This is a genomic window from Chromobacterium sp. W521 (assembly GCF_052805975.1).
The window spans coordinates 57,672-100,282 of record NZ_JBRBAF010000015.1 but is presented as its reverse complement, the minus strand read 5'-3'; the positions used below and the strand labels follow the sequence as shown (position 1 = coordinate 100,282).

29 protein-coding genes and 5 pseudogenes (1 of these 34 only partly in view) are annotated in these 42,611 nt (G+C 56.3%); 23 read left to right on the top strand and 11 right to left on the bottom strand.

All coding sequences use genetic code 11. The features are described 5' to 3' along the window. Positions 1 to 380: 380 nt before the first annotated feature. The 4 genes from ACUXV1_RS20495 to ACUXV1_RS20480 are packed head-to-tail and all read left to right on the top strand — an operon-like array spanning position 381 to position 3,028. Positions 381 to 740: a COG4315 family predicted lipoprotein gene (locus ACUXV1_RS20495; protein ID WP_446016361.1), complete on the top strand. Its 360-nt coding sequence runs from the start codon at positions 381 to 383 to the stop codon at positions 738 to 740. Beyond that, entirely contained in the window at positions 727 to 1,713 is a 987-nt protein-coding gene (locus ACUXV1_RS20490; protein WP_446016360.1) for a YncE family protein, read from the top strand. Before ACUXV1_RS20495 ends, ACUXV1_RS20490 begins: the two co-directional genes overlap by 14 nt. Further along, positions 1,710 to 2,228 carry an RNA polymerase sigma factor gene (locus ACUXV1_RS20485; protein WP_446016359.1) on the top strand — a complete coding sequence of 173 codons (519 nt, stop codon included), beginning with the start codon at positions 1,710 to 1,712 and terminating at the stop codon, positions 2,226 to 2,228. Before ACUXV1_RS20490 ends, ACUXV1_RS20485 begins: the two co-directional genes overlap by 4 nt. After that, positions 2,225 to 3,028 carry an anti-sigma factor family protein gene (locus tag ACUXV1_RS20480; protein WP_446016358.1) on the top strand — a complete coding sequence of 268 codons (804 nt, stop codon included), beginning with the start codon at positions 2,225 to 2,227 and terminating at the stop codon, positions 3,026 to 3,028. The genes ACUXV1_RS20485 and ACUXV1_RS20480 overlap by 4 nt, the downstream gene beginning before the upstream one ends. Positions 3,029 to 3,095: 67 nt before the next feature. Here the strand turns inward: ACUXV1_RS20480 and ACUXV1_RS20475 are convergent, their stop codons facing one another. Then, complete coding sequence (locus tag ACUXV1_RS20475; protein ID WP_019102854.1) at positions 3,096 to 4,496, bottom strand: L-serine ammonia-lyase; 1,401 nt, start codon at positions 4,494 to 4,496, stop codon at positions 3,096 to 3,098. Between the two features lie 73 nt (positions 4,497 to 4,569). Beyond that, positions 4,570 to 5,859, bottom strand: a complete 1,290-nt coding sequence (locus ACUXV1_RS20470) for an HAAAP family serine/threonine permease (protein ID WP_043639058.1) — start codon at positions 5,857 to 5,859, stop codon at positions 4,570 to 4,572. A gap of 1,229 nt (positions 5,860 to 7,088) precedes the next feature. Here ACUXV1_RS20470 and ACUXV1_RS20465 point away from each other — a divergent pair. From ACUXV1_RS20465 to ACUXV1_RS20455, 3 genes are all read left to right on the top strand, one after another. After that, positions 7,089 to 7,925: a formate/nitrite transporter family protein gene (locus tag ACUXV1_RS20465; protein ID WP_446020092.1), complete on the top strand. Its 837-nt coding sequence runs from the start codon at positions 7,089 to 7,091 to the stop codon at positions 7,923 to 7,925. A gap of 227 nt (positions 7,926 to 8,152) precedes the next feature. Continuing rightward, positions 8,153 to 10,411, top strand: a complete 2,259-nt coding sequence (gene pflB, locus ACUXV1_RS20460) for a formate C-acetyltransferase (RefSeq protein ID WP_194426057.1) — start codon at positions 8,153 to 8,155, stop codon at positions 10,409 to 10,411. Positions 10,412 to 11,140: 729 nt separating this feature from the next. After that, positions 11,141 to 12,025, top strand: coding sequence for an ETX/MTX2 family pore-forming toxin (locus ACUXV1_RS20455; protein ID WP_081862688.1), 885 nt, complete (start codon positions 11,141 to 11,143; stop codon positions 12,023 to 12,025). Between the two features lie 599 nt (positions 12,026 to 12,624). On the opposite strand, the gene ACUXV1_RS20450 is transcribed toward ACUXV1_RS20455, so the two are convergent. After that, entirely contained in the window at positions 12,625 to 12,747 is a 123-nt protein-coding gene (locus tag ACUXV1_RS20450; RefSeq protein ID WP_446016355.1) for a hypothetical protein, read from the bottom strand. Positions 12,748 to 13,052: 305 nt separating this feature from the next. Here ACUXV1_RS20450 and ACUXV1_RS20445 point away from each other — a divergent pair, with 305 nt between their 5' ends. The 4 genes from ACUXV1_RS20445 (at position 13,053) to pta (ending at position 18,633) form a co-directional block, all read left to right on the top strand. Beyond that, complete coding sequence (locus ACUXV1_RS20445; RefSeq protein WP_446016354.1) at positions 13,053 to 13,727, top strand: M24 family metallopeptidase; 675 nt, start codon at positions 13,053 to 13,055, stop codon at positions 13,725 to 13,727. A 628-nt stretch (positions 13,728 to 14,355) separates the two neighbouring features. Next, positions 14,356 to 15,147 (top strand): pyruvate formate-lyase-activating protein, encoded by a 792-nt coding sequence (gene pflA / locus ACUXV1_RS20440; protein ID WP_446016353.1) that lies wholly within the window; start codon positions 14,356 to 14,358, stop codon positions 15,145 to 15,147. Between the two features lie 92 nt (positions 15,148 to 15,239). Further along, positions 15,240 to 16,433 carry an acetate/propionate family kinase gene (locus ACUXV1_RS20435; protein WP_043638994.1) on the top strand — a complete coding sequence of 398 codons (1,194 nt, stop codon included), beginning with the start codon at positions 15,240 to 15,242 and terminating at the stop codon, positions 16,431 to 16,433. A 115-nt stretch (positions 16,434 to 16,548) separates the two neighbouring features. Continuing rightward, positions 16,549 to 18,633 carry a phosphate acetyltransferase gene (gene pta, locus ACUXV1_RS20430; protein ID WP_043638991.1) on the top strand — a complete coding sequence of 695 codons (2,085 nt, stop codon included), beginning with the start codon at positions 16,549 to 16,551 and terminating at the stop codon, positions 18,631 to 18,633. Positions 18,634 to 18,653: 20 nt separating this feature from the next. Here pta and ACUXV1_RS20425 read toward each other — a convergent pair whose 3' ends face one another. Further along, positions 18,654 to 18,929, bottom strand: coding sequence for a hypothetical protein (locus tag ACUXV1_RS20425; protein ID WP_219909669.1), 276 nt, complete (start codon positions 18,927 to 18,929; stop codon positions 18,654 to 18,656). A 30-nt stretch (positions 18,930 to 18,959) separates the two neighbouring features. On the opposite strand from ACUXV1_RS20425, the gene ACUXV1_RS20420 reads away from it, so the two are divergent. Further along, positions 18,960 to 19,283: a DUF3995 domain-containing protein gene (locus ACUXV1_RS20420; RefSeq protein ID WP_258186870.1), complete on the top strand. Its 324-nt coding sequence runs from the start codon at positions 18,960 to 18,962 to the stop codon at positions 19,281 to 19,283. 47 nt (positions 19,284 to 19,330) lie between these two features. Here the strand turns inward: ACUXV1_RS20420 and sph are convergent, their stop codons facing one another. Continuing rightward, positions 19,331 to 20,848, bottom strand: a complete 1,518-nt coding sequence (sph, locus tag ACUXV1_RS20415) for a sphingomyelin phosphodiesterase (RefSeq protein ID WP_446016352.1) — start codon at positions 20,846 to 20,848, stop codon at positions 19,331 to 19,333. A 336-nt stretch (positions 20,849 to 21,184) separates the two neighbouring features. On the opposite strand from sph, the gene ACUXV1_RS20410 reads away from it, so the two are divergent. After that, a complete protein-coding gene (locus ACUXV1_RS20410; protein ID WP_107732409.1) occupies positions 21,185 to 22,003 on the top strand; it encodes a class I SAM-dependent methyltransferase in 819 nt (272 codons plus the stop codon). A gap of 17 nt (positions 22,004 to 22,020) precedes the next feature. Here ACUXV1_RS20410 and ACUXV1_RS20405 read toward each other — a convergent pair whose 3' ends face one another. Together ACUXV1_RS20405 and ACUXV1_RS20400 are read right to left on the bottom strand one after the other, a co-directional pair. Further along, positions 22,021 to 22,752 (bottom strand): transglutaminase domain-containing protein, encoded by a 732-nt coding sequence (locus ACUXV1_RS20405; RefSeq protein ID WP_446016351.1) that lies wholly within the window; start codon positions 22,750 to 22,752, stop codon positions 22,021 to 22,023. A gap of 300 nt (positions 22,753 to 23,052) precedes the next feature. Beyond that, entirely contained in the window at positions 23,053 to 24,393 is a 1,341-nt protein-coding gene (locus tag ACUXV1_RS20400; RefSeq protein WP_019103796.1) for a glutamine synthetase family protein, read from the bottom strand. A 402-nt stretch (positions 24,394 to 24,795) separates the two neighbouring features. On the opposite strand from ACUXV1_RS20400, the gene ACUXV1_RS20395 reads away from it, so the two are divergent. Beyond that, positions 24,796 to 28,116: a DUF748 domain-containing protein gene (locus ACUXV1_RS20395; protein WP_446016350.1), complete on the top strand. Its 3,321-nt coding sequence runs from the start codon at positions 24,796 to 24,798 to the stop codon at positions 28,114 to 28,116. A 241-nt stretch (positions 28,117 to 28,357) separates the two neighbouring features. Continuing rightward, positions 28,358 to 31,216 (top strand): adenosylcobalamin-dependent ribonucleoside-diphosphate reductase, encoded by a 2,859-nt coding sequence (locus tag ACUXV1_RS20390; protein WP_043638973.1) that lies wholly within the window; start codon positions 28,358 to 28,360, stop codon positions 31,214 to 31,216. Between the two features lie 1,690 nt (positions 31,217 to 32,906). On the opposite strand, the pseudogene ACUXV1_RS20385 reads toward ACUXV1_RS20390, so the two are convergent. Continuing rightward, positions 32,907 to 33,860, bottom strand: a pseudogene (locus tag ACUXV1_RS20385) (IS5 family transposase). Positions 33,861 to 34,205: 345 nt separating this feature from the next. Here ACUXV1_RS20385 and ACUXV1_RS20380 point away from each other — a divergent pair. Then, positions 34,206 to 34,649 carry a hypothetical protein gene (locus tag ACUXV1_RS20380; protein ID WP_446016349.1) on the top strand — a complete coding sequence of 148 codons (444 nt, stop codon included), beginning with the start codon at positions 34,206 to 34,208 and terminating at the stop codon, positions 34,647 to 34,649. Between the two features lie 40 nt (positions 34,650 to 34,689). On the opposite strand, the gene ACUXV1_RS20375 is transcribed toward ACUXV1_RS20380, so the two are convergent. Then, the gene (locus ACUXV1_RS20375) at positions 34,690 to 34,935 is read right to left on the bottom strand and encodes a hypothetical protein (RefSeq protein WP_446016840.1); all 246 of its coding nucleotides are present in this window, start codon (positions 34,933 to 34,935) and stop codon (positions 34,690 to 34,692) included. A gap of 117 nt (positions 34,936 to 35,052) precedes the next feature. Here ACUXV1_RS20375 and ACUXV1_RS20370 point away from each other — a divergent pair, with 117 nt between their 5' ends. The 4 genes and pseudogenes from ACUXV1_RS20370 to ACUXV1_RS20355 all read left to right on the top strand — a co-directional run. Then, the gene (locus ACUXV1_RS20370) at positions 35,053 to 38,307 is read left to right on the top strand and encodes an ATP-binding protein (RefSeq protein WP_446016347.1); all 3,255 of its coding nucleotides are present in this window, start codon (positions 35,053 to 35,055) and stop codon (positions 38,305 to 38,307) included. A 43-nt stretch (positions 38,308 to 38,350) separates the two neighbouring features. Beyond that, positions 38,351 to 38,995, top strand: coding sequence for a response regulator (locus ACUXV1_RS20365; protein WP_446016345.1), 645 nt, complete (start codon positions 38,351 to 38,353; stop codon positions 38,993 to 38,995). A gap of 62 nt (positions 38,996 to 39,057) precedes the next feature. Beyond that, positions 39,058 to 39,246 (top strand): hypothetical protein, encoded by a 189-nt coding sequence (locus ACUXV1_RS20360; RefSeq protein ID WP_446016344.1) that lies wholly within the window; start codon positions 39,058 to 39,060, stop codon positions 39,244 to 39,246. A gap of 342 nt (positions 39,247 to 39,588) precedes the next feature. Further along, a pseudogene (locus ACUXV1_RS20355) lies at positions 39,589 to 40,279 on the top strand (IS5 family transposase); the annotation flags it as partial. Positions 40,280 to 40,401: 122 nt separating this feature from the next. Here the strand turns inward: ACUXV1_RS20355 and ACUXV1_RS20350 are convergent. Then, positions 40,402 to 40,775: pseudogene (locus ACUXV1_RS20350) on the bottom strand (transposase); the annotation flags it as partial. Positions 40,776 to 41,001: 226 nt separating this feature from the next. Between ACUXV1_RS20350 and ACUXV1_RS20345 the strand changes: the two are divergent. Together ACUXV1_RS20345 and ACUXV1_RS20340 are read left to right on the top strand one after the other, a co-directional pair. After that, complete coding sequence (locus ACUXV1_RS20345) at positions 41,002 to 41,634, top strand: porin family protein (RefSeq protein WP_446016343.1); 633 nt, start codon at positions 41,002 to 41,004, stop codon at positions 41,632 to 41,634. A gap of 293 nt (positions 41,635 to 41,927) precedes the next feature. Then, positions 41,928 to 42,326: a hypothetical protein gene (locus ACUXV1_RS20340; RefSeq protein ID WP_446016342.1), complete on the top strand. Its 399-nt coding sequence runs from the start codon at positions 41,928 to 41,930 to the stop codon at positions 42,324 to 42,326. 30 nt (positions 42,327 to 42,356) lie between these two features. Here the strand turns inward: ACUXV1_RS20340 and ACUXV1_RS20335 are convergent. After that, positions 42,357 to 42,484 (bottom strand): annotated as a pseudogene (locus tag ACUXV1_RS20335) (IS3 family transposase); the annotation flags it as partial. An 86-nt stretch (positions 42,485 to 42,570) separates the two neighbouring features. On the opposite strand from ACUXV1_RS20335, the pseudogene ACUXV1_RS20330 reads away from it, so the two are divergent. Further along, a pseudogene (locus ACUXV1_RS20330) lies at positions 42,571 to 42,611 on the top strand (IS3 family transposase) (its annotated part continues 1,068 nt past the right edge of the window); the annotation flags it as partial.

Here is a 42,611-nt window from a genome sequence, read left to right as displayed (position 1 = left end):
CCCTGTTGACGATCTGCTGCGCGTCGGTAGAGACATTGTGCGATGAGTGCCGGCTTCAGAATGCTCATGTACTCTATGTACACTCCGCTTCTTCAGCCGTTTTCGCCTTGTCTCGCCTTAGCTCGCGAGATCGTAAACACGTTCTAAGCGCTGACGGCCATTCGCACAAAACCGCCGGGAAACCGGCGGTTTTTTCATGGCTTGGCGGCAGGAACTGAAAAAAAAACGCAGCGCGGCGGGAATAAACCGCGCACGCCATCCGTATACCCCGTACTGGACGCCGAATGGTCGGCGGTTTCGCCAAGATGGAACGCCGCGGCGCGGAGCCTTGAGATTTGGGCCGGCAGCCGCCGTGTGTTCTACAACGGGAGGGATTTGCGATGAAAACATGGATGGCGGTGGCGTTGATGGCGCTGAGCGCGGGCGTGTTGGCCGGAGAGGCGGCGTCGATGCGCGACGGCGCGCTGGTGGACGCGCAGGGCATGACGCTGTATGTCTTTGACAAGGACGCGGCCGGCAGCGGCCGCAGCGTGTGCAATCAGGCGTGCGCGGCGCTGTGGCCGCCTTTGCTGGCGGCAGCCGACGACAGCGCGCCGGCGGACTTCAGCCGGATACGCCGCGACGACGGTCAGGCGCAGTGGGCGTATCAGGGCAAACCCTTGTACCGCTTCGCCAAGGACAGTAAGCCGGGCGAGCGCGCGGGCGATGGTTTCAAGGAGGTGTGGCATGTGGCGCGTTAACATGCGGGCCGCGCTGCTGTTGGCGGCGCTGTCGGCGCCCTTGGCCTGGGCGCAGGACCCGGCGGCTTTCGATCCGCAAATCCGCAACAACACCCTGGCGGTCAACCCGGCGGAAACCTTGGCGCTGGCCGGCAACAGCTCCCGCGGCACGCTGCTGGCCTATGACTTGCGCGCCGGCAAGCTGCTGCGCGAGCTGCCGGGCTTCGTTACGCCGCGCAATATCGTGTTTTCCCTGGATGGGGAGCGCTTCTACGTCTCGGACAGCAGCAAGGGCGTGGTGGAGCGCTGGCACGCGGGCAGTTGGACGCGGGAAGCCAGCCTGGCGATCGGGCCGGGGGCCTTCGGCACCGCGCTGAATCGCGACGGCAGCCGGCTGTATGTCAATAATCAGGCCGCCGGCAGCCTGACCGTGGTGAACTTGCCGCAATGGAGGGTGGAAAAAGTGCTGACGGGCTTTGCCCAGCCGCGCCAGGGCATCAAGGTGTCGCCGGACGACGGCACCGTGTTCGTCACCAACTTCCTGGGCGACAAAATCACCCTGGTGGACGCGGCCAAGCTGGAGGCTCGCGCCGAGGTGGGCGGCTTCGACAAGCTGCGCGCCATCTCCGTCAGCGGCGACGGCCGCAGTCTGTTCGCCGCCAATAGCGGCGCGGACACGCTGTCCTGGGTGGATGTGGCCAGCCGGGCCGTGATCAAGACGGTGAAAGTGGGGCAGGAGCCTTACGGCGCCGCCTTGCGGCCGGACGGGCGCTTCTTGTATTCCGGCAATCTCAAGAGCAACTCGCTCACCGTGGTGGCCTTGCCTGCGTTCAAGGCGGTGGGGGAAATCACGGGCTTCAGCGGGCCGCGCCAGGCCATCAGCTTCAGCCGCGACAGCGGCAAGGCCTGGGTGTTGAACGAAGACCTGGGTATCGCGGAGGTGGATTTGACGCGCAAGGCCATTGTCCGGGTGCTGGCCCCCGCCGCTGGATGAGCGAGGCCGCCCAGCAGCGCTTCCACCATTTATTGGTGGACTGCATTCCGCGTTTGCGGGGTTATGCCCGCGCCCTGGTGTTTGATCACGGCGCGGCGGACGATCTGGTGCAGGACACGCTGGAGCAAGCCTGGCGCAAATGGCGGCAATGGCGGGATGACCGCGATTTGCGCCCCTGGCTGTTCGGCATCATGCACCGGCTGCACATCGACGATTTCCGCCGTTACGGCGCCAGGCGGCAGCCGCTGGCGGAGGATATGGCCGAGCTGACGGTGGACGCGCCGCAGGAGCGTGGCCTGGCGCTGCGAGAGCTGGCGGCCAATTTGGCTCGGCTGCCCGAGGAGCAACGCGCCGTTCTGTTGTTGTTGGCGCTGGAGGACATGAGCTACCAGCAAATCGCCACGGCGCTGGATATTCCGCTGGGCACGGTGATGTCGCGGCTGAGCCGAGGGCGCGAACGCTTGCGCGGTTTGATGGGGACGGGCGCCGCGCCGGCCGCAGGAGGAGGGGCATGATGGAAACGGTCACGGAACAGGAATTGCAGGCTTATCTGGACGACGCCTTGCCGCTTGAGCGGCGCGCCGCGGTGGAGGCCTATTTGGAACACAACCCGGAGGCGCGGGAGCGGCTGCGGGCTTACCGTCGCTTGCAAGACGACATCGGCGCCTTGTTCGAACCGGCCTTGCGAGAGCCCGTCCCGCCGCGCCTGCTGGCCGCCGCGCTGCCGCCGCCGGCCCCGCTGCGGCGAGGGTGGAGCATGCCATGGTGGCAGGGCGCGGCCGCGTCGCTATTGATGTTGGCGCTGGGCGGCGGCGGCGGCTGGCTGCTGCGTGGTCAGCAGCAAGCACCGGCTGCGCAGTTGGTCGCCGCGGCGGACAGTCAGGAGCGCCTGCCCAGCTTGGCGGCGATGGCGCATGTGGTGTACAGCCCGGATGTGAAACGTCCGGTGGAAATCGATGCCGAGCATCAGGACCAGTTAGTGGCCTGGCTGTCCAAGCGCCTGCAAAACCGGGTGAAGCCGCCGCTGTTGAGCGCGCAAGGGTATGAGTTGATCGGCGGCCGGCTATTGCCGGGAGAGCAGGGGCCGGTGGCCCAGTTCATGTACCACAACGCCGCGGGGCAGCGCATGACCTTGTACGTAGCCACCACCGCCGAGCCGCGCCGCGACGTCGGCTTCCGCTTCGCCAGCCAGGGGCCTGTGAATGTGTTTTATTGGTGGGACGGCCGCTTCGCCTATGCCTTGTCGGCCGGCTTGGCGCGGGATGAACTGGGGCGGTTGGCGGAGGCGGCTCATCGTCAGTTGCGGCCCACCTAAGGGGCTGAGCGCAAAAAAACGCCGCCGGCTAGCCCGGCGGCGTTGTCGTTTGACGTCAGGCCTAAGCTCAGGCCGCGTCGTCCACCCAGCGGATGGCCTGGGTTGGCACAACCTTGTTTTCGGTCACGATCTGCAGGGCCAGGCCGCCGCAGGAGGTTTCACGGTACTTGGCGTCCATGTCCTTGCCGGTTTCGTACATGGCGGCAATTACCTTGTCCAGCGACACCTTGGGGCTGCTGACGCGGTGCATGGCCATGCGCGCGGCGTTGATGGCCTTGACCGCGGCGATGGCGTTGCGCTCGATGCAGGGGATCTGCACCTGGCCGCCCACTGGGTCGCAAGTCAGGCCCAGGTTGTGCTCCATGGCGATTTCCGCCGCCATGCACACCTGAGACGGGCTGCCGCCCATCAGCTCGGTCAGGCCGGCCGCGGCCATGGAACAAGCCACGCCCACCTCGCCCTGACAGCCCACCTCGGCGCCGGAGATCGATGCGTTGAGCTTGAACAGGCAGCCAATGGCGCCGGAAGACAGGAAGAAGCGCAGGCAGCTGTCTTCGTCCAGCGGTTGGATGAAGTGGTTGTAGTAGGCCAGCACCGCCGGCACGATGCCGCAGGCGCCATTGGTGGGCGCGGTGACCACGCGGCCGCCGGCCGCGTTTTCTTCCGACATTGCCATCGCGTACATATTGACCCAGTCCATGACGCTCATCGGGTCATTGGCCACTTGCAAGGAGCTGGTCAGCATGCGGTGCAGCGCCGGCGCGCGGCGCGGAATCCGCATCGGGCCGGGCAGATTGCCCTCGGTGCGCATGCCGCGGTCTATGCTGGTCTTCATCACATCCCACACCTTGGCGAAGTGCTGCTCGACATCCTTGGCTTCGTGGAAGGCTTTTTCGTTCTCCATCACCAGCGCGGAAATGGACAAGCCGGTTTCCTCGCACATATCCATCATCTGCTGCGCGCTGAGGAAGTGATACGGCACCGGGGTGTCGCTGCAAGAGCTTTGGTTGAAATGCTCCTCGTCCACGATGAAGCCGCCGCCGATCGAATAATACGTCTTGGTCAGCACGCATTCGTCGCCAACAAAGGCGTGGATCTGCATGCCGTTTTCGTGCATCGGCAGGTTGGCGGTGTGGAAGTCCATATCAAAGCCCACGCGCTGATGGGTGCGGCCCAGCGTCAGTTGGTGGGTCTTTTCCACATCGGCGATCAAGGCCGGGGTTTGTTCCGGGTCCACGGTGTCCGGCAGGTTGCCGGCCAGGCCCAGGATGATGGCGTGGTCGGTGCAGTGGCCCTTGCCGGTCAGGGCCAGCGAGCCGTAGCAATCAACGTGGACATGGGTGACTTGGTTGAAGCGGCCGGTTTCCTTGAGCGAGCCCAGGAACTGGTGGCCGGCTTTCATCGGGCCGACGGTGTGGGAACTGGAGGGGCCGACGCCGATTTTGTAGATATCAGTCATGCTGAACATGATTGGTTACCTCTTGGCTTGATGCTGAGGAACCCGGCCGGCCGTGACCGGCCGGGCTGTCAGAGGAGTGCGATCAGGCGAACAGATCGTAGAAGATGGCGGAGATGGCGATCAGACCGATCAGAACCACGAAGATGTTGCTGGCAGCGCCGGAGTATTTCTTCATGGACGGCACTTTGGCGATGGCGTACATCGGCATCAGGAACAGCAGCATCGCGATGACCGGGCCGCCCAGGGTTTCGATCATGCCCAGGATGCTGGGGTTGAACGTGGCCACGGCCCAGGTGGTGATGATCATGAACACGGCGGTGAAGCGGTCCAGCTTGGCGGTCTCGATGGACTTGCCGCTCTGGCGCAGCTGCTTGATCACCAGGCCGTTGAAGCCTTCTTTGGCGCCCAGGTAGTGACCCAGGAAGGACTTGCTGATAGCGACGATGGCGATCAGCGGAGCCACCCATTCAATCACCGGGTTGCGGAAGTGGTTGGCCAGGTAGGACAGGATGGAAATGTTCTGCGCTTTGGCGGCGGCCAGATCGGCCGGGGACAGACTGAATACACAGCTGAACACGAAGAACATCACGGACAGCACCATCATGACGTGAGCGCGGATCAGCACGCGGCCGGCGGCCGGTTCTGCGGCGTCGCCATGCAGCTTCTGCTGGTCAACGGAGAAGGAAGAAATGATGGGCGAGTGGTTGAAGGAGAACACCATTACCGGGATGGCCAGCCACAGCGTTTTGTAGAAGGCGCCATGGGACAGGGCGTCGCCCAGGCTGCCGGCTTGCTGGATGGCCGCGCCGTTCCATTCCGGAACCAGGTACAGGGCCAGCAGCATCAGGCAGGCGACAAACGGGTAAACCAGCACGCTCATGGCCTTGACGATCATCTTCTCGCCCAGGCGCACGATGGCCATCAGACCCAGAATCAGGATCAGCGACAGAATGGCGCGCGGCGGAGCGGATACGCCCAACTGGTTGACCATGAAGGACTGCACGGTGTTGGTGATGGCCACGCTGTACACCAACAAGATGGGGTAGATGGCGAAGAAGTACAGCAGGGTAATCAGCTTGCCGGCGCCCACGCCGAAGTGCTCTTCCACTACTTCAGTGATGTCCGCGCCCGGCTTGGAGCTGGACAGCACGAAACGGGTGAGGCCGCGGTGAGCGAAAAAGGTCAGCGGCAGGGCCAGCAGTGCCATGACGATCAACGGCCACAGGCCGCCGATGCCGGCGTTGATGGGCAGGAACAGGGTGCCGGCGCCAATGGCGGTGCCGTACAGGCCCAACATCCAGACGGTATCTTGCTTGGTCCAGGAGGACGAAGCGCCTGATTTGGGCAGGGGGGTGGAAACGGCTTGAGACATGATATTGGCCTTCATAAAAGACAAATGGGGTAATCGTTTTGGCGCGTCGCTCGGCGGCGCGTCGTTTTCATCTCTTGCTAGACTTTTGGTCAGTAGCTGGAACCGCTGATTAGTGATTGCCGGCTTTCATTGATGTGCATGGTATAGGCAGTTGTACTGCGGTGGTTACACATTTCAGAACATCAGTTGATTCTAATCAACTTTATTTTGAAGCAAAACGAACATCCGAACAAATACTATTTAGAACCCATGACTTACAAATAACATGATGATTTCGTTTTATTAGCATTAAATTGCGAAAAATTGTGTTTGATGCATGATTATTTCAAGAAAAATGGCTCGATTCAAAAGTGTGCCAATTTTCGATTTGTCTTGCTTTCGTGTTGCTTTGCTTTTCATGTCTGAATGGATTCGAGCGTAGAGGTGTCGAAAAATCGATGCCATAGCGGGTTGTTCGGGCTAGTTTCATCATTTTCGAACACTTCAATGGCATATTCGCTCTTGTGTACAGGTGGCCTTGCCGTTGTCTGTTCAGGCGGGTTTTTGGCTTGTGAGTTTGTATTTAAGCTGTTGACTATAAATGGATATTTTGTGATTTTTCTTGGGGAGGGAAGCTTGGGGAAGGGGGCTTGCAAGCAGCGGAACGGCCTGCGCTTCGTTAGGGAAACCACTATATCAGCATAGCGGGCGGCGCTCCGGGAAGTATGAAAATATGAAATTTAAGGCATAAAATATGTTCGAAAACGAACAAAAATATTTTAAAACGAACAATATTTGGTTGTTTTCTAACATGTTCATGGCTTTCAAACGTTTGTTTTTTGTGCAAAGTTATGATTTTTAAGGGTTTTGTATGTGTTGCTTATCGCGCAAACTTGGCGGGAGATGGCGTCTTACTGGAAACAAAGGTGGCGCAGCTGGATCTTGAGTAGTCAAAAAGCATGTAGTGGATGAGCAGTGAGAAAGTTGTGAATCCGAGCGCGCGACGGAAAGACCTAGGTTTGATGGTTATCAAACAAGAATGAAGCATTCCGAACATAAAATTTTCGTGAACCAACAATCCGTGCACCCGTTCGCGTGGGAACCAACCACCCAGGCAGCCAACAAACGCATTGCAGCAACTGGGCTTGAGCCGGCCTCTCCGCCGGGCATCCTTAGAGACGGCATAGTCAGTTGATAGGCTTCCTAATAAGGTTGACCCGCACGCAGGCGGCTCTGCCCAAGCTCGCGAAATGAAAAATATGAACCACGCCTCCACACTCGCCTATGTCGCGGCCGAAGCCGCCTCCAAACAGACCGTGCTGCGACAGCACCCTGGGCGCTACCTGTTAAGCGCCGGCATGGCCGGCGCGCTGATCGCCGTAGTGCTCAGCGTCAGCCTCAAGCTGGGCCAGGTCTTCTTCGCCGTCGGCTCCCCCGGCTACTACATCGCCGTGGCCGGCTTCTTTGGTGTGGCTCTGGTTAGCATCATCGTCTGCAAACTGGAGCTGTTCACCAGCAACGTCATGTACTTCAGCGTGGGCGTGCTCAGCGGCGATTGCCACGTGTGCAACCTGCTGCGCAGCTGGGCCATGGTCTACCTGGGCAATCTGCTGGGCGTGTTGCTGTTCACCGCGGTGTTCGCCGGAGCGGGCGGCATGGGCAACCTGCCGGCCGACCACCTGCTGTTCAACGTGGCCGCGCACAAAGTGCACGCCGGCGGTTGGGAAATTTTCTGGAAGGGCGCGCTGTGCAACTGGGTGATCTGTCTGGCGGTGTGGGTGCCGCTGCGCATGGCCGGGGACGCCGCCAAGATGCTGATGATCCTGCTGCTGGTCTTCGTGTTCTTCTTCTCCGGCTTTGAGCACAGCATCGCCAATATGGCCTTCTTCTCGCTGGCTCTGCTGCACGGCATGCAAGGCCTGGACGCCGCCGCCATCCTGCACAATATGATTCCGGCCACCTTGGGCAATATCGCTGGCGGCGCGCTGGGCGTGGGCCTGGTGGTTTACCTGTTGGAGCGCCACACCCTGCCGGTGCGGCGCGAAGCCGCAAAACCGGCCGCGACGGTGCTCGGAAGTCGTGTTTGATGTTCGTTTTCGAATGTAACGCGCCGATTACAATGGCGACGTGTTTTCTGTGGTTTTCATGGTATTGAAAATAAAGAATTTTTTCTGGTTTTTTACGGGTGCTGCGTTTGTGGGGCCGACTGCGTTTTAGTCTGCGGCAGTTGATCTTTATCAAACGATTTTTTTCGAAACCGAATGTACAATATGTTCAGTACTCAACATTTACTGATAGTTACTAGGAGGCACACATGGATGCTCTGAATCGTGACGCGACTCAAGCCAACCCCTGGCGCGATTTCACCGGTGGTGAATGGCAAAGCAAGGTGGATGTCCGCAACTTCATCCAGCTGAACTACAAGCCGTATGAAGGCGACGCCAGCTTCCTGGCGCCCGCTACCGCGCGTACCCAAAAGCTGTGGGACACCCTGAGCGAGTTGCTGAAAGAAGAACGCGCCCGTGGCGTGCTGGATGTATCCGCGGACCGCGGCAGCTCCATCACCGCGCATGACGCCGGCTACATCGACCAAGCCAGCGAAGTCATCGTCGGCCTGCAAACCGATGCTCCGCTCAAGCGCGCCATCATGCCCAATGGCGGCCTGCGCATGGTTGAGAACGGCCTGGAAGCCTTTGGCTTCAAGCTGGACCCGGTCATCAAGGATGTGTGGACCCACTATCGCAAGAGCCACAATCAGGGCGTGTTCGACACCTACACCCCGGACATCATGGCCGCGCGTAAATCCGGCGTGATCACCGGCCTGCCCGACGCCTACGGCCGCGGCCGCATCATTGGCGACTACCGCCGCGTGGCCCTGTACGGCACCGACTTCCTGCGCGCCGAACGCCAAAAAGTATTCCATGATCTGGACGACGCCGTTTTCAACGAAGACGTGCTGCGCCTGCGCGAAGAACTGTCCGAACAATTCCGCGCGCTGGACGAACTGAAGCAGATGGCCGCCAAGTACGGCTTCGACATCAGCCGCCCGGCCGTCAACGCCCGCGAAGCGGTGCAGTGGACTTACTTCGCTTACCTGGCCGCCGTGAAAGAACAAAACGGCGCCGCCATGTCCTTCGGCCGCGTTGCCACTTTCCTGGACGTCTACATCGAGCGCGATCTGGCCTCCGGCGCGCTGACTGAAGAACAAGCCCAGGAAATGATCGACGACCTGGTGATCAAGCTGCGCATCGTGCGCTTCCTGCGCACCCCGGAATACGATCAACTGTTCTCCGGCGACCCGACCTGGGTAACCGAATCCATCGGCGGCATGGGCGAAGACGGCCGCACCCTGGTGAGCAAGAACAGCTTCCGCTTCCTCAACACCCTGTACAACCTGGGCCCGGCGCCGGAACCCAACCTGACCGTGTTGTGGTCCACCCAGCTGCCGCGCGGCTTCAAGGACTTCTGCGCCAAAGTGTCCATCGACACCAGCTCCATCCAGTACGAAAACGACGACCTGATGCGTCCGCACTGGGGCGACGACTACGGCATCGCCTGCTGCGTGTCCGCGATGCGCATCGGCAAGCAAATGCAGTTCTTCGGCGCCCGCGCCAACCTGGCCAAAGCCATGCTCTACGCCATCAACGGCGGCGTGGATGAAAAATCCGGCGTGCAAGTGGCCAAGGGCTTCGAGCCGATCAAGAGCGACGTGCTGACCTACGAAGAACTGATGCCCAAGTTCGACCTGCTGATGGACTGGCTGGCCGCCACTTACGTCAAGGCGCTGAACTGCATCCACTACATGCACGACAAATACGCCTACGAACGCATCGAAATGGCGCTGCACGACCGCGACATCCTGCGCACCATGGCTTGCGGCATCGCCGGCCTGTCCGTGGCCGCCGACTCCCTGTCCGCCATCAAGTACGCCAAAGTGCACATCATCCGCAACGAAGCGGGCCTGGCGGTGGACTACAAGATTGAAGGCGACTACCCGGCTTACGGCAACAACGACGACCGCGCCGACAGCATCGCGGTATGGCTGACCGAAACCTTCATGGAGAAGATCAAGGCCCAGCCGCACTTCTACCGCAACGCCATGCCGACTCAATCCGTGCTCACCATCACCTCCAACGTGGTGTACGGCAAGAAAACCGGCAACACCCCGTGCGGCCGCCGCGCCGGCGAACCGTTCGCCCCGGGCGCCAACCCGATGAACGGCCGCGACGTGAAAGGCTTTGTCGCCGCGGGCGCATCGGTAGCCAAGCTGCCGTATGAAGCCGCGCTGGACGGCATCAGCTGGACCGCCTCCGCCACCCCGGACGCGCTGGGCCATAGCGAAGAAGAACGCGTAGCCAACCTGGCCAACTGCCTGGACGGCTTCTCCGACGCCGGCGGTTTCCACGTCAACGTCAACGTGTTCAAGCGCGAAACCCTGATGGACGCGATGGAACACCCGGAGCTGTACCCGCAACTGACCATCCGCGTGTCCGGCTATGCGGTGAACTTCGTCAAGCTGACGCGCGAGCAACAGCTGGACGTGATCAACCGCACCTTCCACGGCAGCATGTAAGCGCAACGCCGCTGGCCACCGCGACGGCCAGCCGGCACAACGCCAAGCCTCCCTTTGGGGAGGCTTTTTTTATGCGCGGCTGTTTTGCAGCAATGTCGCTATCAAATTGTGTAGTGTTACAAAATGTAATGATTTGTTTGTCATTTATTGGTGGGCCCCAGCAAAGTACGAGCTGACTGGAGGAGGGAGGCCTATGAGCAAGAGAACTATCTTCCTGTGGCACGAAGACAACGCCGAAGAACCCCCGCATTTCTACGTCGCCATCTTCCCCTACCTGGGTCTCAATGGCAGCTCGCCTTTAGGTATAGCGAAGCTTTCTGCTTTCTAGTGACCACCGAGGGTCAGGCCGAAACCGACTATCTGTGGTATCTCAGTCCGTGGCGTGGGTTGTTCAGGTCTTCCCTCCGTGCTTACTCCAGAACAAGTTCCCTCATCTATTGACAAGCCACTTGTTTGTTGAGCTTATATTTATATTTTAAATAAAAAATGAGAATGATTTAATTTTATTAATTGAACTGTCGCATATTTTGACCCGTCTTTGTAATCATAAAGCATAAATGGAAAGTGGGGCTAATTGGGTTTTGCTCTTTTGTGGCTACCTCTCTGGGTCAATGGTCAAGAAATTTAGGGTGCCACACAAAATGATTTGAGTATTTTATGAGGGAATATTGAATTTAATACTCTACCTTTCACGAAAATGAGTATTCAATATATAAAGGTAAACACTATATGAATAAGTCTTTAGCCGTGATATTGAGCGTATCTCCCATGCCTTTAATGGCTAGTGAAGACATAGATGTAAAGCTCAAAGCTATGCTCGTATGTCAAGACTGGGCGGCCGATCATTATGTAAGCCACCTTGTGAATAATGCTGTTATTAAAGGAGGAGGCATCGACGCAACCATAAAGACTACAGATGAAATAATAACCGTAGATAGCAATACGTTAAGAAATAGTTTACCTTATGATGTGGAGCTTCCAGTGAAAGGCTTTAGCTATTCTCATTCGGAAGAAAAAAGCACAACCAACAGCTCGGGTTGGACATTTAGTTATAATTTAAATGCAAATGCCAGTTTCAATGTATTGTTTGCGTCAGGTGGGATAACACATAGTCTTGGCTTGCAATATGACATGTCTACTGACAAAACCAAAACAATTAGTGTTAACAAAACCTGGGACTTGCCTTCTTTCTTTGTCAATGTTCCTGCTAATAGAACATATCGTGTTGATTATTATTTCAAAAAAGTGTCTGTTTCTGGTTACAGTAAACTTGATGCTGAATTGTATGGAATTGAAACACGTTGGGGTCAAAGGCCCCAGCCTACTCAAACTTATAAACAATCATTTTACAGGGCTCTAGAAAGAAAGACTCAAGATTGCCAAAAGGGTTTTGTAAAAATTGACGATGAAAAGCATGGGTTAGGCATATATTATACGGGCAGGGCACCATTTAGTGCGGCGCAAGGAATGGATTTTTTTGTTGAGATTCGCGATGTTACTAACTTGGCTAGAAATGCAAGTGGTGTGCTAATTGAGCGTCGTTCCGCAGCTAATCCCGGTGCAAGTAATTCGAAGCGACATGTGGAAATAATCTCGCCAGCTTCACCTTTCTAAAGCAAGTTAAAATTGGCAGAAATTTAATTTAAAATAAAGCCAAAACTGCTAGGTGTAATCCAAAAATAATGCCTTAGGATTTAAAATTAAGGAGCATTAATAATGCGAGTACTTCATGCGTTTACTTTTCTTTCCGTATTTCTTCTTGTGGTATCCTGTTTTGCCAGCGCATCACCGGGTAATATGACTAAAGTTGGTGAAAGTACATTATCTACCAAGCAAACAGCTAGGGATAATTACAGTCCTTCATCAAACACGGCTTCTGTAGAAGGCTATATACAGCCAAGGAAGCCTGGAGAGTGCTTCTCTGCTAAAAACTGTACTGGCAGGCGCATTGGGGTGCACCAACATGCGCATAATTGCAAAAATGCTGGAGGAAAGTCTTGGAGAAGCGGCGTAACTGGTCAATGTAGCAACCTATAGGGCAAGCCTGGGAAGCCCGTTTTGGCAGCCGCTGAACTTAAACGTTGCTGAACGTCCGCATTTTCCAATGGGGTAATTTCTGCTTTGAGTCGTAAGCGGTATAAGCCCATCAGGCATCATCCTCAAAACCCGACACCCCAAGCCAAACCCCGGCCAAAGCCGGGGTTCCTTCTTCCTTACTTCTTCTCTATCCGTCGCCCCGAGCGGTTTTCCAGATTCTTGCGTTTGACCTGCGCCTGTTGCTGGCGGTGCAGTTCGTCAACGTGCTCGAACACATCCACCTTGCGCGTGGCCAGCATGAGCATGGCTTCCAGATAGTTGAAGAAACCCCTCGGTAGCCGGGCTGTTCTGGCTTGCGGAAGTCGATGTCACCGGTGATGTGTGCCAGCAGGCTTTGGCCGAGGTAGCCGGGGTTGTCCTTTAGCCATTGAACGAAATGCGCACCGCATTCGCGGCCAAAGGCGCAGCCGGCGGCGTCGTTCGGGTTTGCTGCGGCGGGCGGGCTGATTTGATTTGCAATTTGAATGTCATTATTCAGCCACGCTGCGGTATAATCCTTTGCCCATTCGTCTCTTGGTCTTTACCTCAAGATAGGGCACTCCTCATGACCTCAGTTTCTCTCCCTCCGGAAGCGGTGGGCAGCGCTTTCTCTCTGGACAAAATGATCGCCGCTCGCGACAAAACCATGGCGGCGGTGCGGCGCATCGCCGCGCAGATCCGCCCCGGCATGACCGAACAGCAGGCCAAGGATTTGGCCAAGGCTGAGCTGGACAGCATGGGCATGGACCGCATCTGGCACGGCATCATTGTCCGCTTTGGCCGCAGCACGCTGAAAATCTTCAAGCAGCAGATCGATCCGGACAATGTGCTGCTGGACGACGATATCTTCTTCATCGACTTGGGCATCGTTTGGGACGGCCACGAGGGCGATGCCGGCGATACCTTCGTTATTGGCGATAATGCGCGCAAGCAGGCCTGTGCCGAGGCGGCGCGCCAGCTGTGGCAGGAGGTGGCGGACAAGTGGCGGCGCGAGCGCCTGGCCGGCCCGGCCTTGTACCAGTACGCGGCGGAGCGTGCGGAGCAGATGGGCTGGCGGCTGAACCTGGACATCAAGGGCCACCGGGTGTCGGACTTTCCGCACTCCATTTATAAGGCTGGCAGCCTGGGCGATTTCGCCCAATGCCCGGACACGGGTTTGTGGATTCTGGAAATCCAGATTGCCGATCCGTCCGGCGAGTTTGGCGCGTTCTATGAAGACTTGTTGGTGATCGAGTCCTGATCCACGACGGGCGGCGGCGAGCCGACCACCCTGGCTTCCGCGCTGCGGATTCAACACCCAAACGCCCCCGCCAATCGTCATTCCTCCCGCTGCGCTCCCGGATAACGCATTTCTTCCTCCGCTATGCCGCCGCCCCACAGCGAATTGGGGGCGGCCATTTCATTGGCGCCTCTCCATGGCGGTTGTCCGGCGGGCATGGCATGTCTTTGGTATGACGGCTGCCGATAATGATATTTGCAAAAACGGGCCGTGGTTTGATCCAGCTCAGTTGCGGTCCGGCGCCTGCTGGGCTGGGTTTATGCTGATAGGGTGTTATGACGATGTTCGCGAACGAGCGGAAATATTGCAGTGCAAGGTAAAACTAACGACTGTTTTAACTGGAACTCCACGTAAATCAAGGGTTTGCCGGGGAGGGTGAGCGGGGCGATGTGGCGTGCGCACATCACAATGTACGCTTTTGACCTGTATCAAACACATATTTTCGTTTTAGAATATAAAATGTGTTCGTAAAATAACATTTGTGTTCGGCTCTGGCGTTTGGGGATAGCCCCCGTTCGGAACCGCGCACTATGCTTTAAAAGGCGGCCTGTTAAGGGCCGGCCTCTGTCGGCCATAGGAGCACAAACGCATGCCAGATACCCAAACCGCCGTGGACACGGTCCCGCAAGAACACGCCATGTCTCCCGAATCCGTGGTGGGTTACCTGCATTCCACGGAGAGCGGGGCCGGGGTGGACGGGCCTGGCATGCGCTTTGTCTTCTTCACCTCTGGCTGCCAGTTCCGCTGCCTATACTGCCATAACCCGGATACTTGGAAGCTGCACAACGGCCGCCAGGTCACGGTGGAGCAGGCGATGGAGGAGCTGGAACCGTATGCGCGCTTTTTGAAGTTCGCCGGCGGCGTGACGGTGTCCGGCGGCGAGCCGCTGATGCAAGACGGTTTCGTGGGCGAGCTGTTCCGCGAGGCCAAGCGCCGCTTCGGCCTGCACACGGCCTTGGATACTCAGGGCTTTTTGCACGAGCGGGTGAGCGACGAGTGGTTCGACGCGGTGGATCTGGTGATGCTGGACATCAAGCATTCGGACCCGGAGCGCTATCACGCGCTGACCGGCCAGCCCTTGCAGCCGACGCTGGACTTTGCCCGTCGCCTGCAACGGCTGGGCAAGAAAATGTGGGTGCGTTACGTGCTGGTGCCGGGTGTGACCGACGGCGACGAGGACATCAGCAGGCTGGCGGATTTCGTTGCCGGCCTGGGCAGTGTGGTGGAGCGGGTTGAGGTGTTGCCCTTCCATCAGTTGGGCATGGACAAATGGCAGAAGCTGGGCATGGAATACCAGTTGGCGGATACGCCGATTCCCACGCCGGAGCAGGTCAAACGTGCCCGCGAGTTGTTTTCCTGTAAAGGTTTGAAGGTGACTTGAGCGCCTTCCGGCCTGTGGTTTTTGGCTGGCAGCGTCGCCCGGAGCGGCGCTGCTTGTTTATCGAATTATTTATCATGAATCGCTGATATATTATGACGACATCTTCTGAAATTCTGGTGATCAACTGTGGCAGTTCCTCGCTGAAGTTCGCGCTGCTGCCCAAGGGCTCCAGCGAGCCGCTGCTGTCCGGCCTGGCCGAGTGCCTGGGCCTGGCGGATTCGCGCATCATTTTCAAAACCGCGGAAGGCAAGAAGACGGAGTCGCTGAACGGCGGCAGCCACGCCGAGGCGATGGAAGCGCTGACCCGTTTCATGGGCGAGCATGAGTGGCTGGACAGCGTGGTTGCCATTGGCCACCGCATCGTTCACGGCGGCGAGCGCTTCCAGGCGTCCGCGCTGATCACCGACGAAGTGCTGGCCGGCATCGAAGAATGCTGCGCGCTGGCGCCGCTGCACAATCCGGGCCATCTGGTGGGCATCCGCGCCGCGCAGAAAGCCTTCCCCAAGCTGCCGCAGGTTGTGGTGTTCGACACCGCCTTCCATCAGACCATGCCCAAGCCGGCCTATATGTACGCCGTGCCGCAGCGTTTCTACAAAGAATACGGCGTGCGCCGCTACGGCATGCACGGCACCAGCCACCGCTTCATCGCCGGCGAAACCGTGGCCGAGCTGAAGCTGGATCCGGCTAATCATGGCATCCTGATCGCCCACCTGGGCAACGGCGCTTCCGCTTCCGCGGTGAAGAACGGCAAGTGCATGGACACCACCATGGGCATGACCCCGCTGGAAGGCCTGATCATGGGCACCCGTTCCGGCGATATCGATCCGGCCGCGGTGACGTTCATCGCCCGCAAGGAAGGCCTGGATCTGGACGGCATCGACAATCTGCTGAACAAGCAGAGCGGCCTGCTGGGCATTTCCGGCGTGTCCAGCGACTGCCGCGCTCTGGAAGAAGCGGCGGCGGAAGGCAATGTGGACGCGCAACTGGCGCTGGACATGTTCGCCCACCGTCTGGCTCGCCTGCTGGGCGGCCTGGCCACCTCGCTGGACCGCATCGACGCCCTGGTGTTCACCGGCGGCATCGGCGAAAACTCCAGCCTGCTGCGCGAAAAAACCCTGAACCACATGAAGGTGCTGGGCTTCGCCGTGGATGCGGCCGCCAACGAACGCGCCGTGCGCGGCAACACCGGCGTGATCAGCCAGCCGGGCACTACCACCGCGCTGGTGATGGCCACCAACGAAGAGTGGATGATCGCCAAGGATACCGCCGACCTGGCCGGTATCTGATAGGGTCTCGCGGCGCAAGCCGCGTCTGTATCGCGCGGCCGGCGCTCCGTCGGCCGCCGCCTGATTCTGAACGCCGGGCCGCCTTGCGGCGGAGCGCGCGTCGAAAGTAAAACTCATGACATCGCAACAACCGAAACGAGTGTTTTTCCTGGCTTCCTATGGTTCGGACGCCGGGCTGACCTCCATGACCCTGGGCCTGGTGCACGCGCTGGAGCGCGACGGCATCAAGGTGGGCTTCGTCAAGCCCATCGCGCAGCCCGCCAGCGTGGGCGCCGAGCTGTCCAGCCACTTTGCCCGCCAGCTGTGCAATATCGACGCGCCGGCGTCCATCCCCTTCGCCCGCGCTCAAGCCATGCTGCGCGAAGGCGAGCTGGCCACCTTGATGGAGGACGTGGTGCGCCTGGCGGAACAGGCGCGCGACAATCACGATGTGCTGATCGTTGAAGGCCTGGTGCCGGACAGCGACGCGCAAACCGCCATTCGCCTGAACGCGGAAATGGCCGGCAGCCTGTCCGCCGAACTGCTGCTGGTGCTGTCCGGCGCCGGCCGCGGCGCGCGCGACATCGCCGAATGCGTGCAACTGGTGCAGCGTCAGTTTGGCGCAGACGGCAACGGCAAACTGGCCGGCCTGCTGCTGAACCGCGGCGCGGAGTGCGGCAATCTGGCCGGCCTGCGCGCCGAGCTGGCGGAGCTGGGCTGCGCCACGCCGCTGCTGGGTTGCGTGCCGTACGACGCCAAACTGGACGCGCCGCGCGTGCTGGACGTGGTCAGCGCGCTGGGCTTGAAGATTGAACACGCCGGCCAGATCGAGCAAGCGCGCATGCGCGAAACCGTGGTGGCGGCCCGCACCGTGGAGAAAATGGCCGAACGCCTGCTGCCGGGCACCCTGGTGGTGACGCCGGGCGACCGCAGCGACGTGGTGTTGGCCACCTCGCTGGCCATGCTGCGCGGCGTGCCGCTGGCCGGCCTGCTGCTGACCTGCGGCGAACCGGTTTCCGGCAGCATCCTGCCGCTGATCCAGTCCGCGCGCCAAGCCGGCCTGACCATTCTGTCCACCGAGCGCGACACCTATGAGACCAGCACCATGCTGGCCAATCTGGACCGCCACGTGGCGATGGAAGACGCCGAGCGCATGCAGGCGATGATCGACTTCGTGGCCGAGCGCATCGACACCGCGGTGCTGGTGCAGAAGATCGGCGAGCCGCGCGAAGTGCGCCTGCCGCCGCCGGCCTTCCGTCATCGTCTGATCGAGAGCGCGCGCCGCTCGCAAAAGCGCATCGTGCTGCCGGAAGGCGACGAGCCGCGCACCATCCAGGCCGCCGCCATCTGCCACGAGAAGGGCATCGCCCGCTGCGTGCTGATTGGCGAACCGGAGCGCATCCGCCAGGTGGCGGAAGCCCAGGGCGTGACGCTGCCGGCCGACATTGAAATCCTGGCCCCGAAAGAGGCCGCCGGCCGCTACGTGGCGCCGATGATGGAAATGCGCAAGAGCAAGGGTCTGACCGCGCAGCAGGCGGAGGAGCAACTGGAAGACAGCGTGGTGATCGGCACCATGATGCTGGCCCTGAACGAGGTGGACGGCCTGGTATCCGGCGCGGTGCACACCACCGCCAACACCATCCGTCCGGCGTTGCAACTGATCAAGACCGCGCCGGGCGCCAGCATCGTGTCCAGCATCTTCTTCATGTTGATGCCGGATCAGGTGCTGGTTTACGGCGATTGCGCGGTGAACCCGGACCCGAACGCGGAACAGCTGGCGGACATCGCCATCCAGTCCGCCGATTCCGCTCGCGCCTTCGGCCTGAGCCCGCGCGTGGCGATGATCTCTTACTCCACCGGCACTTCCGGCAGCGGTTCGGACGTGGAGAAAGTGCGCGAAGCCACCCGCATCGCCAAGGAAAAGCGCCCGGATCTGATGATTGACGGCCCGATGCAGTACGACGCCGCCAGCGTGGAGTCCGTAGGCCGCCAAAAGGCGCCGGACAGCGAAGTGGCCGGCCGCGCCAACGTCTTCGTGTTCCCGGATCTCAACACCGGCAACACCACTTACAAGGCGGTGCAGCGCTCCGCCGGCGTGGTGTCGGTGGGCCCGATGCTGCAAGGCCTGCGCAAGCCGGTCAACGATCTGTCGCGCGGCGCGCTGGTGGACGACATCGTCTACACCATCGCCCTGACGGCGATCCAGGCGGAGGCGCAGTAAGAGCCTGTTTACGCGCTAAGTCAACACGCGCTAAGCGGCTCCAGCCCCGCGTGATCCGAGCGTAATCCAAAAACAGCCCCCGGCGTTTTGCGTCGGGGGCTGTTTTGTTTAAAGCTTATCGAGAGTGCGCGGGCTTTGTCCGGCGTTGCCGTTTTTTGGCGGTAGATCAATGCAGATGGGATTGTGTTATAATCAAAGGGAGGTTGAACTTCCGATAAACATTTAATTAGAAAGGGAACCTGCTTATGCTGAGCCTGTTTTTGATTACTGTTTTTCTGATTATCAGTCTGATCCATTGCTACTGGGCCCTGGGCGGAACTGTAGGAATGGGCGCGGCCGTGCCCGAGGTGGACGGCAAGCCCTTGTTCCAGCCTTCCCGCGGCGGCACTTTCGCGGTGGCCGGCGTACTGGCCTTGTCGGCGCTGGCGGTTGCGCTGCATGGTCATCTGACCCGCTTCTGGCAAATGGAGACCGTGCGTTGGGGTTTGCTGGCGCTGGCGGCCGCATTGCTGTTGCGCGGCATCGGCGAATTCCGCTACGTCGGTTTGTTCAAGAGCGTTCGCGATAGCCGCTTTGCCCGCAACGATACTCGTTTCTATTCCCCCTTGTGCCTGCTGCTGGGCGCGTCCTTGCTGTTCCTGGCCTGGTAAGCAGTGAAAAGCGGGCGGCGCAAGCCGCCCGCTATCCGTGGTTCTCATCAGCGCTTGCTGTTTTTATAAAGCAGCTGCGCCTTCCAATCCTGCCGCTGCGGCTGGCGCGTGATGCTGACACGGAAGCGTTCTCGCGGGCCGATATTGGGCTGCCATAAATATAGTTGTCCATCGTGGGCGCCGCCGTTCCAGGCGGTCAGATAGTAGTCGTTCTGCCTTGCCCAGTCCTTGAAGCTGACAATATCGCCGTCTCGCAGGCAGCCGTCCGGCCGATCCTGGATCTGCAAGCGCAGCTCCGAGGAGGCATTGAGCGGGCCTTGCTTGGTGTAATAGGCGTATTGATTGGCGTCCAGGCCGCCCCACCAGGTCCAGAACCAGCCGGGGCGGTCCGCCCGCTCCACCCGCAGGTAGTCGCCGGAGCGCAGGCAGCCGTTGTCGCGCATGGCGAAGTTGTTGGACAGGTTGAAGCGCGCTGCGGGGCCATTGCCGGGGCTGGTCTTCAGCCAGCCGTCGTTGGCGGCGGCGCTTTGCAGCCATTGGCCGTTGCCCAGGTTTTGCAAGCCCACCTGGCGGTAGCTGCCTGCCTGGTCGGTATAGGATTGCGTGGGGGTGGCGGCGTCCGCCCATGCAAAGGCTTGCACCGGGTAGTGGTCGCTGTAGTCGGTATAGGCGTAGGTGTGCTTGCCGACGGATTGCACCGTCCACTGCGGCGACGGCGCGTCCAGCGCCAGATTGTGCCAGGCCACCGGCTGGCGGTGGGCTTTCAGCGTCAGTATGTAGTCCAGGTATTCCGGCGCGTCGCCGCCGCGCGCGCCATAGCGTTCCAGCGCCAAGCCGTTGCGGGCAGTGTCGAAGCTGTCTGCGACGCCGGCGTAGCGGGGTTCATTGGCCTGCAGGATGTCCAGCATCGCGCGGTATTCCGCCGGCTTGCGGCGGTCCACGTTCATGTCGCCGGCTATCCACACCATTTCGTCCTTGGGCAGCCGCCGCGCGCGCAGCCAATCGGCGATTTCGCGCAGCTGGGCCTGGCGCACGGCGGCGTGGTCTTTGCAGCCGCTGTCCTCCGATTGAAGATGAGTGCCCAGTACGTGATAGTACTGGCCGCTCACTTGCAGCTTGGCGTAGGCGAAGCCCTTGAGCGCGTATTGATCCCAGCTGCAGCCGGCGTTGCGGAACAAATACTGCCGCTTTTCCACGATGGGCCAGCGGCTGACGATGGCGACGCCGCCGTCTTCCGGCCTGGCTCCGTCCCAGCCCTCGGTGCCGTCCCAGCCGTTTTGGCTGCGGCCTATCACCGGGGTTTGGTGCGGGAATCGCGCTTTCAGGCCTTGCAGCAGCGCCTCGGAACTGCTGTTGTCCTGAAGCTCCTGAAACACCGCCACGTCCTGCTGCCGCAGGATGGGCGCGGCGGCGATCAGGCGTGCGCGTTGTTCCTGGCCGTAGTTGGGATAGAGCGACTGCGGCAGCAACATGGCGTTCCAGGTGGTCAGCTTGAGATCGTCGGGGTAGGCGGCGAGCGCGGGAGCGGCCAGCAGCGCGGCGCAAAGTGCCAGACAAGCGTTCATCATGTCTCCAAGGGGTGGGGGAGCGCAAAGCTTGAATGGCCTGGTTTACGGAATTGCTATGTCATTTAAATTTGATCTGGCGTAGAATCTCCACCGCGCCGACACTTCGGCGCCCGTCCGTTTGCGCGGATGCGAGTCTTCCCCTTTCCCGATAGGAGCGCGCCGGAATGAAGCTGTAATGCCCGTCAATCGTTTGCCCAGCCTGGGCCGTTTGCCGCATTGCCGTTTCTTTCGCTGTCATGCTTCGTCTTCGCTCCCCCATGGGGGCCGTCCATTTCCTTATGGATGCGGCTTTGGCTGGGTGTTTCCAATGCTCTGAATAGAACAGGATTCCCCATGTTGGAACACGCTTCCCTCGATATTTTTTCGCATAATCAGGCCGCCTGGGATCGCCAGGCCGAGCAGGCCGGCCCGTGGTCGCAACCAGTGGACGCCGCCGCCATCGCCGCCGCGCGCGCCGGCGATCATCAGGCGCGGCTGACGCCGGGACCGCTGCCAGCCGGCTGGCTGGATCAGGTGGCCGGCTGGCGTATTCTGTGCCTGGCCAGCGGCGGCGGTCAGCAGGGCCCGCTATTGTCGGCGGCAGGGGCGGTGGTCACAGTGTTCGACGCCTCCGAGCAGCAACTGGAGCGCGATCGGTTGGTGGCGCGGCGCGAAGGGCTGACGCTGACGATGGAGCAGGGCGATATGCGCGATTTGTCGCGCTTCGCCGACGCCGGCTTCGACTGTGTGTTCCACCCGATTTCCAATCTCTATGTGCCGGACGTGCGTCCGGTGTGGCGCGAGTGCTTCAGGGTGTTGCGCCCGGGCGGGCGCTTGCTCAGTAGTTTTTTCAATCCGGCGGCCTTTATCGGCGACCGCGACCCGGCGTATGCGCGTCAGGGTCTGATTCGGCCGCGCTACCCAGCGCCGTATTCCGATCTGCGCGATCTGGAGCCGGCGGCGTTGGCCGCCAAACGGGCCGGCGGCGAGGCGCTGGTGTTCGGCCATAGTCTGGCCGAGCAGATAGGTGGCCAGTTGGAGTCCGGCTTTTTGTTGGCGGGTTTCCACGAGGAGATGCAGCCGACGCCGCGCTTCGTCATCGACGGCTATCTGCCGGCCTTCATCGCTACTTGGGCGAGCAAGCCGGAGGCCGCGGGCGGCGTGTCGTCATAGCGGCCGCGCCGGCCGGCTTACCCGGCGGGGTGCAGCCTGCTGTTCAGATAGCGTTCGCCGCGGCGGCGCAGCGGCGGCGGCGCCAGTTTCAGCCATTGGTTGAAATGCAGGCCCAGCAAGGTGTTGTTGCCGGCTTCTTCCTGTAGCGCGATGGCCAGGCTGTCGTAGACCGGGTCGTCGTCGTGGAGGTCGTCGGCGCTGGCTTGGGAGAAGCTGTCGGCGTTCGCGTTCCAGCGGCAGTCCGCGCCCAGGCGCAGTCCATAGCCGCGCGGCAGGCCGGAGGCGAGCAGGCGCGCGTATTGACGCTCGAAGCCATCGGGATCGAACAGATAGCTGTCGCTGTGCAGCCAGCGGCCGTCCAGCCGCGCTTGCACCAGGCCGTGGAACAGGTGTTCCGGCAGGCACAGGTAGACCGGGGCGGGCACGGCGTGGCGGAGGATGCGTTTGTCCAGCCGCACGAAGCGCAGCCGCGCCGGGATGCCGGCAGTGGTCAGCAGCGCGCGCAGCAGGTCGCCCTGGGCGTTGCAATGGCCGCGCCCCAAGGCCAGCGTGCGCTCCGGCGTGACGGTTTCAAACTGGCTGGTGAAGCCGAAGCGCACATGGCCGCGCACGAAGTCGTGCAAGGCGCGGCAGTAGTCGTGGTCGTTGTCTGGGGAGGCGTCGAGTTGCACCTGGCGCAGGGTTTCGCTCAGGCTCAGCCCGGCGCGAGGCACTGGGCGGACGGGGTCTGGCTGGTGGCTTGGGTGCATGGAATGCTCTATCGGCCTAGGTTAGCCATATTGAATATTCTGGGGCGGGGATTGTCAATGCACAGTTTGATGACGTCGGGGCGGAAAAGCCGCCAGCCTGGAAGAGAGGCCGGCGGCGAGCGTTCTGCGCCTAAGAGTCTGTTCATCATCTGCTGCGCTTCGTGAGGCGTGACACGGTGAGTGCCGCTTCGAAATGCTCATGTACCACTTGACCATTCCGCTTTCTCAGCGGTTTTCGCCTTGTCTCGCCCTTGCTCGCGAGACTTTAGAACAGGCTCTAAGAAACGCGCTAAGCGCCGATCAAACGTGCAGCAGCAGGAAGCGACGCTCCCACGGGCTGATCACGTCAAAGTACTCCCGGTACTCGGCTTCCTTGATGGCGCTGTAAGTGCGGATGAAGTGTTCGCCGAACAGATTGGTCAGCGGTTCGCACTTGAGCAGCATGTCGATGGCGTCGTCCAGGTGGCGCGGAAGTTGGTGAGGCTGCTCGTAGGCGCTGCCGGTCAGCGGTTCGGACGGCATCAAGCCCTGTTTCATGCCCAGGTAACCGCAAGCCAGACTGGCGGCGATGGCCAGATAGGGGTTGACGTCGACGCCGGCCAGACGGTTTTCCACCCGCCGCGCCTGAGGGTCCGAGTGCGGCACGCGCAGACCGCAGGTGCGGTTGTCGTAGCCCCAGGACAGGTTGATCGGCGCCGAGGTGTAGCGGCTCAGCCGGCGGTAGGAGTTCACATAGGGCGCGAAGAAGGGCATGGCCGGCGGCAGATAGTTTTGCAGACCGCCGATGAAATGGAAGAATTTCTGCGAGGGCTGGCCGTCCTTCAGGCTGAAGATGTTTTTGCCGCTGTCCTTGTCCACCACGCTCTGGTGCAGGTGCATGGCGCTGCCGGGCTGGCCCTGCATCGGCTTGGCCATGAAGGTGGCGTACATATTGTTGCGGATCGCCACTTCGCGCACGGTGCGTTTGAACAGGAAGACCTGGTCCGCCAGCGCCAGCGGGTCGCCGTGGTCCAGATTGATTTCCATCTGGGCGGTGCCCATTTCGTGGATCAGGGTGTCCAGTGCCAGCCCCTGAGCCTCGCACCAGTCGTACATCACGTCGAAGATGCCGTCGTATTCGTTGACAGCGTCGATGGAGAAGCTCTGCATGCCCGCTTCGGTGCGTTTGGTGCGGCCTACCGGCGGGCGCAGCGGGATGTCTTCGTCCGGTTGGATTTCCACCAGGTAGAACTCCATTTCCGGCGCCACCACGGCTTTGAGGCCTTCGTCTTCGTACAGTTTGAGGATGCGCTTGAGCACGTTGCGCGGCGCCAGGTCCACCGGGCGGCCGTCGAAAAAGGCGCAATCGTGGATGATCTGGGCGGTGGGCTCCAGGTTCCACGGCACTGGGCGCAGGGTGCTGGCGTCCGGGATCAGCCGCATGTCGGGGTCGGCGATGGAGGTGAAGTCCTGGTCCGGGTAATCCCCGGTCACGGTCATGGAGAGCACGGCTTCCGGCAGGCGCAGGCCTTCGGCCGGATTGTATTTATGGCGCGGCACGATTTTGCCGCGGGCGAGCCCGGTCATGTCCGGGATCAGGCATTCCACTTCGGTGATGCGATTGTCGTCCAACCATTTGTTGATTTGTTCTGCGTTATTCATAAACCCTCTGTTGTCATGTGTGCGCGCCCGAGCTGCTGTCGCGCTGGGCGTTGTGCCGCAAGGTATGCGGCCGCTGCGCTTGTACTAAAAATAATCTACGGTCCAGTGTGCGGCCGCCGGGGCTGCGCGGGCAGGCGGGACGGGGCTGGAATCGGGCCCATTGATGGATCGGCAATCCGGGTGCTCCTCTCTGATTTGATAAAACGGCAATGCCGTTTTGAATGGGATTCATCGTTCTTGGTTCGAAATGTTCAATATTTTGAACGAATGCATGCTAGTACCGGCGCGTGGACATTCGCAATGATTATTGACTGAATGTTGGCCAGCTGTTGGTTTGCGGCAACAGGGAAATCTGCCACGGGGACTGTTAAGACCTCTTTATGAGTATTAGAATTAGACGATATGGAAAACGATACCGAACAGATAAGACCCGCTTCAGATTCCAACTCGCCATCGCCGAAACCGCGCCGCCGCTGGCTGCGCTGGGCGGCGGTCCCCATTGTGTTGTTGGCCTTGTTCTGGGGGTTCCTGGGCTGGCTGGCGCCGGGCATGATCAGCGACGCGGCCTCCAAATGGGCGCAGGGCATAGGCCGCACGCTGAGCATGGGCGAGGTGAAGATCACGCCTTGGGAGATGTCGCTGGAGATAAGGGATCTCAAGCTGAGCGAGGGCGACGGCCGGCCGCTGTTCGCGGTGAAGCGGGCGTATCTGAACCTGGACCCGTCCATGCTACTGATCGGCCGCTGGCAGGCTCAGGAGTTTTCCTTGGACGAACCGAGGCTGGCCTTGGCGCGCAACCGTGCCGGTCAGTGGAACTGGGCCCATTTCGTCGCCGACGCCGCCGGGCCGGCCAAGCCCGAAGGCGGATCGGACAAGCTGCCGCGGCTGTTGATCAAGGCCTTGAACATCCGCAACGGCCAGGCGCAGTTGTCGGACCGGCTGGGCGGCGACGAGCGCTTCACCATGGTGCCGCTCAATCTGTCGCTGGTGGACCTGTCCACGCTGCCGGAAAACGGCAGCTACACGATGCAGGCGGCCTTGACCGACGGCACCCGTTTCAACTGGAAGGGCAGCATCAATCTGCAACCGCTGAAGTCCGACGGCGAGGCGCAGATGGCGGAGCTGCCGCTGGCCTCGATCTGGCCTTATGTGCAGCCGCATTTCAACACCGCAGCGCCGGAAGGCCGTTTGTCCGTGTCGGCGCGCTACCATTTTGAAATGTCCGGCAAAACGCCGGAGCTGACGGTGTCTCCGTTCCGCGCCAGCCTGCTGCGCTTCGCGTTGAAAGCGCCGGGTGGCCGCAGCGAACTGACGATTCCGGAAGTCCGCGTCGAAGGCGGCGCGCTGGACTTGGCGCGTTCAATGTTGAAAGTGCAGTCCATCGAGCTGGACCAGGGCCTGGCGATGGCCGGGCGCGACCGCGACGGAACGGTGGATTGGCAAAAGGCGATTCCGGCCGCGCCGGCTGTCGCCAAGCCTCAGCCGGCGGAAGCGCCGCTGCCGTGGTTGGTGAACATCGAGGCGATCAAGCTGCGCAACTGGCGCGTGAGCTACGCCGATCAGGGTTTCCGCCAGCCGCTGGCGCTGGAGGCCAAGCTGCCGCTGTTGTCCGGCCGCTTCGCCTTGTCGCCGGATCATGGCTTCGCGCTGACGGGCATGCTGGCGCGGCTGGACGAGCTCAAGCTGGGCGCGCAAGGCGCGGAACCGGTTTTGAGCATGGCCAGCGCGGAACTGGCGTCCAGCCAGTTATTGCAACAAGGCCGCCGCATCGAGCCGGGCAAGCTGACGCTGAGCGGCCTTGAGGCCAAGGTGGAGCGCGACCGCGCCGGCCAGATCAATCTGGCCCGCTTGTTCGAGTCCGCCGGCCGTGCCAAACCTGTCCCCCCGCCGACGCGCGCTCAGAGCGAGGCGGCGCCGGCCTGGAAATTCTCTTATCCGGAAATGGAGTTGCGCGACAGCCAGTTGAGCTGGACCGACCGCGGCCTGCCCAAACCGGTGAGCGTGGCCTTGTCCGGCCTGGGCGGCATGGTGGAGGTGGACGACGGCCAGCGGCTGGCGGTGGACCTGGCCGGCAAGCTCAACGGCGGCAAGCTGGCGGCCAAGGCCGATATCGACGCCTCCGCCGGAGCGCTCAAGGGCAAGTTGCGCGCTGACGGGGTGCAGCTGGCGCCGTTGGCGCCCTACGCCTTGAGCGGCACGCCGCTGCGTTTTGGCGGCGGCGCGCTGTCGGCGGATTTGAACCTGGATGTTGGCGCCCGCGGCTGGCGTGTCGGCGGCTCAGCCGGCGTGACGCGGCTGGCGGTGTACGAGCCGGGCGAGAAATTGCCCTTGCTGGGCTGGCGCGATCTGCAAGTACGCGGCCTCAGCGCCCAAGGCATGCCGCTGAAAGTGGCGATTAACGATGTGCGGCTGCAAGCGCCGGCGGGGCGACTAGTACTGGACGAGAAACGCGAGCTCAACGTGGCCCGGCTGTTTGCCGGCCAAGGGGGCGCCAAGCCGGCCGCGCCCAAGGCTAAGCCGGGGCCGCTGCCGTTGGTGGAGGTGAAGTCCATTCACGTGCAGGGAGGCCGGGTGCAGTTCGCCGACCACGGCATGAAACCGGACTTCGCCACCGATATGCACAATCTGCGAGGCTCCATCCAGAACCTGTCCACCCGCGCCAATCGGCGCGGCAACATCACGCTGGACGGCGACGTGGACCAGTTTGGCGACGTCAAGGTGCGCGGCGCGCTGTCGCCGCTGGCGCCCACCGACAACACCGACATCACGCTGGCCTTCCGCAATATCTCCATGGGCACGTTGAACCCGTATTCGATGAACTTCGCCGGCTGGCAGGTCAAGGACGGCCGCTTGTCGGTGGATCTGCGCTACCTGCTGGAGCAACGCCAGCTCAAGGGTGAGAACCGGGTGGTGATTGATTCCCTGCAACTGGGCGACGAGCTGCCGGACAGCGAGTACAAGGGCCCGCGGCTGCCGTTGCGGCTGGCGGTGGCTATTTTGGAGGACAGCGATAAACGCATCGATCTGGACTTGCCGGTGGCCGGGAGCCTGGACGATCCGCAGTTCAGCTACGGCAAGATCATCTGGAAAGCCATCGTCAACGTGGTGACCAAGGTGGTGACCGCGCCGTTCCGCGCATTGGGCGCCTTGCTGGGCGGCGAGGGCTTCGACGATATCCGCTTCGTGGCCGGCGAGGCCAATGTGACGCCGCCGGAGCGCGAGAAGCTGGTCAAGGTGGCTGGGCTGATGGTGAAGCGGCCCAAGTTGATGCTGTCGATCAGCGGCGGCTACAACGCCAACGCGGACCGCAAGGAGATGGCGCGCGCGCAAACCGATCTGGCGATCTTCGCCGCCGCCGGTCATCAGCTGGGAGCCGGCGAGCCGCTGCCGCAGCCGGACATGCAGGACGGCGAAATCCTGTCCGCGGTGAAATCGGTGTACGGCAAGCAGATCGGCCGCTTCAAGCTGCTGGGCCACACGCTGAAGCCGGGCGGACCGTCCGGAGCGGCCTTGGGCAAGCTGTTGCGGGACGAGTTGATCGCCGCGCAGAACATCACCGACGCCAGCCTGCAGCAATTGGCCAAGCAACGCGCCGCCAATGCGCGCGCGGCCATGATCAAGACCGACCCGGCCCTGCAGGAACGCATCCAGTTGGGCGAGCCGGTCAAGGTCTCCGCCGGCCGCGACGGCGTGCCGCTGGAGGTGAAACTGAAGACGCCGTGAGGCGACGGCCGCGCGTCGTGTTTTTGCCCATGACAATAGGGAAAAACGGCGGCGGGGTGGAATAGCGCTTGATATGTGTCAACGAACGGCGTAACTACATATAGTGTAATACGCCGTTTTTCTTTTCCAGATGTTGCGTATTGGACGTGTCGAAACCTTTTGCGGCCCACACGGTCCATTGCATGCTGGAAGGGGGCCGCCCTGGCCGCCGCAGGCCGCAACTCAAGAGGAACCGGGAACCATGAAGCAGGAAAACATCGCCGCCATGACCGAGCAGGATATCTCCCGCGAGGTATTGCTGGAAAAATACGCCAAGAACGGCGAACACAGCGTGAGCGAAGTGCGCCTGCGCGTGGCCAAGGCGCTGGCGGCGCTGGAAAGCGACCCGGCGCGTTTCGAGCCGCTGTTCTATCAAGCGCTGGAAAACGGCTTTATTCCCGGCGGCCGCATCAATTCCGCCGCCGGCACCGATTTGCGCGCCACCTTGATCAATTGCTTTGTGCAGCCGGTGGGCGATTCGGTGTCCGAAACCGAAAACGGCAAGGTGGGCATTTACGAGGCGCTGCTGCAGGCCGCGGAAACCATGCGCCGCGGCGGCGGCGTCGGCTACAACTTCTCGCGCATCCGCCCCAAGGGCGCGCGGGTCAAGGGCACCAACAGCCGCGCGTCCGGCCCGGTGTCCTATATGCGGGTGTTCGACCGCAGCTGCGAGACGGTGGAGTCCGCCGGCGCGCGTCGCGGCGCGCAGATGGGGGTGCTGGATATTTCTCACCCGGACGTGGAGGAATTCATCCACGCCAAGGACCAGGGCGATTTGCGCAATTTCAACATCTCGGTGGGCGTGTCCGACGACTTCATGCGCGCCGTGGAAGCGGACGCCGCCTGGGAACTGACCCATGCGGTGGAGCCCTCGTCCGACGCCTTCCCCGGCAGCTACCAGCGCGAGGACGGCCTGTGGGTCTACCGCGCCGTGCCGGCGCGTGAACTGTGGCGGCAGATCATGGCTTCCACCTATGACCACGCCGAGCCGGGCGTGCTGTTCATGACCCGCATCAACCAGGACAACAATCTGTCCTATTGCGAGGTGATTGAATCCACCAACCCCTGCGGCGAGCAGCCGCTGCCGGATTACGGCTGCTGCGACCTGGGCTCCATCAATTTGTGCCGCCATGTGCGCCAGCCGTTTGGCGATAAGCCCAGCTTTGATTTCAAGAGCTTCGAGAAAGTGGTGCGCATGTCGGTGCGCATGCTGGACAATGTGCTGGACCTGACCGTGTGGCCGCTGGAGGAGCAGCAGCGCGAGGCCCAGGCCAAGCGCCGCGTCGGCCTGGGCTTCACCGGCCTGGGCGACGCGCTGATCATGCTGAAGATACGCTATGACAGCGAGGAGGGCCGCCGTTTCGCCAGCCGCATTTCCGAGGCGATGCGTGACGCCGCCTACGACGCCTCCGTGGATCTCGCCATCGAGAAAGGCGGTTTTCCGCTGTTCGACGCCGACGCCTACCTGGCCGCTCCGCATTGCGCCAGCCGTTTGCCGGAGGCGATCAAGGCGCGCATCCGCAAGCATGGCATTCGCAACTCGCACCTCTTGTCCATCGCGCCCACTGGCACCATTTCGCTGGCCTTCGCCGACAATGCCTCGAACGGCATCGAGCCGCCGTTCTCCTGGTTCTACACCCGCAAGAAGCGCATGGCCGACGGCAGCCAGCAGGAATATCTGGTGGAAGACCACGCCTACCGCGTCTACCGGATGCAGGGCGGGGACACCAACGCCCTGCCGGACTACTTCGTCTCCGCGCTGGAAATGAGCGCGCTGGACCATATGCGCATGGTGGCGGCGGTGGCGCCCTATATCGACACCGCCATCTCCAAGACGGTGAACGTGCCGGGCGATTATCCGTTCGACGATTTCGAAAGCCTGTATCTGGAAGCCTGGCGCGCCGGACTGAAGGGGATTACCACCTACCGGCCCAACAGCGTGCTGGGTTCGGTGTTGTCGGTGGAGCCGGCCAAGCCCAGCGCCGCCACGCCGCAGGACTTGTCCGGCAGCGGCGACGGCGATCCGGACCGCCGCGTGGTGCTCAACACCGCGCCGACGCCGGCCTTGTCCAGCTTGAAGTGGCCTAACCGGCCCAAGCTGAAGGAAGGCAACCCGTCGTGGACGTTCATGGTGGAAGGGGACGCCGGCGACTTCGCCGTGGTGGTGGGCCATGTGGAGAACGGCCGAGTGTCGCCGTTTGAATGCTGGGTCAACGCCACCGAGGAACAACGCGGGCTGGGCGCGGTGGCTAAAACCCTGTCCATGGACATGCGTTGCCGCGATCACGGCTGGCTGGCCGCCAAGCTGGATGCGTTGTCGCACACCAACGGCGACAAACGCTATGTATTCGACCTGGGCGAGCGCACCGTCTACGCCACCTCGGCCTCGGCGGCCCTGGGCCAGGTGGTGCGCCACCGCGTCGAGCAACTAGGGGCGTTGCCGGCGGATCAAAACGAGCCGACGCCGGTGATGGACGCGCTGTTCGCGCGCAAGGAGCCTAAATCCGGAACCGACGGCACCATGAGTTGGTCGGTGGACGTCAGCAACCCGCAAACCGGCGACGACTTTGTGCTCTTCATCAAGGAACTGGTGCTGCCCAACGGCCAGCGCCGGCCGTATTCGATGTGGCTGGCCGGCGCTTACCCGCGAGAGCTGGACGGCCTGTGCAAGATGCTGAGCCTGGACATGCGGGTGATAGACCCGGCCTGGATCGGCCTCAAGTTGCGGAAGCTGCTGAGCTACGCCGAGCCGCAGGGCGATTTCTTCGCCCGCATCCCCGGCGTGGAGAAGTCGCAGAGCTGGCCGTCCACCGTCGCCTATCTGGCGCAACTGATCATCCATCGCTACGCGATGCTGGGGGTGTTGACCGAGGAGGGCGTGCCGCTGGAAGAGATGGGGGTGATGGTGCCTGAGCAAAGCGACCTGTTCAGCCCGGAAGCCAGCGCCGCCTTGAAACAGGTGCCGGGCAAGCCCTGCCCGGAGTGCGGCAACCACGCCTTGATCAAGAAGGATGGCTGCGAGTTTTGCACCGCCTGCGGTCACGTAGGCGCTTGCGGTTGAGCTTGAGACGGGTTGATTGACGACAATGGTGTGAGTGACAGCATAAGCTGCGACTTTGCCACCATAAGCTGCGACTTTTGCCGCCATAAGCTGCGACTAAAGATATTTTCGCTTCCGCTGTAGTTTTATGACAATGACCTAATGTCTTTTGGTCGTGGGGCATTTTCTTGTTGGCGATGGATTTCCCCGCGAGAAAAAGCTCGGCAACCCAAAGGATGCGCCGAGCTGATTGAAAGTTCACCTGCTGGCACTGGAGAGGGGCCAGAGGCCAAGGTTCTAAGTATTGACGGCGACAAGTATCAGGCTTAGCACCTCAGCGTGCGGGTCTTGCATTGATCCCGGGATTGGCTTCGAAGGCCAGAACCGACAGCAGGTGACCGGCCTGTTGCGGACATACGGAGTCGCTAAATCTTCTGCTCAAAGTGCGGCTGGTGTGAATTGAAATGCTGCCCTCAACATTTAGTTCAACGGCGGCCGAACGATGCGCTCAATTCAGAGCGTCGAGCGATTTTAGGCATCCGCTGTAACGTACTGTTAGGCGAAGTCAGAACGGTAACCGGAACTATATATCAGTAAATTGTTCATCATGCTGATGATTTATCTGGGGAAAATCGTCATGAGAAGACGGCGTAGTAAAGATCGCTTGTGTAAAGTACTTAGTCTTTCGACTAGTAGTGGTCATCTAGTTGAGAGGTTCACTGCTGACGCTCGACGTAGCCTAGAGGCTGTTCATCGGCCTTTTCGGCCATTCGGTCTCGCTGAGGTGAACGACAGGTTTGAGAGGTTGAGCTGACTTTTCCGTGACTACGAAAAATGTGGCGATTTGGTCTAGGCTACCCAAATCGACAATGGGCCGAAGATGGCGCGCGTCATGCTTTCGAAACCTATGGCAACTGCGCGGTTCCCTACCATTGCGACCGGTGAGGATCCTGGCATTTGTGCCCGGCTAATAGGTACACACCCGGACATTACTGCCACGACTGCTCGAAGCAGGCCTACGCCTCAGAAGATGCTGTCGAGTTACGTGCTCTCATTCTGGAACGAAAGCAAGGAACCTTGCTTAGTGTGTATGAGTGCCCCTACGGTGAAGGGTGGCACCTGATGAGCAAGGTTTGAATATAGTGTGTAACGGGGTGGGTCGTACTTGACTCGCTCCACTTCGATGCCGCGGCAGTGAAGTCGGAGGAGGAGCGTGTACTGAATTTTGTGTAAATTAACATTTGTAGAGCACTATGTGGCCGGGCGGCGTTGTAATCGAGACGTCAAGCCTCAATTTTCAGCCGGACTTCAAGCAGATTAGGGAATGATCCACATCAATCCAGACGGCTTCCCAGTCCCAGGTATCGATCACTGTCAGGGTCCGAATCCGCCTGCCATTCCATAGGATATCGACGGCGAAGTCCATCGACTCGCTCGGAGATCCGGTGGCGAGCCATCAACTGCTTGGCCGCTGCACACCGAGCAGCAGGCCTACTTAGTTTTTTCAAGCACTTCTTTCAGCATCTCGATTTCGAGCGCCTGGTTGGCTACCAAGCGCTTCAGCTGGGCGTTTTCTTCCTCTAGGGAAGGGCTGAACAAGCGGCCGCGCGAACAGAAATGCAATTTCTCGCAGGTACTTCAACTGCTATAAATCCGCTGATTTCAGACCGCCCGACATGAGGATGACCGGACGTCTCTGGTCATCTCCCTTTCAGCCACCCGCCAGTAAGCCCTTTCGCGCCAACCAGATGTTCGCCAGCCCGAACAGCGTCATCAGTTGTGCGGTGTTCTTCTTCAAACCGCGGTAGCGTGTTTTCAGGTAGTCAAACTGCTGCTTGATGACCCCAAACGGATGCTCCACTTTGGCCCGAATCTTGGCTATGACCGTTTCTCCCAGCTGGATCTGCCGGTCATCGGCAGAATCGGTCAGCACTTTGCGCTGGCCGGGCCTCATTGCGATCCACCAGCGCAATGCTCACAATTGGTGTTCGGCTCGCTTGTGCACGCCAGTAAAGCCGGCGTCGCCAAACACATCGACCTCCTCGTCGTGCAGCAACTGATGGACCACCGTGACATCCGCCACATGGGGGGCGGTGCCGGCCACGTGATGCACCAGGCCGGACTGGGCATCGACGCCGATATGGGTCTTCATGCCAAAGTATCACTGATTGCCCTTCCTGGTTTGATGCATGTCCGGATCGCGCTTGCCATGGGCATTCTTGGTCCAGCTGGGCACGTGGATCAGGGTGGCATCGACGATGGTACCTTGCTTCAACATCAGCCCTTTGTCGCAGAGATGCTGATGGATGGCAGCAAACAGGGCGTGGGTCAGCTGGTGCTTCTCCGTAAGATGGCGGAAGTTCAGCAGGGTAGTTTCGTTTGGGATGGCATCCAGGGAGAGGCTGGCGAACTGGCGTATGGAGGCGATCTCGTACAAGCTTTCCTCCATGGCGGGATCGGACAGGCTGTACCACTGCTGTAGGCAGTAGACGCGCAGCATGGCGGACAACGGGTAGGGTCGGTGACCGTTGCCGGGCTTGGGGTAAACCGGAGCGATGACCGCTTCGAGCTGAGCCCAAGGCATGACCTGATCCATCTTGGCCAGGAGGATTTCGCGGTGGATGCGTTTTTTCTTGGTGGCGAATTCGAGATCGGTGAAGGTCAGTTACTGTCGCATGGCGGCGTCCTGAGTCAGGTTGGGGTTGAATGTGATTTACGGGAAGGCTGAGGACTTGTTCAGTCCCTCCCTCGCTGCTTCAGCGCTTGGCCTCCGACACTTCCATGCCGTCAAACTTACTGCGCTAGTTGTAGAACGTCGCATCGGAGATACCGTGCTTACGCTACAGCTAAGCTACTGGGAAGCCGGCCTCGGCTTCCTTAAGGATGGCAATGATCTGTGCTCTGGTATATCGAGGCTTCCGCTCGAGAGGCTCCTTTAGCTTTCTTATGTTTGGTATACCTGTCGGGGGGAAGGTCAGGGCGATTCACTGAACAGTCCAGGAAAATTTAAGTGTTCACCGATTTTTTTTTGCGAGAAAAAGACAATAATTATTGTAATGCTTGCGAACATGCTAAGCAGACTAAATCTTGGATCATCTCCCTTGTAGTAGTTAGTCCCCACTTTAAGGGAGGCGTTGCCTCCCTTTTTTTTTATTTTTTATTAAGTAATAAAATGCATAAAAAATCAAATGATTTAATCTTAATGGTTTTAAAAAAACAACTAGAAGTTATTGCCGATGAGGGGGGGTATATATCTGCAAAGCTTTTATACCTATCTGATGCGATATTAAGATCGGGCCATCAAAAATTCAAACCAATTGCGCTCACCTCTGAAGGAACTAAAGTAATTTATAAAGTTGCGACAGGTACAACATTTCAAAATGATAGTGTTGTTTTCTTGACTAAACAAGAGATTTCATTGTTACTAACACATTTGACAAGCCTAAACTCTTAGGATCGCAAAACCCAAATAAGGGCAAGCTATAAGGAGCAAGTTAGCCCAGTAATTTACGAATGGCTGTCATTATCACATTTTTTTCAGATTGCGTTAAGTATATATATTTATTTCCAGCTGAATGATCAACGCATTTTTTTAAGGCTTGAATTGCCTTTAAACCGGATTTTGTTTCGAAGAGCTCTGACTGTTTTAATAGCTTATCAAGCTCTTCTAGCTCTTGTACTTTAAAAATAGATTTTTGATGACACCTCTTAACAAAGTAATTGTTCACAGCATGGCCCATATGATCAACCCAAATCCCTAAATAAAATTTAATTATAAAGAAAATCTCTAGCTTGTCGTTCAGGGAATACTTAAAAAGCGGTTTGTGTAGTCGTTTTTGTAGTTGTAAAAAATTTTATTGCCGGCAAAAAAATTTTTGCTAATATTAATATATCTAGGTCAAAATTTAGCTGACGCAGCCATGATAAATAAAATTTATGAAAATATAAATATAATGCGCACATCTGCGTACTGGATATGTGCAGTATTTTCATTGTTGCTTTTTTTGTCCTTGATTTATATTTTGAAGCAAGAAAATAATCAACAAAAGCATTCTTTAGAAAAGCAATTTATTTCATATGAAGAAAAAATCAAATCTAACCTAGAGCAGAGAGAAAACACTATACTTAGCTTTAAATACACTTTGGAAGAACTTAATGCAAGTAAATTTGCACCTGTTCATCTAATTAAAAAAAATATAACGATTGAAAAAGCAGAAAAATCTGGGTACGCATTTTTTCCTTTAATACTCAAAGAAAAAAGTAAAAAAAACCAAAGCAATGATTTAGATGCTTTTGCTGCCATGGTATTTTTTATCTATGGAGTAGAAGAACATAGGTTTAAGTATATTCAAAATATGTATTTATTGGATATTAATAGTGGCGACGTTGTTTTTTTTCCTTTCTATATAAAGCAAGGTAAAAAAATAGCAAAAAACGACAGCGAAAAAAAAATACTTTTAAAGAGGTTAAGTGACACTTATAAATCAAATGAAAATATTTCATATTTTATTGATCATCCTAATAGTGTAGTAAGCTTTCCTCCAGATATAGGAATGACTGGGTTATCAAAAATCACTATGATGACAGCAATCCATTCAAAAAGTGGAGTAGATGCTTATTTAGTGATAGATTTTTCTGCGGATTCCATCTGGCGTGGAGTAGATTTACATCATGGTCTTTTGTCCTTAGTTTCACCTAACTCAGGATATACCCTTTCTAAAAAAAGTAACGTTTCACCAGAAAGTAATTCGCAAAATAATTTTTACTTGTTTTTTGATTTCGTAGAAAAAATAGATGCATACTTAAATAAAAAACTAAAGAATTATAGTATAGAAACAACCCTACAGCCATATGGCTGGAGGTTGAGTTATACTCAAAATCTTGATTTGATTAAGCACGGAGCAGAAGCCGGAATACATTGGTTGTTTTTGATATTTCTGCTAATTTCTCTAATTTTGTTAGTCTTTGCTATATTAATAGAAAAAAAAATACTAAAGCCAAGTTTAATTAGTACTAAGCTTTTGGAAGATACCTTAATTTTAAATGATAAGCTGTTCCAGCTTGCACCAGTTGGGTTATATGTTTTTGAAAAAAATAGTAATAAAGAGCTCAAGTCAAATGCTTCTGCTAAAGAGTTTTTAAAAAATATAACAGAGGCAGAAAAAAACTATTTTTTTATTAAAATCGCGGACGAGCTTAATAAAATATCCAACCAAACTTATACTGGTCAAATTACTTTTCAAACATTGCTTAATGAAGAAGTGGTTTGGGAAGTTAAGGCTGTCGAAATTAAACAAGACAACTTTCCTGCTATTTTTTGTGTTTTACGCGACATTAGCGAAATTATAAAAAAACAAAAAGCGTTAAATACATTGGCGCTAAAAGCAGATGCTTCAAATAAAGCGAAATCATTATTTTTGGCGACAATAAGCCACGAGATTAGAACCCCGCTAGGTAGTGTAATAAATGGCTTGGAGTTGCTGAGCTATTCCACATTAACAAAAGCACAAAAAAATCAATTAGATCTAGTTGCTCAATCATCTTTAATGTTATATGCCCTTATTAACGATATTTTAGATTTTAGTAAACTAGAAGCTGGTTCTATTTCGATTAAGAAAGAACTGTGTGATGCTAGGGCTGTAGTTGAGATGTGCGTGCAACGGCTACTACATATGGCAAAAAATAAAGCGTTGGATATATTTTGTTTTATAGATCCAAAATTTCCTTCAGAAGTTTCTATAGATAAAATGCGCTTTGAGCAAATAATAAATAATCTACTTAGTAATGCTATTAAATTCACTGAAAAAGGGCGCGTTGCAGTTTTTTTAAACTTTCATAAAGAGTCAGATGGTGATGGTATTATTTATTTAAAAGTTGCAGATACTGGAATAGGGATTTCACCTCAAGAAAAAGAAAAGCTATTTCAGCCATTTGTGCAAATAGAAAACGAGCTTCAAAATTACCACCCTGGAACTGGGCTTGGGCTGTCGATTTGCTCGAAATTAACAGAGTTGCTTCATGGCAAATTAAAAATACTTAGTGAAGTTGGACTTGGTACATCAGTAACTGTATCTATTCCTGCGGAAATGCAAACAGGGCAAGTTGAAAAAAAATTACAGGGTATATCTGTCGGGTTACTGTTATCTAATGATTTTGAGTTTCAATATTATGTAAAGGAATTACTGGAGTCTTTTGGTGCTTTTGCTGTATTAATCAATTCTAACGATATACCAAATGATTTAGACGTACTTCTTTGTGATGAAAAAAAAGAATACAGGGAGAAAGAAGTTGATATCGTATTATCTCAAAATGCGCCCTTGCAACCTGACTGGAATGAAAATCCAATTTATGTTTCTTTTTTCTCTCGAGAAGCCATTGTACAAAGCATCCGAGTTGCAGCTGGATTAGATTTACTAGAATCAAGTAGTGAAGAGAAAAAAGATTTTTCTAAAGTTAACCAATCTTTAAAAGTGTTAGTCGCAGAGGATCATGTAATTAGCCAGCAAATAATTAAACAGCAGTTGGAACTGCTAAATCAAAAAGTTTTTATTGTTGGTAATGGCAAAGAAGCTTTGTCAGTTTTGAGCAAGAAAAAAATTGATCTAATCCTAACAGATATTCATATGCCTGTCATGAATGGCTTTGAGTTATCTGCGCTAGTTCAAAGCCTTGATCCAGCCCCGCCTGTTTATGGGATGACTGCCGATTTAAATGAAGAGGTTCAATTTGAGGCAGAAAAAGCTGGTATGTCATCGTGCTTTTCTAAGCCATTAAATCTAGATCAATTGGCAGGGATATTAAAAACCATCTCTGAAAACATGTTTGTGCCAACGCAAATTATAAATCAAGGTTTTAATTTTGACGAAAAAACATCTGCTGCGCTTAAAGAAGATATATTGTTTTTAGATGCAGCATTATCGGCAAATGATCAAAGCTGTTTTATTTCGAGATTGCATTCACTAGTAGGGGCTTTGTCTGTGATGGGAGCGTCTACCACCGCAATCCAAGCTGAAAAATTATTGAAAAAGTCGCAGATATCTAATGGCTTTGTTAAAAGGGCAGATTGGGAAAGTCTTAAAGAAAACATAATTGCATTGCTAGTGGAGAAGTAAATGTCGGCTGATTTTTTAGTTGTGTTTTTTAAAGGTAAAACATATGATCAAAATAATAGTCGCAGATGATCACCCTATCGTGTCTAATGGTTTGCAAAGCATGATAGAGCGAGATATTCAAATGAAAGTTGTTGGATTAGCTGAAAATTCGACTGTCTTATTTGGGTTGCTAAAAGAAAAAGAATGTCATGTAATAGTTGTTGATTACTCTATGCCAGGAGATCAAAAACAGACGGATGGAATGGAGATGCTTAAGCAGTTGCGTATGAAACATGCGGACAAAGCACTAGTACTTTTTACTACAATGGACAACCCTGGCATTATCGCTAGTTTAATAAAATTTGGAATATCAACAATTGTTAGTAAAAAAGATCCCTTGGATTATTTACATGCAGCGATTATCAGTGCTGTTAATGGGCGATCCTTTATTTCCCCTAGTATTAGTCAGCTTTTTAGTGTCGGCTCAACAGGCGAAGATAGTGGAGGAATAAAACTATCCAAAAGAGAACTAGAGGTTTTAAGGCTTTGTGCTCAAGGATTAACACTTGTAAGCATAGCGCGCCGTTTAAATAGAAGTGATAGGACTATCAGCTCTCAAAAAAGTATAGCAATGAGAAAGCTGGGATTAAGAAATGATTACGAACTATATCAATATGCAATTTCTACAGGGTTAATAGAGAAGAAATAATTGATCTCTATGCTAAATAAAGTTTTTGAGTGGTGTAAAAATGATTTTTATTTGAGGTTTGTATGGAAGCAAAAAAAATTTTATCTTCTATGACTTTGACAGAGTTAAGATTGTTGTATGTTGAAGTGGAGGCTGAAATAATTTCTAAGGCAAAAAAAGATAAATGCATTGCCGGGAATTTAAATTTAAGTGAAAAAAATAACTATGCAGAGCATAGTGAGAGATTTAAACCCAAAAAAAGCTATATTTGAAAAATAAATATCAAAATATATGTAAACCAAAACAAACTTGGGGGGCGGCGGGCCAGACGCTAAAGCCACTAACAAAAAACGACAGGACAAGTTTGTGCCAAAGCTTGTCAGACGGGTATGACACCTACTTGTTTCACAGAAGCTATGGAAATTGTAATAACTGCTGCTTACCATGATAGCTCACTGTCGTGGTAAAGGCCCATGCTCGTTTGGATGATTGATTCGCTCTATACAGCATCCTAAATTGCCCTCACCGCGGGTGTTCCATGGGAGGAGCTACGTCAGGAATTGGGCTTCGGCACGGAAATGACTTACTGGCAACTTTCAATGACCTTGTGAACCCGTACCCGTTTGGATGATCGGTCCGCTCTGAACGGCATCCTATTTGTCCTCACCACGGGTATCCCATGGGAGGACCTGTCACAGGAGCTGGGCTTCGGCAACGGCATGACCTGCTGGCGACGACTACGGGATTAGCAGCTCCAAGGTCTCTGGGAGCAGCTTCATCTGGTACGTAGCTTCGACAATGCGTCCAGATTGATTAGAGTCGTGCCAGCATCGACGGGGCGAGTGTCGCCAGCCCCCTCCGAGGAGCCTGCAAGCTGGGCCTAACCCCACCGACTGGGGCAAGCGCGGTAGCAAACGGCACATCGTCGTAGATCGCCGTGGCCTGCCATTGGCGCTGTGTATTACTGGAGCCAACCAGCATGACTCAATAGTGTTTGAGTCATTGATCGATGCCAGCCCGGCCATCCCCGGTTTACCGGGCCAGCTACAGAAACAGCATGACCAGCTACACCCCGACAAGGCTACGACTACCTTCGACGACGAGGCATCCAGGCCCGAATTGCTCGTCGAAGCGTTGAAAATAGCGAGAAGCTTGGGTGGTATCGCTGGGTGGTTAAGTGAAGGCACGCGTGGCTGGCGGGTTTTGGCAAATTGCGTATTCGTTTTGAACGTCGGCTCGATACGCATTATGTTGAAGCTGGCTTGTTGCCTGATTTACATACGCTTTATCGAGAAATTTTGTTAGTGGCTCTTTGAGTCTGTTCACGATCTTTTTGTCCTGAGATAATTGCTGGATGCGAAGAAGCCATTATCCAAGACGCGAACGGTGCATGCCTACTTGACCGTTGGAGTGAGCCTAACCGTTGTCCGTGCTTGATAGACATGGACACTGCGTGACAACCCCACCAGCCGACAGGCCCGTTGCTCCGAGATAGGGGTCATCTTGCGCATCCGCTGCACCGCCTCACACTTCTGCTGCAGGGTTAATGCTTTATCCCAAGTGTGACTGCCTCGGCGTCCAAGATAGCCTCGGCCAGCAAGCACTTCAGCCGGGCATTCTCGGTTTTGAGCTCCTTCAGCCCCGTGGCATCTGAAACCTCCATGTCGCCGAACTTAGCCCGCCAATTGTAGAACGAGGCATCGCTAAAGCCATGCTGCCGGCACAATTCCTTCACCGTCACGCCGGCTTCGGCCTGGTTGAGAAACCTGATAATTTGTTCTTCCGTGAACCGTTTCTTCAAGTCCGTTCTCCTCGTACAAGACGAACTTTACTAAGTTTCGGATGGCTCTGTTTCGGGGAAGCAAGTCACCTAGCTAAGTGAATTTCGCCGCCATGCCAACGGCGTTTATTTTTTTGTATTGATACGAATATGGTTTAAATATTTATTTAAGTGATCCCTTATTGCTAGAACGGAGGGTTTTGATATTATGAAATTCCGTTCTAGTTAAAATTAACTCTTAGATATCATGAAAAAATATTTAGCTGCATTCTACATTTCTACGTGTGCCATTTGCGCACAAGCTTCTGATAATGGTATTTATGTTTTTGGTAATACAGGGCTCAATGTCTCAAAACTTGAGAATGAACAGATTTCGCATAAAAATCTAATCGTTAATGGTGAATACATACCAGAAATTCGTGCATTAACCTTTGACAATAAGTCTGCTGGTTCTATTGCCGAGCTAGGCGCAGGTTATGGCTTTAATAAAAACTTTGCGATAGAGCTATCTTATGCTTATTTAGGTGAGTATAAAAATAAATACAAACAAGAAATTAGGGATGAAAATGGAGAGTTGGTAAAAAGTTCTAAAGAAACAAATGGGAGCACAAAGCTAGATGCATGGCGTTTTGCTTTCCTCGGTGCGATCCCAGTCTCCGATACTATTAGCCTTTATGGCAAACTAAGTCTTAACCAGTTGAAGCAACGTATTAGGGTTGAAAATAACTCTGAAACATCGACTCTAGTAAAGCCTGGAATCGGTTTGGGTGTTAACTATAAGCTGACAAAAAACTTTAACGTGCGTGCTGAGTATGAGTATATTCCAGTGGGCGACGCTAAAATTGATTTATTTAAAATCGGTGTTGCTTATAAGTTTTAAAAACCTGATGCGCGATGTTTACATTGCGCATTTTTAATTTAATTGTAAAATCTTTGGTCAGTTATTTAAAATAATTGAATCGATGTTTAATTTGCTGAATCGTACCTACTTTCCTAAATATTTCTAAACCTCCCTCTAGTCTCTGACACAGAAAAGCTATGAGAAGGTGGTATTTTTCCAAGAAATGGTAGCATGCAAATGCTACACTTCGCGAAAACTAATTTGTTCATGTAACATTGCTTGCCATTCTTTAGTTTTTGCGCAAAAATTACTATTTGCCACGGTATCAGCTAATGAAAAAAGATTGTTTTGTATCAAAAAAAACAACAACATATATTAACAAGTTAGTTTTTATTGCGATGGGAATAACTTGCGGCGCGTTGATGCTTCCTGTCGAAGCTAGCGATTTGAAACATATTGATTGGGCGGGGAAGTGGCTAGGAGTGGAAGGCATGTATTTGAATATCACCCCGAGCAATGATCACTATCAACTTGAAATGCAATTTGATCTCGACAGTATGGTTTACCGTGGGACTGGCCTCGATGATCAAAAAGGCATTGTTTTTATCCGGGATAATAACAAATATATATTACGTGCTGGCCCTGGAAATCAATCGGGCTTGAAGGGGTTGAATAGCTTGCGCGATTGCTTAATCGTGGTTTCAGGAGAGGCTTATTGCCGTGATAAGTAGACTGTCCCGTACCTTAGTCAAATTTCTGCCTCATGCCGAAGCCCGCCAAAAGGCCTCGCGACTAATGCACCCAAGTAACTATAGCGGCTAGTTCGATTGTAAAAAGCTTTGATGTAATCGAATACATCTGATTTGGCCAATTCGCGGGTTTTGCTTATCTAGGCTCAGGTCCGCTGATCTGCTCCCCTTAGGTCTTACCAATCAAAAGTAGAGAGAAGTCCGTCACTGAAGGAGAATGACGGACATGAAGAAGAGCAGATTCACCGAAGAACAGATCATTGGCTT

What these genes read in the sequence shown, in the direction of transcription:
- ACUXV1_RS20435 (WP_043638994.1), top strand. Translation starts at nt 15,240, where the DNA reads ATGACGACATCTTCTGAAATTCTGGTGATCAACTGTGGCAGTTCCTCG.
- ACUXV1_RS20340 (WP_446016342.1), top strand. Translation starts at nt 41,928, where the DNA reads ATGAAAAAAGATTGTTTTGTATCAAAAAAAACAACAACATATATTAAC.
- ACUXV1_RS20400 (WP_019103796.1), bottom strand. Translation starts at nt 24,393, where the DNA reads ATGAATAACGCAGAACAAATCAACAAATGGTTGGACGACAATCGCATC.
- ACUXV1_RS20470 (WP_043639058.1), bottom strand. Translation starts at nt 5,859, where the DNA reads ATGTCTCAAGCCGTTTCCACCCCCCTGCCCAAATCAGGCGCTTCGTCC.
- pflB (WP_194426057.1), top strand. Translation starts at nt 8,153, where the DNA reads ATGGATGCTCTGAATCGTGACGCGACTCAAGCCAACCCCTGGCGCGAT.
- ACUXV1_RS20395 (WP_446016350.1), top strand. Translation starts at nt 24,796, where the DNA reads ATGGAAAACGATACCGAACAGATAAGACCCGCTTCAGATTCCAACTCG.
- ACUXV1_RS20450 (WP_446016355.1), bottom strand. Translation starts at nt 12,747, where the DNA reads ATGCTGGCCACGCGCAAGGTGGATGTGTTCGAGCACGTTGACGAACTG.
- ACUXV1_RS20485 (WP_446016359.1), top strand. Translation starts at nt 1,710, where the DNA reads ATGAGCGAGGCCGCCCAGCAGCGCTTCCACCATTTATTGGTGGACTGC.
- ACUXV1_RS20410 (WP_107732409.1), top strand. Translation starts at nt 21,185, where the DNA reads ATGTTGGAACACGCTTCCCTCGATATTTTTTCGCATAATCAGGCCGCC.
- ACUXV1_RS20475 (WP_019102854.1), bottom strand. Translation starts at nt 4,496, where the DNA reads ATGTTCAGCATGACTGATATCTACAAAATCGGCGTCGGCCCCTCCAGT.
- ACUXV1_RS20425 (WP_219909669.1), bottom strand. Translation starts at nt 18,929, where the DNA reads ATGGATCAGACTGATAATCAGAAAAACAGTAATCAAAAACAGGCTCAG.
- pta (WP_043638991.1), top strand. Translation starts at nt 16,549, where the DNA reads ATGACATCGCAACAACCGAAACGAGTGTTTTTCCTGGCTTCCTATGGT.
- ACUXV1_RS20390 (WP_043638973.1), top strand. Translation starts at nt 28,358, where the DNA reads ATGAAGCAGGAAAACATCGCCGCCATGACCGAGCAGGATATCTCCCGC.
- ACUXV1_RS20480 (WP_446016358.1), top strand. Translation starts at nt 2,225, where the DNA reads ATGATGGAAACGGTCACGGAACAGGAATTGCAGGCTTATCTGGACGAC.
- ACUXV1_RS20455 (WP_081862688.1), top strand. Translation starts at nt 11,141, where the DNA reads ATGAATAAGTCTTTAGCCGTGATATTGAGCGTATCTCCCATGCCTTTA.
- ACUXV1_RS20405 (WP_446016351.1), bottom strand. Translation starts at nt 22,752, where the DNA reads ATGCACCCAAGCCACCAGCCAGACCCCGTCCGCCCAGTGCCTCGCGCC.
- ACUXV1_RS20465 (WP_446020092.1), top strand. Translation starts at nt 7,089, where the DNA reads ATGAAAAATATGAACCACGCCTCCACACTCGCCTATGTCGCGGCCGAA.
- sph (WP_446016352.1), bottom strand. Translation starts at nt 20,848, where the DNA reads ATGAACGCTTGTCTGGCACTTTGCGCCGCGCTGCTGGCCGCTCCCGCG.
- ACUXV1_RS20445 (WP_446016354.1), top strand. Translation starts at nt 13,053, where the DNA reads ATGACCTCAGTTTCTCTCCCTCCGGAAGCGGTGGGCAGCGCTTTCTCT.
- ACUXV1_RS20345 (WP_446016343.1), top strand. Translation starts at nt 41,002, where the DNA reads ATGAAAAAATATTTAGCTGCATTCTACATTTCTACGTGTGCCATTTGC.
- pflA (WP_446016353.1), top strand. Translation starts at nt 14,356, where the DNA reads ATGCCAGATACCCAAACCGCCGTGGACACGGTCCCGCAAGAACACGCC.
- ACUXV1_RS20420 (WP_258186870.1), top strand. Translation starts at nt 18,960, where the DNA reads ATGGGCGCGGCCGTGCCCGAGGTGGACGGCAAGCCCTTGTTCCAGCCT.
- ACUXV1_RS20375 (WP_446016840.1), bottom strand. Translation starts at nt 34,935, where the DNA reads ATGGGCCATGCTGTGAACAATTACTTTGTTAAGAGGTGTCATCAAAAA.
- ACUXV1_RS20495 (WP_446016361.1), top strand. Translation starts at nt 381, where the DNA reads ATGAAAACATGGATGGCGGTGGCGTTGATGGCGCTGAGCGCGGGCGTG.
- ACUXV1_RS20365 (WP_446016345.1), top strand. Translation starts at nt 38,351, where the DNA reads ATGATCAAAATAATAGTCGCAGATGATCACCCTATCGTGTCTAATGGT.
- ACUXV1_RS20490 (WP_446016360.1), top strand. Translation starts at nt 727, where the DNA reads ATGTGGCGCGTTAACATGCGGGCCGCGCTGCTGTTGGCGGCGCTGTCG.
- ACUXV1_RS20360 (WP_446016344.1), top strand. Translation starts at nt 39,058, where the DNA reads ATGGAAGCAAAAAAAATTTTATCTTCTATGACTTTGACAGAGTTAAGA.